Source organism: Halomonas lysinitropha (assembly GCF_902500215.1).
Lineage (GTDB): Bacteria > Pseudomonadota > Gammaproteobacteria > Pseudomonadales > Halomonadaceae > Halomonas > Halomonas lysinitropha.
In genome coordinates this window covers 113839-166950 of the sequence record NZ_CABVOU010000043.1, presented here as the reverse complement: position 1 = coordinate 166950, position 53112 = coordinate 113839, and the positions used below count along the sequence as shown (strand labels likewise).

The 53112-nt window shown below is 65.7% G+C and carries 33 protein-coding genes, 1 other RNA gene and 2 pseudogenes (1 of these 36 only partly in view); 19 read left to right on the top strand and 17 right to left on the bottom strand.

From position 1 onward, the window contains the following. Both dnaX and HALO32_RS15670 read right to left on the bottom strand, forming a co-directional pair. Positions 1-1459 (bottom strand): DNA polymerase III subunit gamma/tau (gene dnaX, locus HALO32_RS15675; RefSeq protein ID WP_225810089.1); only part of this gene is annotated, 1459 nt, incomplete at its 3' end. Between the two features lie 194 nt (positions 1460-1653). Continuing rightward, complete coding sequence (locus HALO32_RS15670; protein ID WP_151444825.1) at positions 1654-2565, bottom strand: LysR family transcriptional regulator; 912 nt, start codon at positions 2563-2565, stop codon at positions 1654-1656. A 106-nt stretch (positions 2566-2671) separates the two neighbouring features. Here HALO32_RS15670 and HALO32_RS15665 point away from each other — a divergent pair, with 106 nt between their 5' ends. The 9 genes from HALO32_RS15665 to HALO32_RS15625 all read left to right on the top strand — a co-directional run bounded on the left by HALO32_RS15665 (position 2672) and on the right by HALO32_RS15625 (position 11009). After that, positions 2672-4048, top strand: coding sequence for an aminotransferase family protein (locus HALO32_RS15665; protein ID WP_151444824.1), 1377 nt, complete (start codon positions 2672-2674; stop codon positions 4046-4048). Next, complete coding sequence (locus HALO32_RS15660) at positions 4045-4746, top strand: CoA transferase subunit A (RefSeq protein WP_151444823.1); 702 nt, start codon at positions 4045-4047, stop codon at positions 4744-4746. The genes HALO32_RS15665 and HALO32_RS15660 overlap by 4 nt, the downstream gene beginning before the upstream one ends. Then, positions 4736-5389 (top strand): 3-oxoacid CoA-transferase subunit B, encoded by a 654-nt coding sequence (locus HALO32_RS15655; protein ID WP_151444822.1) that lies wholly within the window; start codon positions 4736-4738, stop codon positions 5387-5389. Before HALO32_RS15660 ends, HALO32_RS15655 begins: the two co-directional genes overlap by 11 nt. Further along, a complete protein-coding gene (locus tag HALO32_RS15650; RefSeq protein WP_151444821.1) occupies positions 5389-6672 on the top strand; it encodes an ArgE/DapE family deacylase in 1284 nt (427 codons plus the stop codon). The genes HALO32_RS15655 and HALO32_RS15650 overlap by 1 nt, the downstream gene beginning before the upstream one ends. After that, positions 6669-7859, top strand: a complete 1191-nt coding sequence (locus tag HALO32_RS15645) for an acetyl-CoA C-acyltransferase (RefSeq protein ID WP_151444820.1) — start codon at positions 6669-6671, stop codon at positions 7857-7859. The genes HALO32_RS15650 and HALO32_RS15645 overlap by 4 nt, the downstream gene beginning before the upstream one ends. A gap of 121 nt (positions 7860-7980) precedes the next feature. Continuing rightward, positions 7981-8784, top strand: a complete 804-nt coding sequence (locus HALO32_RS15640) for a transporter substrate-binding domain-containing protein (protein ID WP_151444819.1) — start codon at positions 7981-7983, stop codon at positions 8782-8784. 77 nt (positions 8785-8861) lie between these two features. Then, the gene (locus HALO32_RS15635) at positions 8862-9518 is read left to right on the top strand and encodes an amino acid ABC transporter permease (protein ID WP_151444818.1); all 657 of its coding nucleotides are present in this window, start codon (positions 8862-8864) and stop codon (positions 9516-9518) included. Between the two features lie 45 nt (positions 9519-9563). Next, positions 9564-10217 carry an amino acid ABC transporter permease gene (locus tag HALO32_RS15630; RefSeq protein ID WP_151444817.1) on the top strand — a complete coding sequence of 218 codons (654 nt, stop codon included), beginning with the start codon at positions 9564-9566 and terminating at the stop codon, positions 10215-10217. Between the two features lie 12 nt (positions 10218-10229). Continuing rightward, the gene (locus HALO32_RS15625; RefSeq protein WP_325063461.1) at positions 10230-11009 is read left to right on the top strand and encodes an amino acid ABC transporter ATP-binding protein; all 780 of its coding nucleotides are present in this window, start codon (positions 10230-10232) and stop codon (positions 11007-11009) included. A 105-nt stretch (positions 11010-11114) separates the two neighbouring features. On the opposite strand, the pseudogene HALO32_RS15620 reads toward HALO32_RS15625, so the two are convergent. After that, positions 11115-11312, bottom strand: a pseudogene (locus HALO32_RS15620) (DUF533 domain-containing protein); the annotation flags it as partial. 528 nt (positions 11313-11840) lie between these two features. Between HALO32_RS15620 and HALO32_RS15615 the strand changes: the two are divergent. Further along, complete coding sequence (locus tag HALO32_RS15615) at positions 11841-12425, top strand: hypothetical protein (protein ID WP_151444816.1); 585 nt, start codon at positions 11841-11843, stop codon at positions 12423-12425. A 99-nt stretch (positions 12426-12524) separates the two neighbouring features. On the opposite strand, the gene ffs is transcribed toward HALO32_RS15615, so the two are convergent. Next, an RNA gene (ffs, locus tag HALO32_RS15610) (signal recognition particle sRNA small type) lies at positions 12525-12621 on the bottom strand. Between the two features lie 245 nt (positions 12622-12866). On the opposite strand from ffs, the gene HALO32_RS15605 reads away from it, so the two are divergent. Together HALO32_RS15605 and HALO32_RS15600 are read left to right on the top strand one after the other, a co-directional pair. Continuing rightward, positions 12867-14885 (top strand): hypothetical protein, encoded by a 2019-nt coding sequence (locus HALO32_RS15605; protein WP_151444831.1) that lies wholly within the window; start codon positions 12867-12869, stop codon positions 14883-14885. Between the two features lie 6 nt (positions 14886-14891). Then, positions 14892-15656, top strand: coding sequence for a TlyA family RNA methyltransferase (locus HALO32_RS15600; protein WP_151444815.1), 765 nt, complete (start codon positions 14892-14894; stop codon positions 15654-15656). A 48-nt stretch (positions 15657-15704) separates the two neighbouring features. Here the strand turns inward: HALO32_RS15600 and mscK are convergent, their stop codons facing one another. Next, positions 15705-19055: a mechanosensitive channel MscK gene (mscK, locus tag HALO32_RS15595; protein WP_151444814.1), complete on the bottom strand. Its 3351-nt coding sequence runs from the start codon at positions 19053-19055 to the stop codon at positions 15705-15707. A gap of 245 nt (positions 19056-19300) precedes the next feature. Here mscK and HALO32_RS15590 point away from each other — a divergent pair, with 245 nt between their 5' ends. The 5 genes from HALO32_RS15590 to HALO32_RS15570 all read left to right on the top strand — a co-directional run bounded on the left by HALO32_RS15590 (position 19301) and on the right by HALO32_RS15570 (position 21902). Then, positions 19301-20344, top strand: coding sequence for a phospholipase A (locus HALO32_RS15590; RefSeq protein WP_407646888.1), 1044 nt, complete (start codon positions 19301-19303; stop codon positions 20342-20344). Between the two features lie 88 nt (positions 20345-20432). After that, positions 20433-20765 (top strand): DUF883 family protein, encoded by a 333-nt coding sequence (locus HALO32_RS15585; protein WP_151444813.1) that lies wholly within the window; start codon positions 20433-20435, stop codon positions 20763-20765. Beyond that, entirely contained in the window at positions 20765-21160 is a 396-nt protein-coding gene (locus HALO32_RS15580) for a phage holin family protein (protein ID WP_151444812.1), read from the top strand. Before HALO32_RS15585 ends, HALO32_RS15580 begins: the two co-directional genes overlap by 1 nt. Continuing rightward, on the top strand, positions 21147-21425 hold the full coding sequence (locus HALO32_RS15575) for a YqjK family protein (RefSeq protein ID WP_192576531.1): 279 nt from the start codon (positions 21147-21149) through the stop codon (positions 21423-21425). Before HALO32_RS15580 ends, HALO32_RS15575 begins: the two co-directional genes overlap by 14 nt. Positions 21426-21446: 21 nt before the next feature. Beyond that, complete coding sequence (locus tag HALO32_RS15570) at positions 21447-21902, top strand: CopD family protein (protein ID WP_151444810.1); 456 nt, start codon at positions 21447-21449, stop codon at positions 21900-21902. Positions 21903-21954: 52 nt separating this feature from the next. On the opposite strand, the gene HALO32_RS15565 is transcribed toward HALO32_RS15570, so the two are convergent. Beyond that, positions 21955-23130: a BaiN/RdsA family NAD(P)/FAD-dependent oxidoreductase gene (locus tag HALO32_RS15565; protein ID WP_151444809.1), complete on the bottom strand. Its 1176-nt coding sequence runs from the start codon at positions 23128-23130 to the stop codon at positions 21955-21957. A gap of 250 nt (positions 23131-23380) precedes the next feature. Here HALO32_RS15565 and HALO32_RS15560 point away from each other — a divergent pair, with 250 nt between their 5' ends. Continuing rightward, a complete protein-coding gene (locus HALO32_RS15560) occupies positions 23381-24475 on the top strand; it encodes an efflux RND transporter periplasmic adaptor subunit (RefSeq protein WP_151444808.1) in 1095 nt (364 codons plus the stop codon). Further along, positions 24475-27588, top strand: a complete 3114-nt coding sequence (locus tag HALO32_RS15555) for an efflux RND transporter permease subunit (protein WP_151444807.1) — start codon at positions 24475-24477, stop codon at positions 27586-27588. The genes HALO32_RS15560 and HALO32_RS15555 overlap by 1 nt, the downstream gene beginning before the upstream one ends. 69 nt (positions 27589-27657) lie before the next feature. On the opposite strand, the gene HALO32_RS15550 is transcribed toward HALO32_RS15555, so the two are convergent. From HALO32_RS15550 to HALO32_RS15500, 11 genes and pseudogenes are all read right to left on the bottom strand, one after another. Continuing rightward, entirely contained in the window at positions 27658-28086 is a 429-nt protein-coding gene (locus tag HALO32_RS15550; RefSeq protein ID WP_151444806.1) for a DUF3617 domain-containing protein, read from the bottom strand. Between the two features lie 224 nt (positions 28087-28310). Then, entirely contained in the window at positions 28311-28871 is a 561-nt protein-coding gene (locus HALO32_RS15545) for a flavin reductase family protein (RefSeq protein WP_151444805.1), read from the bottom strand. A gap of 21 nt (positions 28872-28892) precedes the next feature. After that, entirely contained in the window at positions 28893-31145 is a 2253-nt protein-coding gene (locus HALO32_RS15540) for a putative bifunctional diguanylate cyclase/phosphodiesterase (RefSeq protein ID WP_151444804.1), read from the bottom strand. A gap of 177 nt (positions 31146-31322) precedes the next feature. Beyond that, positions 31323-31565: pseudogene (locus HALO32_RS15535) on the bottom strand (M48 family metalloprotease); the annotation flags it as partial. A gap of 171 nt (positions 31566-31736) precedes the next feature. Beyond that, positions 31737-32342: a class I SAM-dependent methyltransferase gene (locus tag HALO32_RS15530; RefSeq protein ID WP_151444803.1), complete on the bottom strand. Its 606-nt coding sequence runs from the start codon at positions 32340-32342 to the stop codon at positions 31737-31739. A gap of 386 nt (positions 32343-32728) precedes the next feature. Continuing rightward, complete coding sequence (locus HALO32_RS15525; RefSeq protein WP_151444802.1) at positions 32729-33571, bottom strand: efflux RND transporter periplasmic adaptor subunit; 843 nt, start codon at positions 33569-33571, stop codon at positions 32729-32731. Then, positions 33568-35550 carry a preprotein translocase subunit SecA gene (locus HALO32_RS15520; RefSeq protein WP_151444801.1) on the bottom strand — a complete coding sequence of 661 codons (1983 nt, stop codon included), beginning with the start codon at positions 35548-35550 and terminating at the stop codon, positions 33568-33570. Before HALO32_RS15520 ends, HALO32_RS15525 begins: the two co-directional genes overlap by 4 nt. Further along, positions 35543-37699 (bottom strand): site-2 protease family protein, encoded by a 2157-nt coding sequence (locus tag HALO32_RS15515; protein ID WP_151444800.1) that lies wholly within the window; start codon positions 37697-37699, stop codon positions 35543-35545. Before HALO32_RS15515 ends, HALO32_RS15520 begins: the two co-directional genes overlap by 8 nt. Next, positions 37696-39573, bottom strand: coding sequence for an HlyD family efflux transporter periplasmic adaptor subunit (locus HALO32_RS15510; RefSeq protein ID WP_151444799.1), 1878 nt, complete (start codon positions 39571-39573; stop codon positions 37696-37698). Before HALO32_RS15510 ends, HALO32_RS15515 begins: the two co-directional genes overlap by 4 nt. A 3-nt stretch (positions 39574-39576) precedes the next feature. Next, positions 39577-39951 carry a DUF3467 domain-containing protein gene (locus tag HALO32_RS15505; protein WP_225810087.1) on the bottom strand — a complete coding sequence of 125 codons (375 nt, stop codon included), beginning with the start codon at positions 39949-39951 and terminating at the stop codon, positions 39577-39579. Positions 39952-40041: 90 nt separating this feature from the next. Further along, positions 40042-53112, bottom strand: the 3' portion of a protein-coding gene (locus HALO32_RS15500) for an LEPR-XLL domain-containing protein (protein ID WP_192576530.1). 13008 nt of this gene lie beyond the right edge of the window; only the last 13071 of its 26079 coding nucleotides appear in the window; its start codon lies off the right edge, out of view — the gene reads right to left on this strand; its stop codon occupies positions 40042-40044.

The window sequence follows — 53112 nt, the reverse complement described above, 5'->3', positions numbered from 1 at the left end:
TGGTTGACCCCCCCCCCCCGGGGGGGGGGGGGGGGGGGCGGGGGGGGGGGGGGGGGGGGGGGGGGGGGGGGGGGGGGGGGGGGGGGGGGGGGGGGGGGGGGGGGGGGGCCGGGGGGGCCGCGGCGGGCGCGGGGGCCGGCCGGGCGGGCCGGGGGGGCGGCGTGGGCGGGGTTGGGGGTTTGGGAGGGGGAGACGGGGTCTCGTCGGCGACCTGGGGCGACGCCTGAGCGGGACGGGGAGACGGGCTCTCCTCGGGGACCGACCCGCCTTGTGCCGGCGTTTCGCCAGCAGGCGCCACACCCCCTGAAGCACCCTCACCGCGCAGGGGCAGCGGCGTCTGCGGGGGACGCGGCACGCCCTGGGGGCGGAAGGCCAGCATGCGCAGCAGGGTCATCTCCAGGGCGGTGCGCAGGTCCGGGGCATGTTCCATGTCGCCACGACCCTGGATGCCGATCTGGTAGTAGAGCTGGATATCCTCGGCGGTAAAGCGCGCGGCAAGCTGGAGCAGCGCCTCCCGGTCGCCATGGCCGTTATCCACGGCATCGGGCACCATCTGGGCGATCGCCAGGCGATGCAGCACGCCGGTGATGTCATCGAGTACCGCGGCAAAGTCCGGCCCCTGCTCGGCCAGGGTGGCCACCTCGGCCAGCAGCCGGGGGGCATCGACCGCGGCCAGGGCCTCGACCAGCCCCAGGACATGGCGATGGTCGAGAGTACCGAGCATCGCCGCCACGTCGGCATGATGCACCTCGCCCTGGCCAAAGGCGATCGCCTGGTCGGCAAGGCTCATGGCGTCGCGCATGGAGCCCTCGGCGGCCTTGCCCAGCAGCCAGAGGGCACTCTCCTCGAAGGTCACCTCCTCGGCTTCGAGTACCTTGGCCAGGTGGCCGACGATGCGCTCGGGCGGCATATGCTTGAGGGTGAACTGCAGACAGCGCGACAGCACCGTGGGCGGCAGCTTCTGCGGATCGGTGGTCGCCAGCAGAAACTTCACGTGCGGGGGCGGCTCCTCCAGGGTCTTCAACAGGGCATTGAAGCTGCTGGTGGAGAGCATGTGCACCTCATCGATGAGGTACACCTTGTAGCGCCCCTGGGTGGGGGCGTACTGGACGTTGTCGAGCAGCTCACGGGTATCTTCCACCTTGGTGCGCGATGCCGCGTCGACCTCGATCAGGTCCACGAAGCGACCCTCGTCGATGGAGCGACAGCTGTCGCACTCGCCGCACGGCGTCGAGGTCACGCCCGCGTCACCCTGGCCATTCGCCGTGCAGTTCAGGCACTTGGCCAGGATCCGCGCCAGGGTGGTCTTGCCCACCCCGCGGGTGCCGGTGAACAGGTAGGCGTGGTGCAGCCGCCCCTGATCCAGGGCATTGACCAAGGCGCGCTGGACATGCTCCTGGCCGACCAGTTCATGAAAGGTACGCGGTCGCCACTTGCGGGCCAGAACCTGATAGCTCATGCAGCGCGGGATCCTTGCGGTAAAACGAAAAACAGCGATGGGGTGACGGATGCCGGGGGCCTGCACTGACCGGGTCCGATGCCCGACTTCAAACACTCATTCTAGCGACCGGGGCGCCCCGCGGGAAGCAACGCCGCTCGAGACGCTCGGCAAAACGCTGGGCATGCCCTCCTCACCGAGCATTCTGGTGACCCTCAACCGGGATACTCTTTCAACAACTCCCGACCACAGGCCCGGATGAACTCCAGGGCCCGAGCATGCTTCCAGTCCTCGCGATAGACCAGACCGAAGCTGAAGTCGATCTCGGGGGTAAACGGCAACACCACCACGCCGTCTCGCTGAGAAAGCTGGTCGGTGGCAGTGATCGGATTCATCACGCTGACACCGACGCCATTGGCCACCAGGGCGGTAATGGCCCCGATATTGGCCTCGGTCTTGCCGCCGATATGGATACCGTGGGTGGTAGCAAGGTTAAGCAGCGGGTCGGCGCCGACATTGGGCTGGTTACTGATTACCAGATACTGGTCCTCGAGATCACCGATGTTCACCGCCGTCCTGGTTGCCAGGGGATGGCCCCTGGGAACCAGACAGCGGGCATGAGTGGTCAGCCACTCCTCTACCCGCAGCTGGCGGGAGGTGACCGGTAGCGTGACGAAGCCGATGTCGGCATGACCAGACTCGACCTCCCGTAACACGTCGTGGCTCGACATCATGTCGAAACTGATGCTGAACCCGCGGTTATCCTCGAGCAAGGCGGCAACCAGTCGGGGCACGAAACCGAAGGCCAGGCCGGGGATCGCGGCGATCCGCAACCGCGAGGTGCCAAACTCCTTGAGGGCCAGGACGCTGTGACGAAGCTCATCGATATTGCCCATCAACCGCAGGATCTCCTCATAGAGCTCCCGCGCTTCCGGGGTCGCCACCAGACGGTTCTTCTCGCGCAGGAACAGCTCAAGCCCCAGGTTCTGTTCAAGCTGGGAGAGGGAACGGCTGACCCCCGACTGGGTGATGCCCAGCGTCCTGGCTGCCTGCGAGGCGCTCCCTGCCTCGAACAGGGTCTTGAAGATCGCCAGCGCCTTCAGCGAATGAATGTTGACATCAGGCATGACTCAAACTCATCGCATACAGTAAAAACATCATATATTGAAATAATTTGCCGCCACTACCTAGACTGTTGCTATCCGCCCCGCACAACAATAATGGATCGACAAGATGAAGGGTTCCCCCTTGTTCTACCAGGCCGGCCCCGCGCTGCCGGAAATCAGCCACGGGAATGGCATATTCCTGTGGGACCAACACGGCAAGGAATACCTCGACGGCTGCTCCGGCGCCATCTCTTGCAACCTCGGCCACGGCCGGCAGGATATTCGCAATGCCATGCTGATCCAGCTCGACCGCGTCGCCTTCACCTACCGCACCCAGTTCGAGAATGCCCCGGCCGTCTCTCTGGCCCATGCGCTGGTCGACATGACGGAGGGCCTGCTGGAGAAGGTGTTCCTCGTCTCCAGTGGCTCTGAAGCCGTGGAATCGGCGCTCAAGCTGGCCCGACAGTATTTCGTCGCCACCGGCGAGCCACAGCGGTATCGCTTCGTCTCCCTGCGGCCCTCCTACCACGGCAGCACCCTGGGGGCGCTGGGCGTCACCGGCTATCACCCCCTGGAGGCGCCTTTCACCGACCTCACCCACGCCTCCCTGAAGTTGCCGGGACCTGACTTCTACCGCCACCAGGACGCCGACGACGACACCCACGTCGACCGGTTGCTGACCGAAGCTCGTGCGGCCATCGAGGCCGCCGGCACCGAATCGATCATCGCCTTCGTACTGGAGCCCATCGGCGGCGCCAGCACCGGCGCCCGGCTCCTGGGCAAGCGCTACCTGAAGGGCATCCGTTCGCTGTGCGACGAATTCGGCTGTCTGCTGATCCTCGACGAGGTGCTCACCGGTGTGGGTCGCACCGGCACCTGGTTCGCCTGGCAACACTACGGCGTCGTCCCCGACCTGCTGGTCACCGCCAAGGGGCTGGGCGCCGGCTACTACCCGGTGGGGGCGCTGCTGACACGTGACGACATCGTCACCGAGGTGATGGCCAGCGGCGGCTTTCAGCATGGCCACACCTACGCCGGCAACCCGCTGGCCTGTGCCACAGGCCTCGCGGTGATCGAAGCGATCCGCCGCGAGCGGCTGCTGGAGAACACCCGGGCGCGCGGTGAACAGCTTGAGACCGGCCTGCGGGCGCTGGCCGAGCGCTACCCCTGGGTCGGCCATGTCCGCGGCCTCGGCCTGCTGTGGGGTGTGGAACTGGTCGCCGACCCCACTACCCGCCGCCCCTTCCCCGCCGAGCAGAACCGTTTCGCCCAGATCACCGCCCTGGCCAAGGAGGAGGGCCTGTTGATCTATCCCCGCCGCACCCTGGACGGCATGGCCGGCGACCACTTCCTCGTCACCCCGCCGCTGACCATCCGCGCCGAGGAGGTGGAAACGCTGCTCGAGCGCCTGGATCGCGCCCTGGCGCGCTTCGACCGGTCGCTGGCCGAGGAGACCGGGGCCGCTGCTGCCGCTGCCCGACCGTCGGAGGTCCGCTCGTCATGACGCTGCTCACCGAAAAAGTCCGCGACCTCGAGACGGCGGTGGCCGCCATCCCCGAGGGGGCGACGATCATGGTCGGCGGCTTCGGCTCGCCGGGCACCCCTTTCGCGCTACTCGACGCCCTGCTGGCAAGTGGCCAGGGCGGGCTCACCCTGATCAAGAACGACGCCAACGAGCCCGGCATCGGCATCGGCAGGCTGATCGAGGCCGGACGTGTCCGACGGCTGATCACCTCGCACTTGGGGCTCAACCGCACCGCCATCGAGGCGATGAATGCCGGGCGACTCGAGGTGCGCTTTCATCCCCAGGGCCTGCTCGCCGAGAAGATACGCTGCGCCGGCGCCGGCCATGGCGGCTTTCTCACCGACATCGGCCAGGGCACCGAGATCGCCGAGGGCCGCCAGGAGATCGAGATCGACGGCCGCATCTGGGGCATCGAGCCGGCTCTGCAAGCCGACTTCGCTCTGGTGCATGCCGAGCGGGCCGATCGCTACGGCAATCTGATCTATCGCGCCACCGCCAGCAACTTCAATCCGCTGATGGCCATGGCCGCCGAGCAGGTGATCGCCCAGGCCTACCTCCTCGACGCGCCCGGTGAGTTGCCCATCGACGCCATCCATACCCCCTGCGCCTTCGTCAGCCAGGTGGTACAGGTCGAGCGAGCCACCAGTGAACAGGGAGTGCGCCCCCATGGCCTCTGAGTCACATCGTATCCTGGCCCGGGCCGCCCGGGAGGTGATCCCCGGTCAGATCGTCAACCTCGGCATCGGCCTGCCGACGCGCCTCTTCCACTACCTGCCCGACGAGATGGAAGTGCTGGTGCACTCGGAGAACGGCGTGCTGGGCTGCCGCCCGCGGCGCGAGGGCGAGGCACCGGACCACGACATGATCGACTCCGGTGGGGCCTACATCACCACCCGCCCCGGCGCCAGCGTCTTCGACAGCGCCACCTCCTTCGCCATGATCCGGCGCAGCCGGGTCGACCTCACCTTCATGGGTGCCTTCGAGGTCGACCGGCTTGGCAACCTGGCCAACTGGAAGATCCCCGGCAAGTTCTCGCCGGGCATCGGCGGCGCCATGGAACTGGCCCAGAAGGTCAAGCGGCTGGTGGTGCTATGCTCCCACAACGACAAGCACGGCAATCCCAAGATCCTCGAACGCTGCCGCCTGCCGCTCACCGCCAGCCGCTGCGTGTCACGCATCATCACCGACAAGGCGGTGATGGATGTGACTCCGGCGGGGCTTGCCGTAGTGGAGATCGCCGAAGGTCTCGACCCCGAGAGCCTGCGCGGTGCCACCGAGGCGACGCTGATCATCGACGAGTCACGGCTGGGGAGGTTCTGATGCTGGACGACACGGAGAAGCGCATCGTCGCCGCCTGCGATGCGCTCATGGACGACACCCTGGCACTGACCCGCGACCTGGTGCGCGGCTACAGCGTGCTGGGCCAGGAGCACGGAGCGCTGGAGACCATGGAGGCCTGCCTCGACCGGCTGGGCCTGCCGGCGACCCGGGTGCCGCTGGACGCCCCGGGGTTTGCCGAGCACCCCCACCGTGTGCCCACCGAGTGGGCAAGCGCCGGGCGCTACAATCTGGTCTCGCGGCTCAACCCGGATGCCAGCGGCCCGCACCTGGTGTTCAACGGCCACCTGGACGTGGTGCCCGCCGAGCCCGTCGACATGTGGACCCGCCCGCCCTGGGAACCCTGGGAGCAGGACGGCTGGCTCTTCGGCCGCGGCGCCGGCGACATGAAGGCCGGCATCGCCGCCATGGTCATGGCGGTGCAGGCGGTACGCCAGGCTGGCGTGAGCATCGACTTCCCGCTGACCCTGCAGACGGTGATCGAGGAAGAGTGCACCGGCAACGGCGCCCTGGCCTGCCTGCATCAGGGCTACAGCGGCGACTTCGTGCTGATTCCCGAGCCCTTCGGCGCCCGGATCTACAGCGGCCAGGTGGGAGTGCTGTGGTTCCGCATGCGCCTGAACGGGGTGCCCGCCCATGTGCTGGACACCGCCTCCGGCAAGAACGCCATCGAGGCCCTGCAACAATACCTGCCGGCACTCAAGGCGCTGGAAGAGGAAATCAACGCCCTGCCGCGCCCGGCGCCCTATGAAGGCCACCCCCATCCCTTCAACCTGAGCATTGGTCGGGTGGAGGGCGGCAACTGGGCCTCCAGCGTGCCGGCCCACGCCATCCTCGAGGGACGCGTCGGCTTTCCGCCAGGCATGACCCCCGACGACGCCATGGAGCGGGTGTGCGAGACCATTGCCGCTCGCCATGCCGAGCTCGACGATGCTACCCCGGCGCCCCGGGTCAGCTTCCACGGCTTCCGCTCGGAGGGGCACCTGGTCGACCTCGATACCCCGGGCATCCGGCTGCTCTCGGCATGCCACGAGGCGCTGCTCGGCGAGCCGCCGGTCCACTACCTCTCCACCTGCACCACCGACCTGCGCGCCTTTCACGTTTCGGGCGAGATCAACGGCACCTGCTACGGCCCGGTGGCCCAGCACATCCACGGCGTGGACGAGTGCGTGGAGATCGACTCCATCCGCCACGTGCTGACCACCTACGCGCTCTTCATCCACCGCTGGGCGCGACTGACCGCCCCCCAGGAGCCGACCCCATGAGGGACGTCTATCTCGCCGACTATGCCCGCAGCGCCTTCACCCGCGCCCATCCCCGCAAGCCGGAGGTGGACGGCTGGGCCGATACTCGCGGCGACGCCCTGCTGGCTGCCGTGATCGACGCCCTGCTCGCGCGGGGCAACCTCGAGGGCGCCGCCGTGGAGGACCTCAGCGTCGGCTGCGCCCTTCCGGTCAAGGAGCAGTGGAGCTTCGGTGGGCGCTACCCGCTATGGCTCGCCGAACGCCTGGGTGAGCGGGGCCGCGGCTGTGCCAGCCGGCAGATCGACCAGCAGTGCGGCTCGGGGCTGGCGGCCCTGCGCAGCACCGCCCGCGAGATACAGGCGGGTGCCATCGAGACCGGTATCGCCGGCGGCGTCGAGAACATGACCCGGGTGCCCATGGGTCCGGCGCTGTTCAAGGAGGGGGTACTGACCAGCCCGGCCGGGCTGTGCAAGGCCCCATGGCTGGAGCTCGACGTGGCACTGAACATGGGCGTGACCGCCGAGCGCCTGGCCAAGACGGCGGGCATCGGGCGCGAGGCCATGGATGCCTTCGCCCTGGCCTCGCACCAGCGGGCCACCGCGGCCGATGCCGAGGGCCACTTCGATGGCGAGCGCCTGGCGCTGGCCAATGCCGCCGACGAAAGCATCGCCCGGGACGCCAACATCCGCGCCGACACCACGGCCGAGCGGCTGGCCGGACTCGAGCCGGTGTTCCTGGAAGGCGGCCGGGTGACCGCCGGCAACAGCTCTCCGCTGACCTCCGGTGCCGCCGCCGCCCTACTGATGTCCGAGGAGGCCCTGACGCGCCATGGCGCCACGCCCCTGGCCCGGGTGGTGGCCATCGCCGATTGCGGCGTCGCGCCGGAACAGATGGGCGCCGGAGCCGCGGCCGCCATCCGCCGTCTTCTGGAGCAGACCGGCCTGAACGTCAGCGATATCGATGCCTGGGAGATCAACGAGGCCTTCGCCGTGGTCCCGCTGCACGCCATGGGCGAGCTGGCGCTGGACCCCGAGCGCGTCAACGTCTGGGGCGGCGCCCTGGCGCTGGGCCATCCCCTGGGCGCCACCGGGGTCCGCCTTGCCGGAACCCTGGCACGAATTCTGCAAGCCAAAGGCAAGCGCTACGGCTGCGCGGCCGCCTGCATCGGCGGCGGCCAGGGCATCGCCCTGCTGCTCGAACGCGCATGAACCCCGCAGGCAGAACGTCCTGCACCTCGTCCACAAGCCACCCTCAGGAGGTAACCGCCAGAACCGCGAACGTCACCCACCAACCCTCGACCATACAACCTCACAACAAGCAGGCACTGACATGACACATCACAACACGCTTTTCCGTCGTTCCTTCATCGGCGCCCTGGCGCTGTTCGGCGCCATTTCCCTGGCCAGCTTGCCGGCCCAGGCTCGGGATCTTCCCGAGATTCGGGACGACGTCTTCCGGGTCGCCAACTCCGGCGCCTACCCGCCCTTCAGCTACGTGGATACGTCCGGCAACCTGATTGGCTTCGATGTGGATATCGCCGAAGCTGTGGCGGACAAGATGGGGGTCGAGGTGGACATCCAGACGTCGCCATGGAACGGCATCGTCGCTGCCCTGGCCGGCGGCCGTTTCGACGCCTGCATCTGCAGCATGAGCGCCACCGAGGAGCGCGAGAAGGCCGTCGACTTTACCGATCCCTACTACCACTCGGGTCTCTCCATCTGGGTGCGGGAAGACACCGATGACGTCAGCAGCATTGCAGACTTCGAGGGCAAGCGAGTCGGCTCCACTCTCGGGGAGACCGGCAATCAGTGGGCCACCGAGCAAGCCGAGGGAAGGTGGCGCAACCAGACCTTCCAGGGGCTGCCGGATATGCTCAATGCGCTCACCACCGGTCGCATTGACGTCATGGTCGCCGATGATATTCCCGTCTATGTCGCGCTCAACGAGGACGATATTGCCATCAAGCAGGTCGATGTGGGCGAACTGCCCCGCTTCCCGGCCGCCATCGCCGTCCAGAAAGGATCCCCGCAGCTCAAGGAGGCGCTCAACACGGCGCTGGCCGAGATCCGGGAGGACGGCACCTACCAGCAGATCGTCGACAGGTGGATCGGCCCAGGGGTCGAATTCAACTAACGGGATCGACACAGCAGGGCGCAAGCCCTGCTGTCCCGGCACCTTCCTGACAATACGACAACAAGATAGAAGGGATCATGGACATCAATCTGATGATCGACATCACGCCGTTGCTGGTGGAGGCGGCCTGGGTGACCGTGGATATCTCCGCGCGTGCCCTGTTCTTCGGTTTCTTCATTGCCTCGGCGCTGGTGGCATTGCGCACTTCACGAATCCCACCCGTTCGCTGGCTGGCCCGCGCCTATATCAGCGTGGTGCGCGGGACGCCCTATTTCGTACAGTTGCTACTGATATTCTACGGCGGGCCCGCCATCGGCTTACGCCTGGACCCCTTCACCTGCGGTGTGGTGGTCGGCGCCTTCAATATCGGGGCCTACATGAGCGAAGCCATGCGCGGCGCCATCGAGTCGGTGGACAGCGGGCAGAACGAGGCATCTCGCTCCCTGGGCTTCGGTCGGCTGGCGACCCTGCAGCACATCATCATGCCCCAGGCGGCTCCCCTGATGATCCGTTCGATCGGGGTGCTGGCCATCATTCTGGTCAAGAATTCCTCGCTGGTATCGATCATCTCGGTGGTCGAACTCACCTACCAGGCCCAGCGGCTGATCGGCTCCACCTACAAGCCCCTGGAAGTCTTCATGCTCAGCGCCCTGATGTACATCGTCATCATCTATGCGGTCATGGGCATCGTGGAGTTCCTCTATCGACGGGCCACGCGCTACACCTTCCTGTAACACTTGCCGGGCGCCTTGCCGGGCCACAACAACCAGGATAGCCCCATGGAATTCGATTTCAGCCCCGTCATCGACTACTGGCCCACTCTGCTTCAGGGCGTCGGCGTCACCCTGCTGATCGGCGTCGCAGTCGCCGTGTTTTCGGTGATCGGCGGCCAGATCGTGGCGGTCATCACGCTGTATACCCGCAAGGTGGTGAACTGGCCGCTGCGCTTCTTCATCTGGCTTTTCATGACCACACCGCTGCTGCTGCAGCTGTATTTCCTCTATTTCGGTATTGGCGAGTGGATACTCATACCGGCGATCGTGGTGGGGGTTCTGGGCCTGGGCTTTCACTACATGGCCTATAACGCCGATATCTTCATTGCCACCATCAAGTCGGTCTCGAGCGGCCAGTACGAGGCATCTCGCTCGCTGGGATTCGGCCACCTCAGGACGCTACTCTATATCATTGTTCCGCAGGCTTTCTATCGCGCCCTGCCCCAGCTAAGCAACAACATGATCATCATGGTCAAGGATATCTCGGTGCTGTCGGCCATCGGTATCGGCGAAATGGTCTATGCCTCGCAGTACGCCATCAGCGTGACCTTCCGCCCCTTCGAGTTCTACATCACCATCGCCGCCATCTACTACCTGATCAATCTGATGATGGAGGCCGGCCAGACGTGGATCGAGCGTCGTGCCGCCTATCGCAGCTAACAAGGACAACACATGACTCAGACAACAGAGACCCCGATGGTCGAGCTTAAGGGAGTCAAGAAACGCTTCGGTGACCTGGAGGTGCTCAAGGGGATCGACCTCAGCGTAGATCGCGGCAAGATCATCTCCATCATCGGCCCGTCAGGCTCGGGAAAGAGCACCCTGCTGCGCTCGGTGAATAACCTGGAAGTGATCGACGAGGGCACTATCCTGCTGGACGGCGTTCAGGTCAATCGGCCCGACTTGAAGGGCCTGGCCTACGAGAAGCACATCAACCATATCCGCCAGAACATGGGCATGGTGTTCCAGCACTTCAACCTGTTTCCGCACCTTTCGACACTGGACAACGTGACGCTGGCGCCCAGAAAGCTAAAGGGAATGAAGGCCAGTGACGCTCGGGCGCTGGGCATGGAACTGCTTGAGCGCGTGGGCCTGGCGGACAAGGCCCAGGTCTACCCGAGCGCACTCTCAGGGGGCCAGAAGCAGCGCGTGGCCATTGCCCGGGCGCTGGCCATGCGGCCCAAGGTCATGCTGTTCGACGAGGCCACCTCGGCGCTCGACCCCGAACTGGTCGAGGAGGTCAACCTGGTCATGAAGGGACTGGCCGAGGAGCATATGACCATGCTGATCGTCACCCACGAGATGACCTTTGCGCGGGACGTCTCCGACTGGGCGATGTTCATGGATGGCGGCGTGGTGGTCGAGGCCAACACCCCCGAGCACCTGTTCAGCCATCCCGACCAGGAGCGCACCCAACACTTCCTGCGCAAGCATCTGGGGGCGCAGGCCTGAGATGGAGCGATGCTTACCATCAAGCGCCTGCTGCATGCCGTAGCTGACCATCCGTCGTGGGCGCCTGGTGCAACTTCCGCGCCCTCGCCGTGATATGGGTCTGCCTCAAGCCCCCAGCACCTGGCGTTCGATCTCCTGCCTCATGCCCTCATCCAGCCCCAGCGCACCCCCCAGCTGGTCGAGCCAGGCCCGCTCCATGGGATTCTGGTCGTCGATCACCGCCACGCTGATCAGGTACATCTCGCGGGCGGCCTGGGGAGAGTCCGCCTGCCGGGCCAGCGCCTCGGCACCCAGCGGCGCCTCGAAGGAGAGGCTATCGATCACCCCCTGGACATCCAGGCCACCGCCCGACTGGCCGCTACCCTGCCGACCACTGCCGGCCTGCATCATGATCTGGTCCAGAATACGGCTCGCATTCATGGTGGTTCGCTCCCGGTCACATGCTGGAAAGAAACTGAAGAAGCGCCCGATGGCGTCCAGTCAGACGAGATTAGCACCCCTCGTCGCAAGGGACGAACCAAGGGAACGCTGCGGTCAGGATCACGCGACGGCATGAACTGCATCGTGGGCAATGCAGCGACTGACTAAAGAGCGATGAACCGGGGGCAATTTCCTAGCGCGATAGGGGACAGGATGGCCTACGCTCTAGGTGAATGTCGCCGCCAGGTCAATTTACTGGCCGGAAATTTCGCACTATCAGCGTCACGGAGGTTCTCTCGCGCGGAGTAATTAGCTCATACCCGACCTTGGGTTCATAGAAACAAAAAAATAATGAACCTCTTCGCTGCCCCCCACGACCTACGGGTGAGACCAATAAATCGAGGAAGCATTATGTTCACAAGAAGAACGAAAAAATCAATCGCGGTAATAACGTTGCTGGGTGTCTCTCTGCCACTTGTGGCTGCAGCAGATTCGCACACAAAACAGCGGATCGCCGTAGAAAGGGCGGATTCGCAGATAAGGCAGCGATCACCCGCAGAAGTGGAACGGTTACCCGCCGAAGCGAATCGCTTGCGCGTGCCCGCAGGAAGCGGCGCGGCCGTGGACTTCGACCGTTGTGCAAATGTCATTACGCTCTCAAATAGTAATGAGCGCTATCACTGGATACAAATGGACATGGATGTCAGCCAGAGATTTTACAACGACGCCATCAATGCCGGCTATTCTGTTAGCGGACCCGCGAACCAAATGTACTCACAAATCCCGGCCAGTTTTGTTCAGCAACAAGAGACACAGTATTGCAACAACTATATCGATCCCGCTGGTTTTCCACACCATATCTCTAAAAATCGCACCTGTAGTCTGAGCTTGCACCCCGTAGCAACGCTGAAATACTCCGGCTGTTATCTGAAAAGCAGCACGCGGAAACGCAACATATTCGGACATCAGTCTCAGGAGCTTAATCGGTTGCCTTGAAGGCGAGCTTGGAGTCCGTCTCAGGCGCTGCACTTATTGCTTGAATTCAGGGATGACAGAGGGAAGAGCCGGTCTCGCCTACACCAGAAAGGGAGGCGGCCCCGACAGCCACATCCCGGCACACGCGTCCACCACTACCGTTGCTCCCTTCCGGGCCTGGCGGGGTTTGCGGTCTAGCGTTGCGGGAGGACCGACGGGGCCACCACAGCAAGATGCCTGAGGCATCGTTGGCCCGACGCTGATAAAGCTGTCATCGAGCGGGGCGCACTATATCAATGCCTGGTCCTGACCACAAGGGGCGTGGCACTCGATCCGACTGGCCGGCGCCAACAACTCGGTCCGACTCGAGAACATCGGAGAGCTTGATTTCTACGGCGGGTACAGGCGTCATGGACACTGACAGCCTGACGACAAGGAGTCGGCGTGATCACGCCTGGACAAATGCAAGACGCCCGTACGACGCCACTGGCCAGCGGCGAACTCACCGGTTTGCTCGAGAAGCTCGACGAGGCCATCACCTTGCTGGCCGAGGCACCCGTGTTCGCCAAGCCGGACATTCTTCCCAGAGTCTTCGATACCGCCCAGCGGGTCATGTTGCAGGAGGGCGGTTGTGAAGCCGTCGAGCAGCGAGCCAGGGGTCTCGAGCAGGCGGGGGTCTTCCTGGGCTCCGATTGGGCGACCCCCCAATATCTGGTGCCGTCGCTCACCACCCACGCGTTGAAGAGTGCCGATCCCAATGTGGTGGTAATCGAGGCGATCAGTGAGCTGCGCATTCTCGCCGTTGCCAAGGGGGTGTATCTCCATCCCTTGCTTTCCGAGGAGCAGGCCCACCATTACCTGACCCAGGTGATGGCGCTCAACCTCTGGCTACTCTTCGGCGCCCCTACCGAGGCCGAGCGAGAAACCCAGGGGCGTCTGGCACAGGTTCCCCGCCACCTGTTCCACCACCTGGCCGAACGCATCGGCTATGAGCATGTCATCGATCGCCTGATCGACGAGATCTGGCGAATCCTGCAGCAGCGTCCGATCCAGGTCGATACGATCAAGCAGATGATCACCCAGATCGCTGTCTGCCAGGCCAATCCGGAGATTGACCTGGGAACCAGCGGCCATGGCGCCGACCGCCTGGTCAGTTCTCTGTATGGGCCCACCCATGCGTGTCGCGAAGACCCCGGCATCGACACCTACCGCGAGCGCCTGTCGAGCATGGACAGCGGCGCCCTGCAGTACGAGGCAACCGGCTTCGCCAGGGCCATGCACGACACCAGCCTGGTCTCGCCCTATCACGCTGTCCTGTTGCGCTATCTCCTCGACCACGGTGACCACCTGCTGGCCGAGGCACTGGGACTATCGTCCACCGGGCGGGACTGTCTGCTGTGTTATCGCGAACTGGTCCACGCCCTGATTCGCGGTGCGGTGTATCCCACTACACCCCAGGCGGTCTACGGCCTGGCGTTGATGCTCGAGCGCGGCATCCTCTATCAGCCGCCCGTGGCTCCGGCGATGTGGCGCCAACTGGGGCTGAGGCTCTCGGACTGGTCGGAGACGAGGCTCAACCTGGCCTACGGCGACAGCACCTCTCCACGGGCCCGGCTGCTGGAGGGGGTGCTGTGCATGCTCGGCCTGCCGTTGGGCGTGGGACAGGGCAACAACCCGACCTGTCAGTCCGCCCGCGCACTCTCCATGTGGGCCTACAACGACCCGGACTACCTGCTGCAGATGGTGACCTGGGCGGCCCGCGACGACGAGATCATCATGCATTTCGAAGGCCAGCCGATCTCTTCGATGGAGAGTCGTGGCGGTGTGGCCCAGAACATGCCCATGGACCTCGACCCGGTATCGTTGATCGTGGTGCCACACCTGGACCGTATCTACGCCGAGATGGGCCGGCGCTGCATCGAACGTGAGGGTGACCCTCATCGCTGGGTCAATCCGGAATTCCACGGCTGGTGGTCGGGTCGCGGCTTTCGCATCAACGTCGACGTAGCCACCGGCCAACTTCACGAACTGGACGACTTCCTGCGCCACTTCTATGCCAGCTATCACCCCTACTACAATGGCAACCAGCCGCTGATTCATCCCCAGCCGGCGGGCATCGCCGTGACCGACAGTGTGGCCCGCTTCATCGGCTGGCATGCCATCACGATGCTGCGCGTCACACTCGACCCCGGCGATACCATGCGTGTCTACTTCTACAATCCCAACAACGACAGCGGCCAGGACTGGGGCGACGGTATCGAGGTGAGCACCGCCGGTCACGGCGAGCGTTTCGGTGAATCCTCGCTGCCCTTCGAGCAGTTCGCCTCGAGGCTCTATATCTTCCACTATGACCCGCTGGAGCGAGGGGAGCTCGCCAGGATCACCCAGGAAGAGCTCGATCGAGTGACCGGTTATATCCACCGCAGTTGGGGGGCCGACCGCCTCCCGCCCCAGGACCTGCAAGCCGATAAAGGGCCGTAGAAGGTAATGCCGCGACTCGACCAACTGCTCGTCACCCAGGGCCTGGCCCGCTCGCGCACCCGTGCCCAGCGGCTGATCCGCCACGGCCGCGTACGTCTGGCCGATGGCGGCACGGCATTGAGGAAGCCTGGCGAGAAGCTACCCGAGACGACGCGTCTTGAGGTGGATGACGATCCCGAGGAGCGCTACGTGTCACGGGCGGGACTCAAGCTGGCAGCGCTTATCGAAACACTCGGCCTGGATCTTTCCGGCAAGCTGATACTCGATGTCGGCCAGTCCACCGGCGGCTTCACCGACTGCGCCCTGCGCGCTGGTGCCCACCATGTGATCGGCGTAGACGTCGGCCATGCCCAACTTGACCCGGCGCTGCGCGACGATTCCCGCGTGACTTGCCTGGAAGGGCTCAACGCACGCGCCATGGCGGGCGACCCCCGGCTGCGGAGGGCTTTCGATGCCCTGGCGACCGGCGGCCCAGACCTGGTCGTGATGGATGTTTCCTTTATCTCCCAGACCCTGATCCTGCCCGACCTCGCGGCCTTGATGCCGACAGGCGGCGAGCTACTGAGCCTGGTCAAGCCGCAGTTCGAGCTCGGCCCGGACGGCGTCAATGCCCGTGGCCTGGTGACCGACCCCAGTCGCTACAGCGAGGTGGAAACGCGCCTTCGCGACTGCTGCAACGGGCTCGGTTTCGAGGTCCTGCACTGGCAGCCGAGCCCCTTGCTTGGCGGTGACGGCAACCGTGAGTACCTGATCTACGCCATAAAACGCTGATATCACCACCCACCGTCGCGCGGCCCCTCCATTCCCGAGGCTTCCCGCTTAACGTCCGGCGTCGCCCCCGCCAGCGTCACCACCATCGAAATCGCCCGGGTCACCACCGGCGCCGGGCGCGGGATGCTCGGGGGGAATCACCGGGCCGGGGGTAACACTCTGGACGCGGCTTGCCTCGCCGGGACGGTGCAGCCAGACATCCAGCTGGTTGAAGGCGATATCGAGGCCGTGCTCGGCGAACAGCTCCCCGATCCGGCAGTTGATCTCGTCGGTGGCGAAGAGCCGATCGCCCAGGCTATTGACGAAGACGCGCAGCTCGAAATCCAGGGTGCTATCGCCGTAGCTCATGAAGAATACCTCAGGACCGGGCTCCGCCAGCACCCGCGGGTTTTCATCCGCGGCCTGGCGCAGCAGGCGATGCACCAGGCGATGATCCGAGCCGTAGGCGACCCCGTAGTTGAGCACCACCCGCGTGACTGTGTCGGAGAGTGACCAGTTGATCAACTGGTCGGTGATGAAGGTCTTGTTGGGGATGATGATCTCCTTGCGGTCGAAATCGGTCACCGTGGTGGCACGAATGCGGATCTTGCTCACCGTGCCGGTGAGGTTCCCCAGCGTGATGGTGTCGCCGATGCGCACCGGCCGCTCGAAGAGGATGATCAGCCCCGAGACGAAATTGGCAAATATCTCCTGCAGGCCGAAGCCCAGCCCCACGCCCAAGGCCGCGACCAGCCACTGCAGCTTGCCCCAGGAGACCCCCAAGGTCCCCAGTGCAGCCACCACCCCGCCGCCGACGATGGTGTAGGCGAGCAGCGAACTGATGGCATAGGCACTGCCCTGCTTGAGCTCCAGGCGTGAGAGCACCATGACCTCGAGCAGGCCCGGCAGGTTACGCGCCATCATCATGGTCAGCACCACCAGCAGCAGCGCCGTGATGATGTCGGCCACCGAGAGCATGCTGGCGACCGTCTGGCCCTCGCCGGGCTCGAGCAGAGTGACCCTTTCCAGGTAGCTGAAGACGGAGAGCAGGTCGGACCACACCAGATAGAGCACCAGGAGAAAACCGATCAGCAGGATCAACTTGGAGAGGCGCAGCGACTGGTGATTGACCTGCTCCATGTCCAGGGGGGGCTCCTCGACCACCTCCAGACTACCTTCGGCGCCCTCCTGGGCATGGGCCTTTTGCCGCGCCAGGGCCCGACGAAAGGCCAGTCGACGGGCCGCCACCGCCAGGCCACGGATCACCGTGGCTTCCACCAGGACCCACAGGCCCAGCAGGTAGAGGGTGATCACGAAGCGTCCCAGCAAGCTGAGGGCCGTATACTCGTAGCCATAGATGATCAGTCCGGCCAGCACCAGCGGGACCATCGCGATGGCCAGACCCAGCACCAACCGGAACAGCTTGATCCCGAAGAAGGGCACATGGGCCAGGATCAGCCTGGCCAGCACCAGGCTCATGGCCAGCAGGCCAACCAGCAGCAGGCCCAGGGCCAGCGGCCGCTGGATCAGCTCGATCGACGCCCCCCTGGCCAGAGGGCCGATCAACAGCACCGGCACCAGGGCCACCCCCAGCCACAACAGCCACCAGCGCAGGGCCGCGGCATAGCCTTGCGGCCAGGAAAAGTGGCGCGTGGCCACCCCGCCCTGAAACAGCAGGTTGCGTGCCCAGGCAATCACGGCCCAGGCCAGGGCCAGATGCAGCAGCGCATGCCCGAAACCCCGCGCCACCCCGTCGTAGCCCGCCAGCAGGGCCAGGGCCGCAGACAGCAGGCACAGCGGGCCAGGAAAGGCCAGCAAGGCATTGAGCGCCATCGCCAGGGGCGTATGGCCCTGGGAATCCTGCTTGAGATAGCCAACCTCCTGATGCAGGCGCGACAGTCGCGTACGCAACGTCCGCCGCAGCGCGAGCAGTCCCAGGGCCACCAGCAGCACCGGCAGGCTGAGCAGCGCCCGGGCATCGGGTAGCCGCCAGTTCACAGGCAATGCGGCGCGCCACTCGCCCCCGCGCCACTCCTTGGCGAGGTTTTCCGGCAAGTTGCCCAGCCATGCCAGCCCTAGCGGCGGGTTGTTGGCGATCCAGAAAAGCTGTTCATCGATGGTGGCACGCAGCGCCTGGCTGGTGGCCAGCAGCTGCTGCTGGTTGAGCTGCAGGTCGATGGCGGCACTGAGCATCTCCCCGTAGGCCTGCTCCAGCTGGTTCACCAGCTCGCGACGGGCCTGGTAGAGGTTGAGCAGCGAATCGATCAGGGCGGGCGAAGCCTCGGCATCGGCCTCCTCGATCCGTCGACGTGCCAGCTTTTCACCTTCGCGTAGCTGGTCGAGCTGGCGTCCAAGATCGAACTGCTTGAGCCGCAGATCGGCGATCTCATCCTTCAGGCCGCGCTGCACATCTACCCGCGGCAGCGTCTGGCGCTGCTCGCGCAGGATGCGTGCCAGCAGGATGCTGCCGCGAATGGCATCGATCTGTTCGTTGAGGCTGCTCTGCAGCTGACGTACCCGGTCGAACTGGCGACGTACCTCGAGGCCTTCCCGAGCCAGACTGTTGGCCCGCTCGGTGGCACGCAGCAGCTCCAGACTCAAGGAATGGTTGATCTCCCGTGCCTGGCGTACCACCGGGTGTCCGATGACCCCATCCCCCTCGTCGCTGACCGCCTCAGCGATGGCCTGCACGGACTCCTCGCGTCGGCGGCTGTCGATGATGCCCTGGAGGATGGTCAGCCGAGTCTCCTGGCTGGCCACCTGGCGTTCAAGAAGGTCGCGATATTCCTGGTCCAGCTCTCGCAGGCGGGTATTGGTGGCCAGTTCACGCTGATGAAGCAGCAGGGTCTGCTCGGCCAGTTCCCGCTCGATGCGAAGTTGCCAGCGCCGTGGATCATCCTCGGCCACCTGGCCATCGGCAAGTTCCTCCAACCGACGTCGACTCTCCTCGGCTTTCTGCATGGCCTCGCCAATGGCCTGCTGGGCCCGTTCCGGAAGCGTCTGGGCACTCAGCAACCGCGCCGAAACTTCGGCCAGGCGATTCTGGGAGCTCGACAGCGCCTCCTGGGCCTCCTGACGGCGCTCCTCCAGGGCCTCGAGGGAGAGGGTCTCCAGTTCGTCGAGGTTCTCCTGCGGGTCCGTCCGCTCCATCCGGCGCAGCTCCCGCTGCACGCGGTCGAGCTCCTCGGGCGCCTCCTCGACGCGCGCCTCGAGGCGGGACAACTCCTCCCTGACCGACGCCAGCCGCTGAAGCGCCTCGAGGGCCGCACTCAATGCCTCGATATCGCGCTGTACCGCGTCACTGGCCGTCGCACCCTCGGCCGGCTGGCGCTCCTCCAGCCGCAATTCGATCTCTTCGCGTGAGGGCAGAACCTGGGAGGGCTCCGGTTGAGGTACGACGTCCTGAGCCAGCGCAGGCATCGCAATCACCAGCCATCCCAGCCAGCACAGGAGAGTGAGTTTCAAGGCGGGCCGGAAGGCAAGACAACGATGACAGTAAGGTAAATGGGCATTCAATGAGCGGCCTCGGTTACAATGAACGTGTGCTTGATTCTCGACCTGCCGGGGCGGCAAGGCAATGGCGCCCTGCCGGCACGGCAATACCCTTGACGTGTCATACTGGCGTGATAAAGACGCTGTTTCGATTCTCCACCAGGTATCTGACCATGATGTCTGCCCGACTCCCCCTTCTCGCTACCGCCATGACCATGGCGTTTTTGAATGCAACTGCCATGGCCGCCGAGCCGATAAGTGAAGCCGAACGCGCGGCCATCGAGGCCCGTCTGGCGGCCCTGCAGGAAGAGATGGGGGAGTTGCGTCGACAACTGGCCGACGCCGATGGCAAAAGCGCTCAAGAGGCGCCCAGCATCGAGCGACGTGCCGAACAGGCCCTCGATGAGGGAGTGAACGATCGACGTCAGTTCGAACGCGAGTCGGCACAGAACCCCTTCGCCATCACCACCCACCGACGTAACTACTGGTTCCCGGTGAGCTACAACACCGGCCCGAACGACGAGGCCTTTCTCGCCATCACTGATCGCAACAAGCCTGATCGGGCGGAGATGAAGTTCCAGTTCAGCGCCAAATTCAACCTGGTCGATGACCTCTTCGGCGACTACGGCGGCGACCTGTACTTCGCCTACACCCAGCGCAGCTGGTGGCAGGCCTTCAACACGGATGCCTCCTCGCCCTTTCGCGAGACTAACTACGAGCCGGAAGTCTTCATCGACTTCGAGAACAACATGTCGCTGCTCGGCTGGACCAATATCAATAATCGCCTGGGATTCAGCCACCAGTCCAATGGTCGCTCCGACCCGCTGTCGCGCAGCTGGAACAGGCTGATCCTCGAGTCCACCATCGTCAACGACGATTGGGCCCTGACCCTGGCCCCGCACTGGCGCATCCCGGAGTCCGAGGATGAGGATGACAATCCCGATATCCACCGGTACCTCGGCTACGGCGACATTACCCTGGCGCATCGGCTCAATGGCGACAACGAACTCAGCCTGATGCTGCGGGGCAAACCCAGCGACAACCATATGGGCACACAGGTGGACTACTCCTGGCCCTTGTTCAACAGCATCCGCGGCCATGTGCAGTACTATTATGGTTACGGCGAAAGCCTGATCGACTACGACCAGCGCAGTCATCGCCTGAGCCTGGGATTCAGCATCAATCCGCTGTTTTCCGGCGGCGTTCTGGAGCGCTGACCCTGATCTGGGTCAGGGTCGAATACGTTGAACTCGCGTCGCCGACTGTTATGCTGAAACTCTCACGTACCGTCACAGGAAGACTCCCATGGCCAGTCATGCCCCCCGCACCAGCGAATCTACTCAACAGCTCAGGGAAGACCTTAACCAGCTCACCCAGACCATCGAGGAACTGGTCAACGCCACCGCCGATGATTCCCGCAGCAACATCAAGGAGCTGCGCGAGCGCGCCGAGAAGCGCCTGAAGGATACCCGGGAGCGACTCGAGACTCGCGGAGAGCGCATCTACGACGAGGCTCGCGACAGTGTCACCCAGCAGGCCGATGCCTGCGACCGCTATGTCCACGACAATCCCTGGACGAGCATCGGCATCGGCGCCGGTGTAGGGGTTGTCATCGGCATGCTCATCGGGCGGCGCTGATGTCCGCGAGCCAGGGACCGGCTCAGCGCCTGCTCATTGCCGGCAAGCGGCTGCTCGGCAGCCTGCTCGCCATCGGCGAGACGCGCTTGCGCCTCGCCGTGCTAGAGCTCGAAGAGGAACGCGCCCGGCTGGTGGGCATGCTGCTGCTGGCCGGGTTAAGCCTCATTCTGCTGCTGTTGGGCCTCGGCGTTCTCACTACCCTGGTGATCGTCGCCTTCTGGGAGACCCATCGTCTGGCCGCCATCGGGGTCAGTGCCCTGGTACTGCTGGGCAGCGGTGGCCTGCTCGCCCTGAGAGTCATGCAGCTGGCACGCCGCCGCACCCTGCTGGCCGGCACCCTGCGCCACCTGGCAAGCGACCATGAGCTGGTGGAGACATCGCGTGAATCGCGCTGACCGTCAGGCCCGCAAGGCCGAGCTGGAACACGCCATCGAGCAGCAGCGCGTGGACCTGCTGGTGGCTACCAGCCGCTGGCAATCGGCGGGCCGTTCCCTCGACCAGGGTTGGAACCTGCTGGTGCGTTTCAAGGTACCGCTGCTGATTGCCGGCGGCATGATGCTTTACCACGGAGCGCGGCGCCCCGGCGGCGTTGCACGCCTGGCGGGCCGTCTGACCACCGGCGCACTGATCGTCAAGCGGGCACGTCGACTACTGCGCTGAGCCGCCCAAAGGAACTTTGCCATGTCCCTTGCCATCACCCTGCATGTCCTGGCCGCCGTGATCTGGGTCGGCGGCATGTTCTTCGCCTGGATGATCCTGCGGCCGGTGGCAGGAGAACTGCTGGAGCCTCCCCAGCGCCTGACGCTCTGGTACCACGTATTTCAGCGGTTCTTTCCCTGGGTCTGGGCCGCGGTGGTTGTGCTGCTGGCGACAGGGCTGTGGATGCTCTTCGGCGTCTTCGGTAGCATGGCCGGTGCCAGCTTCCATGTCCACCTGATGCTGGTATCGGGGTTGGCGATGATGGCCATCTTCCTGCACATCTGGTTCGCCCCCTACCCTCGCCTGGGCCGAGCCGTTGCCAGTGAGAACTGGGCCGCGGGCGGTCAGCAGCTGGGGCAGATCCGCCGGCTGATCGGTATCAACCTGATCCTGGGCCTGGCCACTGTGGCCATCGCCTCCGGTGGGCGCTTCTTCTGATCGTGAGAATCCTTGGGAGCATCGGGCCCTGGATCGCAGATAGCGGGGGCTGCTAGAGCGCATTGCCGCAGGCCACGCCGGAGGCCCAGGCCCACTGGAAATTATGGCCACCGAGCTCGCCGGTGACATCCAGCACCTCGCCGATAAAGCGCAGCTGCGGTAGCTCCTGTACCGAAAAGTCCTTCGAGGAGACGGCCCCGGTGTCCACGCCCCCCATCGTCACTTCGGCAGTCCGCCAGCCTTCCGTGCCCGCGGGCTTGACACGCCAGGCCTGGAGAACCTCGGCCCAGGCCTGCAGGCGGGCGTTGGCGTACTCGGCGAGCACCCCGTCGTCGTCATGCCACTCGACCAGCGCCTGGGCCAGGCGCTTGGGCAGACGCTCTCCCAGCCAGCTGGAAAGCCGCCTCCTGGGCGTCTCGCGCCGGGCATGGCAGAGCGCCTCGAAGGCATCCAGACCCGGCAGCAGGTCGATGGAAAGGGTGTCCCCGGAGTACCAGACACTGGAGATCTGCAACATGGCAGGCCCCGAAAGCCCGCGATGGGTGAAGAGCATCGGCTCACGGTAGCTCCTCCCGCGACAGGTCACCGCCACCTCGCAGCTGACGCCGGCCAGTGCCTCGGCCCGCGCCTTCCAGTGCGAGGTCAGGGTGAAGGGCACCAGGCCGGCCCGGGTCTCGGTGACCGCCAGCCCGAACTGGCGGGCGAGCTCGTAGCCGAACCCGCTGGCGCCCATCGTGGGGATCGACAGCCCCCCCGTCGCTACCACCAGAGCCCCGCAGTCGATGGGCCCCATCGAGGTCGCCAGCCGCATGCCCTCCCCCCGCCGCTCGACGCCTTCGATAGTGGTCTTGAGGCGAATATCCACCCCCGCCCAGTCACACTCGGTCAGCAGCACCCGGAGGATCTCTTTCGAGGAGTCGGCGCAGAACAGCTGCCCCGGCGTCTTCTCCACGTATTCCACGCCGTGGCGCTCCACCAGTTCCACGAAGTGCTCGGGCCGATAACGCTTGAGCGCCGAGATGCAGAACGAAGGATTCTCGGAGGTGAAATTCGCCGGCCCCGAGGCCAGATGGGTGAAGTTGCAGCGCCCGCCGCCGGACATCAGGATCTTCTTGCCCGCCTTGTTGGCATGGTCGACCACCAGCACCCGGCGTCCCGCGCAGCCGGCGGTCAACGCACACATCAGCCCGGCAGCACCGGCGCCGATAATTACCACATCGTATATCACCCTGCTGCCCTCCCGGCCATTCGTCGTCGCCAGCGGCGAGACGAGCATTCTAGCAGCCGGACATCGATGCGCCGAGAGTGGCCAATCATGTACAACTCTTGTACATTGTGATGAGAAGGCGATCCCTTCTTGGTAGTTGTGAATTGTTGTCACACTCCCAGGATACGGCTCGGTTAGGCTACAAATGGCGCCCGCAGGATCGCGAGCGCCTCTCTCGCACCGTCAACGCTCATCGAAAAGATCCGCGCTCATGCCTATACGCCTCGCCTCACACGTACTGCCCCTGTTGCTCTGCCTGTTACTGGCCTTGGCCACGCCGCTGCACGCCCAGCAGCCCACCGCAGTGATCGCCGCCGAGGCGCGCCTCGAGTCCTGGTCGGACCCGATAGAAGCCTTGGGTACCCTACGCGCCGATGAGAGCGTGACGCTCTCGGCCACGGTAACGGAGATCGTGGCCGAGCTGGCCTTCGGCGATGGTGAAGTGGTGGAAGCCGGCAAGCTCCTGGTGCGCCTGGCCGATGACGAAGAGCAGGCCGACCTGCGCGTCGCCCAGGCCTTGCGCGATGAACGGCGCAATGCGGTCAACCGGCTTGCCCAGCTGCAGGAGCGCAACCTGGCGCCACGGGGCGACCTGGAAGACGCTCGGGCACGACTGCGCCAGGTGGAGGCGGAGATCCAGGGGCTGGAAGCACGCCTGGCCAATTACCGGTTGCGCGCTCCGTTCGACGGGGTGACGGGGTTTCGCAACATCAGTGTGGGCAGCCTGGTCACCCCCGGCACCGAGCTGGTGACCCTGGACAAGCTCGACGTGATGAAACTCGATTTCAATGTGCCCGAGGTCTTTCTCTCTCTGCTCGAGCCCGGCCTGACGCTGACCGCCCACAGCGCGGCCTACCCCGACGACGACTTCACGGGGACGATCGCCAGCGTCGGGGCACGTGTCGACCCGGTGAGCCGCAGCGTGCCGGTACGCGCCGAGCTGGACAATCCCGACCTGAAGCTCAGGCCGGGCATGCTGATCGAAGTGGTGGTGCAGCGCCAGCCACGCGAGACGATGGTCATTCCCGAGGCGGCACTGATTCCCGAAGGCAACCGTCAGTACGTGCTGGTGCTGCACGAGAACGGCGACTACCAGGTCGAACGGCGTCAGATCACTATCGGAGCCCGCCGCAAGGGCGAGGTGGAGGTACTGGAGGGGCTGAGCGAAGGCCAGCTGGTGGTGGCCCACGGCACCGAGCGGGTGCGCGACGGCCAGCCGGCCCGCTTGCTGGGCATTCTCGATGACGACACCAGTGTACCGGAGATCCTGCGGCGCGAGCGCGATGCTTCGGAGGCGGAAAGCTGATGCGTCTGTCCGATGTTTCCGTACAGCGGCCGGTACTCGCCACGGTACTGGCCGCGCTGATCGTGGCCTTCGGCCTGCTGGCCCTTCAGCGTCTGCCGCTGCAGGAATACCCCTCCATCGACCCGCCGGTGGTGAGCATCGATACGCGCTATCCGGGCGCCTCGGCCAGCGTGGTGGAGACCCGCATCACCCAGGTGCTGGAGGACCGCGTCGCCGGCGTGGCGGGCATCGAGGTGATCTCGTCATCCAGCCAGGACGGTCGCTCCAGCATCAACGTGCAATTCAACCTGGCCATGGACATCGATGCGGCTGCCAACGACATCCGCGACCGCATTTCCGGCTCGCTCGACAACCTGCCTGAGGAAGCCGAGCCGCCCGAAGTCCAGAAGGCCGACTCCAGCGACGATGTGGTCATCTGGCTGAGCCTTTCCGGTGAGGGCTACACCATGGCGGAGTTGACCGACTACGCCAATCGCTACCTGGTGGACCGTTTTTCGGTGCAGACCGGCGTGTCACGGGTGATCGTCGGTGGCGGGCGCGACTACGCCATGCGCATCTGGCTCGATGCCAACGCACTGGCGGCACGCAACCTGGCCGTCAGCGACGTGGAAAGCGCCCTGCGTGCCGAAAACGTCGAATTGCCCGGCGGCGCCATCGAGTCCCGGGATCGTCAGTTCATCGTGCGCCTCCCGCGCAGCTTTGCCACGCCGGGAGATTTCCGAGGGCTGGTACTCGACGAGGGCGAAGATGACTACCTGGTACGTCTCGGCGACGTGGCCCGGGTGGAAATCGGCGCGGTAGAAGAGCGCACCATCTTTCGCGGCAACGGTGTGCCCATGGTGGGCCTGGGCATGCGCAAGCAGTCCACCGCCAACGTGCTGGAGATCTCCGACGGCGTACTGGCGGAAATGGAGCGTCTGCAGGGCACCCTGCCCGACGGCATGGATCTGGGCCTGAATTTCGACGCCTCGGTCTTTGTCTCCGGCGCCATCAAGCAGGTGGTGCAGACGCTGTTCATCGCCATGGGCCTGGTGGTCGTGGCGATCTTCGTGTTCCTCGGCAACCTGCGCACCACCATCATTCCTGCCATCACCGTGCCCATCGCCCTGATCGGCGCCTTCGCGGCGCTGGCGGTGATGGGCTTCACCATCAATCTGCTGACCCTGCTGGCCCTGGTGCTGGCCATCGGCCTGATCGTCGACGACGCCATCGTGGTGCTGGAAAACATTCACCGGCGCATGCATGAACACGGTGAGACGCCACTGGTCGCCGCCTACCGAGGCACCCGCCAGATCGCCTTCGCGGTCATCGCCACCACCCTGGTGCTGATCGCCGTATTCGTGCCGCTGAGTTTCCTGCAGGGCGACATCGGCCGGCTATTTTCGGAGTTTGCCCTGACGCTCGCCGCGGCAGTGGCGATCTCCAGCCTGCTGGCACTGACCCTGACACCCATGATGGCCTCCAAGATTCTCAAGAGCGACATGCAAGAAGGGCGCCTGGCCCGTGCGGTGCAGTGGGCACTGGAACACTCGCGCTGTATCTATCGCCGCCTGCTCGAGCGCATGCTCAAGCTGAGGCTGCTGGTGCTGGCGGTGTTTCTGGGGCTGGTCGGCGGCATGCTGTGGCTCAACGGCGAGCTGCCCAACGAATACACGCCTCAGGAGGATCGCGGCAATTTCTGGGTGCTGGTCAACGGCCCGCCGGGCGCCACCTATGACTACATGCTCGACTACATGGACGAGATCGAAGCCCGCCTGCTGCCCATGGTCGAAACCGGCGAAATCGATCGCGCGGTGGTACGTGCGCCGCGCGGCTGGGGTAACATCGAGAACTTCAACAGCGGTTTCGTCATCGTCGGACTGGCCGACTGGGGCGAGCGTCGCAGCGCCTGGGCGATCATGGACGAGGTTCGCCAGAAACTCGCTGACCTGCCCGGCGTTCGCGCCTTCCCGGTGATGCGACAGGGCTTCGGCCAGCGGGTCGAGAAGCCGGTGCAGTTCGTGCTCGGTGGCGGTACCTACGAGGAACTGGCCGAGTGGCGTGACAACGTAATCGAGCACATTCGCGAGGACAACCCGCGCCTGACGGGTCTGGAGAGCGACTACGAGGAAAACCAGCCGCAGCTGCGCGTGGAAATCGACTATAGCCGCGCCGCTGACCTGGGGGTCACCGTCACCGAGATCGGTCGCACTCTGGAGACTCTGCTCGGCGGGCGCACGGTCACCCGCTACGTGGATGACGGCGAGGAGTACGACGTGATTCTCGAGGGCGAGCCCGGCGCACGGCCGAGCCCCTCCTCCCTGGAGAGCATTCGCGTGCGCTCGCAGCGAAGTGGCGAGCTGATCCCGTTGGCCAGCCTGGTGACGATCACTGATTTCGCCGGTCCCAGTACCCTGAACCGCTTCAATCGAGTCCGCGCCATCACCCTGCAGGCCGATCTCGCCGACGGCTATCCGCTGGGCGAGGCGCTGGAGTACCTCGAAGCCACCGTGGATGAGCTTCTTCCGCCGGAGGCCCAGACCGACGTCAAGGGCGCTTCCCGCGACTATCTCGAAGCGAGTGGCGCCACCGGCTTCCTGCTGGGGCTGGGTATACTGATCGTCTTCCTGGTCCTGGCCGGCCAGTTCGAAAGCTTCGTGCACCCCTTCGTGATCATGCTCACCGTGCCGCTGGCCATCTGCGGCGCTCTGCTCGGGCTCTACCTCACCGGGCAGTCGCTGAACATCTACAGCCAGGTAGGGCTGGTGATGCTGGTGGGGCTTGCCGCCAAGAATGGCATCCTGATCGTGGAGTTCGCCAACCAGCTGCGCGACCAGGGAGTGGCCTTCCACGAGGCACTGGTCGATGCCGCCGTGACGCGGCTACGTCCCATCGTGATGACCGCGGTGACCACCATGGCGGGCGCCGTGCCGCTGATCCTCTCCAGCGGCGCCGGTGCCGAGACCCGGCTGGTGATCGGCACCGTGATCCTCTGCGGCCTGGCCGCCGCCACCCTGTTCACGCTGTTCGTGGTGCCGGTGGCCTATGACCTGCTGGCACGGGGGACCGGTTCGCCGGGCGACGTGGCCCGGCGCCTGGAACGGGAGATGGATGAGGCGCCGGCCGGCTACTGACCGGTCGGCCCTGGCAACGATGAAGGCCACCCCGCGGGGTGGCCTTCATCGTTAGAGCGGGATGAGGGTTCAGCAGTCGCCGAGGCGACGCCCCTCGACGTCCGTGACCATTGTCATCTCGCCCATCTGCGGCGACTGGACGTTGACCTCCACACGGCCTTCGGTAGTTTCGCCAAGGAAGTCCATATGCCCGACGATATCGGCCTCGCCACCCTCGGCCTGGCAGGCCATGCGGTAATCCAGGCGGTCGACCGTCACCTCGTGCTCGAGCAGTTCACAGCCCTCTTCTTCCTCGATGAAGCTGAACTCCTCGTTCTCGATATCGCCCTGGGCGATGCATTCCTGATGGCTGTCGGTCTGATCGGGGATCGGCATGTCACCCTGAACGGATGTGGTGCTGGTGAACTCCCACTGTCCTGGCTCGATATTGGGGGATTGGGCAACGGCCGCCATTGGCAGCGCCAGCAAAAGGCCGGCAAGAAGGGGACGAAACGACATGGAGAAACTCTCCCTGATGGTGTGTGGTATGCCATGCCCTCGGCATGACGCTCAGCATAGCGCAAACGACGCCCTCGCCCAATCCGGCATGGCGACCTCCCATTATGGAAGCGCCATTTAATGAGCGATTGTCGCAGACAGGTGCCCTGCGGTCGTCGGGGCAGCACGCTGTACGCCCACAAAAACACTAGCGAGCGCCGGGTGACCAGGCTGTTGCGTTCCTCTCATAACATCTGCAGCAGGAACTGGCTGCGCCGGTCGATGATCTCGCCGGCCACCATGAAGACACCGTCGCCGGTATAGTGCAGCGTTTCGGGATAGGCGGGGGTCGCCCGGGCCTGGGCCGCCACCACCTCCCAGATGAAGAAGTCATGGCGGTCGACCAGGCTGTCATCGACGAGGCGGCACTCGAAGTGGGCATGGCACTCCGCGATGCGTGGCGCTTCCACGGCCGTCGCCGGCGACGCGGTCAGGCCGAAATAGTCGAACTTGTCGAGCTCGGTGCCGCTGCTGTTGCCGATCCCGATCACCTCGGCGGTCAAGGCCGTCGTCGGCAGGTTGATGACGCACGTCCCACTGCGGCGCACGAGCTCGAAGCTGTGGTTGCCGGAGGAGATAACGCAGCCGACCAGGGAAGGCGAGAAGGCCATCACGGTATGCCAGCCCAGGGTCATGATATCGCGCTCCCCCTCGCAGGCAGATGAGACCAGCACAATGGGGCCAGGCTCGAGGTAACGACGCACCCGGTCAAGCGGCACATCGACCATATCGACATCGTCACGCATCTGTCTTTCCTCTTCTTATTCTTACTCTTTGCTGTGGGTCGCTCCCGAGAGCATCTCCGCCATGTCGCGGTCCAGGAAGGCGAGAAGGCTCTCTTCACGCAATGGCCGGGAGAGGTAGAAACCCTGGACGTTGTTGCAGTTCATGGCGACAAGGGCCTGCAGGGTCTCTTCGTCCTCTACGCCCTCGGCGGTCACCGTCAGCCCCAGTTCGTGAGCAAGAGCGATGGTGGAGCGCACGATGAGGTAATGGCGGTCATTGGTCAGCATGTCGCCCACGAAGGTCCTGTCCAGCTTGACCTCGTCGACAGGGAACTCGCTCATATAGGAGAGCGAGGCGTAGCCGGTGCCGAAGTCATCCACCGAGATGCGGGCACCGGCAACGTGAAGATCGGAGAGCACATCGCGGATGCGCGATGGGTCGTGGATGAAGCCGGTCTCGGTGATTTCCAGCCAGAGACTGCGTGCCGGCATCGTCGCCGCCAGGCTCTGGGCAATGAAGTCGACCAGGTCCGGCTCCATGAGATCCTGGGGCGCGAGATTGATGCTGACACGAAAGCCCGAGGCAACGAGGGCCGTTCGCCGCAGCATCTCGCTGGCCTCTTCGATTACCCAGCGAGTGATCCAGTGTGTCAGCCCGGCCTGTTCCAGCATGGGAATGAAGCGCCCGGGCGATATCAGCCCCAGGGTGGGATGTTGCCAGCGGATCAGCGCCTCGGCTGCCCTCACTCTCCCGGTCTCGATCTCCAGCTGAGGCTGATACTCGAGGAACATGTCGCGGGTGCCGTGGCGGTGGAAGTCCTGCAGCAGGAGCAGGTCGTCGATATCCGGCTCGAGATCGGTGCTGTAGATCACCCAGCGGCGGTGGGCATCTCGTGCCATCGCTACGGCCAGGATGCCACGACGAATCAACTCGTCGGCGCCGTCGTCCTCTTCGAGGCTTGCCTCGTTGACGATGCCGACGACGTAGACGGGGTCAAGATCGAGCGAGCCCAGGTTCAGCGGTTCGGTCAAGCGCACGACAATGTCGTTGCCTTCCAATGGCTTACTCGTGGCAATGGCGAAGAGCCCGGAACCGAAATGCCCTACCAGGAGGAAATCCTGAGCTTCCAACAGCCTCCCGAAGGCTCTCTGTAATTCCAGCGCCACCTGATAGCTGAATGCCGTGATCAACTGCTCGAGATTGACCAGCTGGATCAGGGCAATGGTCGGCGACCAGTCGGGATCGGCCTCGACGAGGCCGTCTAGCTTGCTGATGAAGGCGCTGCGATTGAATAGGCCGGTGAGCATGTGGTGCTTGAGCCGGTACTCGAGCTCGCCCTGCAACGATCGACGAGATTCCAGCTCCCTGGAGAGCAGACGGGTCTTGCGAGTCACCTGCCGGCGCAGCGACCAGGACCAGAGATAGCCGCCGCCCCCCAGCACCAGCAGGGGCAGCGCTATCCAGGCCAGGGTACGCAGATTGTCCCGCCAGGTGGGCGGCTGCCACTCCAGTTCGGAGAGCCAGTCCGCGTGTATCTCGAAATAGGTGCCATTAGCCTGCAGCAGGCCTACCTGCTCCTCCAGCCACGCATGCAGGTCGTCACGCCCCTGCCTGACGGCAAAGGCGTAGGCCTTGGGCCAGAAGGGGCGGCTGACCTGATGAATATCAAGACTCGACTGGCCGATCACATGACGCGCCGTGTGGGCGGCGACGAGGGCAAGATCCGCCCGGCCTTCTGCCACAGCCAGCAGCGCGCTCCTGATATCCTCCTGGGGTCTAAGCTCTCCTCCGGACGGGTTCTCTCTCAGGCGATTCTGCGCATAGCTACCCTCCACGACGGCCACCCGCATGCCAGAGAGGTCGCTGGGGTCCTTCTGGATCGAATCGGGAGAGAGCGCATAGATACCGTGCGCCACATGATAGATCGGCGAGGTGAAGTCGAATCGCTCCTCTCGCTCCTCGGAGACAAACAGCGCCACCACATCCGCTTCCCCGGCCTCGACGGCCTCGACGGCCTGATCCCAGGCCATCAGCCGGTGTTCGGCCTTCAAGCCCTGCTGATGGGCGATGGCCTCCTGGAGGTCGATCACGAAGCCCTTCGGCATACCGTTGTCATCGTGCCACTGAAAGGGCGGATAGTCGTCGGAACCCGCGAATACCAACGGCTCGGGCACGCTTTCCAGAGGTGGAGGAACCTGGGCGGCGAGCGGTACCGATGAGGGCACCATCAAGCAGGCGACCAGCAGAAAGAGCCTGCTCGACCTTTGACTCCTGACGCCTTGCGTGAACCCCATGTAGGCCTCGCGTTGCCATATCGCTTTTCGTCCTGAAAAGCGTGTCGACCTCAAGGATATACCAGCTTGCCACAGTTCACAGGAAGCCGCGTACCAGCGGGAACGACAAGGGCACCCGCAAATCGCAGGCTGACTACCTGTCAGGTACCCGGTGGTCGGATATACGGGGTCCTAACACTACCCGGAACAATCGGCCGGATTAGCATCACGATGGCTCGCCAGGGCCTCCTCCATGGCCTGCTGCAACGCCTCGATGCGCGAGCCGTGCGCCGGATGGGTAGAGAGAAACTCGGGGGGTTGGCCACCGCCAGCGGCTGCCATGTTGCGCCACAGCACCACGCTCTGCTGCGGGTCGAACCCCGCTCGCGCCATGATCGCCAGGCCCATCAGGTCGGCCTCCTCCTCATGGGCGCGGCTGAAAGAACCGAAGGCGCATCGCCTCATCCATCTCGTCAGTGGACCGAACGAATCAGCCTAGCCCGACTGACCGGAACAGGAAACGCCCCCTGCCCTGACAACCCACCCACCTGGCCGAGGCAGGCGTTCGAGGGGCAGCTAACATGCCGAATGCTTTATATATAGCCCAGTGACTTATGCATCAACGATACGCGTGAAAATGGCCCCGTAATGGTAGGGAGGCAGATCCACTCTCTTCTCCAGCTTGAAGCCAGCGGGTTCGACCACGGTGCGGGTTTGTTCCGGCGACAGGCGCATGCTGGTTTTGGGACCTCGCGGCTGTCCGAGGACGGTCGTCTGCTCCCGCTGCAGGGCATACCAATTGACGATGGCCAAGCGGCCATCGGGCTTAAGGGCCGCAGCGACTTCGCGGGCCAGTGCCGTCTTGTCCGGCACGCCGTGAAAGGTGTTGGCGATCAGTACATAGTCTGCCGGCGCGGCCAGCAAACGGCTCAGCGTCATGGCATCCCCGAGCAGCCAGCTGCAATTCGACATCCCCTCGCACGCCGCTTGTGCCTGTTCAAGCATGACAGGATCAATATCGAAACCGACGACATGCCCCTTACCCACTTGCCGAGCGATGGCAGCAGTGAAATACCCATCTCCACAGCCGAGATCGACGACCTTCATCCCCGGCTCGATGCACAAGGCCCTGACGACCCTGTCAGGATCCGGCCAGAGCGTATGCCACCAGTCACTGTCCGGCATGGCTGAGGCGGGAAACAACCGGTCTTGCGTCATGATGGGAGATCCCTTTTCATCCTCGCTGGTTCGCCACTCGGCCGATTTCGGCGTTGACGGGCGCAGCGTTGCGGCTTCTTACGACCAGGTTCAGATCCCACCCGGCTTCCATCGCTCATGGCTCGACTTGCACCACTCTCACCGTCTTGCCGGCACCGAACTCATATCCGCTGCCCAGCTTGTAGCGGCTGAGGTGTGGCGGATCGGTCCACATAATCTCGGCCGGCCCTTTCCAGTCTTCTGGTGTCGAGATATCAGTCTGCTAGTGTAAATCGGCTAAACCACCAGGAAGCCCTAACACCGGTTTTGTGCGACGGAAGCGATGAGGTTATCACAGCAACGTTCAGCGATGTCGCATAGCGCAGGCCTTCAGCCTCGATCGGCTCTCACCCGCCGTTCTCGACCTCGAATCGTAGCTTGCACCGTATTTCCCCCGGAAGCGACTGGTCCGCGTTGGGGACGTCGAGGCGTATGCCGAACGTGCCGCTGGCCGCGTCGAAGACTCGGTCTATCGCAGTGACAGTGGCCTTTCGCCGCACGTCTAAGGGCGGGGCGAAGGTGACCTCAGCCTCCCTGCCCAGAGCGATCTCCGGCGCATGGATGATAGGCAGGTAGACCTCCACCCGCAGCGGATCGAGCTGCGCCAGCGTCATGACCGGAGCCTCTTCGTGTGCATATTCTCCCGGCGACGCGGTAACCTCGACGACGACGGCATCGAATGGCGCGAGCACGCCCCGGCGCGAGAGGAGCAGTTCGGCCTGTGCCAGCTCCGCCTCGGCGAGTTGCCGTTCCGCCGTCGCCATCTCCAACTCGCCGCGCGCCAGTTCCAGCTCGACTTCCGCCTCCTCGAGCATCGCCTGGGAAGCTGCATTGCGCTCGCGTAACTCCGTCATCCGGTTGAATTCGATCTGGCGGAATTTCAATCGCGCCTGCGCGGAAGCAGTCGAGGCGCCGTTCTCCGCGCGGATGCGTGCCAGCTCAACCGCGCTCTGCTGCAATTCGCGATCCAGGCGCGCCAACACCTGCCCCTGCGCCACGGCATCGCCGCGACCCACGAGGATTTCGGTCAACACCCCCTGTTCGGAACTTGTCAGTTCGCTCACATCGTATGGCCGCACGATGCAGTCGAACCCGTTTTCCGACAGCAGTGGGGCTTCCCCATCCTGCGCAGCTGCGATCTGCGGCAGCACCGACAAGACGAGGGCAAGAGCGAATAGACGTCGTGTCATTCGCGGTCCCCCGTGAATGAAAGCATTGATCCGGTCATTTCATCCATCTTAAGCAGATCCTTTCTCATCTGGCCATGCATGCGCTCCGCACGCCGCTGGGCGCGGCCGAAAGCGCCCGCGGGGTGCAGTTTCATACCGATCCGGTGCATCGCAGCGCTGAACGGCCCGCCTTCCCGGGAAGAAGAAAGCAGCGGATCCTGGGCCGACAGCATGGCCTCGAAGCTGCCCCGCTGCCCCTGCCGCCCGGTGCGACCAGCGAGCTGCCGGTCGATACGGCGCGCGTCGTGGCGCTCCGACAGGATGACGTGCAGGCCACCCAACGCCTCCACGCCCGGCCCCAGCGAGATATCGACGCCGCGGCCCGCCATGTTAGTGGCGACGATGACACGACCGGCCGTGCCAGCCGCTGCGATGATCGCGGCCTCTTCGGCTTCGCTTTCGGCGTTCAGGACATCGTGCGGCACGCCCACCTGCGTCAGGACTGTGGACAGGGTCTCGGAGGCGGCAACCGACCGCGTACCGATGAGCACAGGCCGTCCGGCCCCTGCCATCTCGGCCGCCCGGGCAGCAATGGCGGCGTGCTTCTCCACCAGCGTTGCGAAGTAGCGCGCGGGAAGCTGCTGGCGCTGCGAGGGCCGGTTCGGCGCGACCCGAAGCACGTTAAGGCGGTATACCGCACGCAGTTCGCCCGCGACCTCGCGTGCCGTCCCCGTCATGCCGGCAAGCCGCCCGTATCGGCGAAAGAACCGCTGGTAGGAGGTCCGGATCACCGCGTGCTTGCGGCCCGTCACCTCGACGCCTTCCTTGACCTCGATGAGCTGATGCAGGCCGCCATTCCACGACCGGTCCTCGAGCACGCGACCGGTATATTCATCGACGATCTGCACCTTGCTGTCGCGCAGAATGTAGTGCTCTCCGGAGTGAAAGAGGTGCCGAGCGCTGAGCGCCTGACGGACACTTTCCTCGCGCCGGATGCTGCTCTCCCACAGGCCGCCCAGGTCCTCAGCTGCATCGGCCAGGCACGCACGACCCGCGGGCGTGAGCTCGACCGTTCGGCGGTCGCGGTGGACAATGTAATCGGCCGGCGCTTCAAGGCCGTCTGCCAGAGTGAGGGCGCGCTCAGCCCAGGTCCGTTCATGGGTCGGATCCGTCTCGGTCGCGATGATGAGCGGGGTGCGCGCCTCGTCGACAAGAACGCTGTCGGCCTCGTCGACGATGGCGAAATGCAGTCCGCGCATGACGACTTCCCCACGCAGGGAACCGCGGCGTGCAAGACGCTCGACCTTGAGTCGCAGGTTGCCCGCCTCCCGACCAAGTGCCAGACGGTCTCTAAGATAGTCGAAGGCTAGTTCGGCGTTCGAGGCATAGGTGATGTCGGCGGCATAGGCGCCGCGTCGCTGCGCCGGTGACAGGCCGGTGCGAATGATCCCTACCGTCAGCCCAAGCGCCCGGTAGAGCGGAGACAGCGTTTCAGCGTCGCGGGCGGCCAGATAGTCGTTGACCGTCACCACGTGGGTCGGCAGCCCCGCCATCGCCGCGGCGCCGGCGGCAAGGGTAGCCGTCAGTGTCTTGCCTTCGCCGGTATCCATCTCGGTCACCTGGCCGTCCAGAAGAACCAGCGCGCCCAGTATCTGACATGGAAAGTGGCGCAGCTCCAGTGTGCGCGTGGATTGTTCGCGAATGGCTGCGAAGGCGTCGACCAGCGCCGCGCCCTGCAGACCGCACGACCTGAGGGTGTCGCGGATCCGAGCGATCCTGGCCGAAAGCTCAGCGTCCGACAACCTATCGAAGTCGGGAGCTCGCGCAAGCACCCGGTCGCGGACCCGGGTCAGCCGCCATAGCCGCCGGCGCGCCTCCAGCCGCGCCGGCAAGGCCATCGCCACAGACTCGACCCGATCGATCCAGGTGGTATGGCGATCCTGCCGGTGGGGCAGAAGCACCGGGGGCGGCAACAGGTTTTGTACGGCGCCGTCAGACATTGAGCTCACTCAGGAATAGCTGGCGCAAGGCGCGCCAGGCACGTTGGGCGAGCGGCCGGTCGGCGTGTCGGAAACGGACATGCACCCGTCCGCCGAGCGTCACGACATGGTTCGGCTGCTCGAAGACCAGTTCGAGCTGCAGCACCCGGGTCAGGCTGCGCAGCGCCTCGGGCTGGGATGGATCGAGCGACAGGGTGCCGCCGCCGATCTGAGCCAGCGCGGCGGTGGGCAACTCGTCGGTAATCCGCGGAACCTCACGCAGGATCTGTGCTGGCCAGGCAGTACGCGGATCGTCAGCGAAGCGGAAGGCGACCGCCTGTGTGTCAGAGCGCACGAGGTCGGCTCGCTTTTCGGGCACCACGACAATGAGTACCGGATCGGAGAAATCGGCGATGTAGCCGAAGCGCTCGCCCTTGTCGTAATAACGCCCGTCGAGGTCTCCGGCATCTGAGGAGGGCAGCACGAACCGCCCGGGCACGGAGCTTCGGACGGCGAGATCCTCCTGCCTCTCCCGGGCATTGTCGAGGTCGGCCTCCGCCTTGGCGAGCCGCTCGCGTAGGACGCGCGCCTCGGCCGGCGCGTCGAATGCCACTGCGTCGGCCCGCTGCGCAAGCTCCCGTACACGCGCTTCGAGCGCGGCGACCTGCCGGTCGAGCACAGGATCCGACAGTTTCAAAAGCGTGGTGCCGGCCTGAACCTGATCATTGCTCGTGACATACACCGCTTCGACATGGCCTGCCGCGGCGGTGTGAACCGTTGCTTCATGCGGAGTCCAGACGACGCCCTCGGCCAGCGTGGCGTATGGAAGAGGAACCAGAGAGAGGACCGCGGCAATCGTACCGATCATCCCGCTGGTCACGGCGAAGGCCCGGCCGCGCCGGTGACGAAGCTTGGGGCTCGTCAGCAGGAACCAGATCTGCTTGGCGATCGGCACGCCAAACATCATGATGAGGCTCCAGACCGCGAGCACCGCTCCGATCAGCGGGAAGATGTCTACGACGAAGAAGAAGATGATGCTCACGATGAACAGCCGGTAAGCAAAAGCCGCAATGGCGTATGAGAACAACCATTTCGGCTCTCCGCGAGCCGTGACAGGGGACTCGACGGTCTCGATTCCGAAGGCGTAGCGCTGGATCAGGTAGCCGATGTAGCGGTTCGCCCGTTGGGCGAGGTTAGGGATCTCGATGAGGTCGGCGAGAACGTAGTAGCCGTCAAATCGCAAAAGCGGATTGCCGTTGAACAGGATAGTCGATACACCGGCAAGCAACATGACGTTGAAAGCGACGGCCCGAGCCATGCCCTCTTCGGCGTGGATCCACACGATGAGGGCCAGCGCAGCCAGCGTCAGCTCCACGATCATGCCCGCGGCGCCGACGATGATCCGCCGCCACTTCTCGGGAAACCGCGAGGCGTCGGACGCATCGACGTAAGGAACGGGCATGAAGACCAGCATCATGATACCGATCTCGTGCACCTCACCACCCCATCGCTTGATCGTGTAGCCATGGCCCAACTCGTGCAGCGCCTTGACCAGCGGATAGGTGACAATCAACAGCACAAGGTTGTCAGCCGCCAGAACGCGGTCGGCGACATCCTCGGTCAGCTCGGACCAATACAGACCAAGCTGCACCAGTGCATACCCCATCAGCCCGACGAAAAGCAGACCGCCTGCCCGACCGATGAGCGGCCTCACCAGCGGCAATGTTGCGGCGAGGAACGCGTCGGGATCGAGCAGCGGCATCCGGATCGCCAGCGGATTGATGAAGCTCATCATCCGCTTCTTGCGTTCCTGCTTTCCCGCCCGATGCAGCATCTCGTCCACGTCCGGCATCACGTCGCCCTGCAGGACGTCGGCATGGTGAAGCTGCGCCAGAAGGCGCATGATCTCGTTCTGAGATAGCGCATCATCGCCGAGTCGAGCACAGGCAGTATCCCAAATCTCCTGCACCGTCCGCCGGCCGTCCAGCAAGCTGATGACGAGCCAGGCCTCGGGGCTGAAGCGGTGGGAGCGGCCGGACGTACGGTCCTGAAGGACATACCAGAGTTGCCCGCGGAATTCCTGCCGGTGGATGCCCGCGTTACTCTTGAGCCGAAGCCGCAGCCCGGAGACGCGGTGCCATTCGTCCGAGTAAAACGACTTCCCGCTCACGGCGTCCACCTCCAGACGAACAGGCGCACCCAGTCGATCAGCCGCCGCGACCAGATCTCGATCAGCAGCCGCTCCTCAATGGCGGTCTTGCCGATGCCTTCCATACCGGGACGCAACCTTGGATCCCCGGCGTCGAGCCGGGCCTCGACGCGGAAGAAGTTCCGCCCCTCGTCGGCCGTCGCGATCGGAGTCACTCTTTCGACCGTATAGGACAGCTTCAGGTCCGGCATCGATGAGACCACGAGATTGCCGGTCTGCCCCGCCTCAACGGCGCGGACGTCACGCTCGTCAACCTCTAGGATCACACGGTAGCTGTCGAGCGGAGCGACCGAGAAAAGCTCATCCCCGCGCCGCACGCCCGACCCGATGGTCTGGCTGAGATCGCCCGAGATCACCAGCCCGTCAAACGGCGCGATAAGTTCAGTGCGCGCGATCTGCGCGTCGAGAAGCGCGATCTGCGCGTCCGTCTCGGCGATCTGTGCCTGAAGGATGCGCGCCTCAACGCGATCGACCTCGTCGAGGGCGCGGTCGTATTCCGCAAGCCGCTGACGCCGATCCGCGGCGTGGCCCAACCGCTCCAGCAGGAGGTCGCGGTCGTCCATCCGGGCGAGCAGATCACCCGCCTTCACCACCTCACCGGCCTTGGCATATTGCGAGGCAATGAAGCCGTCTATGGGCGCTACGATGGCGCGCTCGATGCGGCCCTCAAGGCGTGACGGGGCGGTCACGCGGAACTGTGCCTCGGCGAACGAGAAGAAGCCGATCACGCAGAGCGCCACCAACGTGGCAAGCTTGCGCCCGAAATAGCCCGGACCGAGCAGACGCACGGCCTGTCGGCGCAGGGTCTCAGCGATTTTAGAAAGAATGATACGGTCGTTCAGTCGCTTCTCCTCGAGCACAGGTCCGACCAGCGAAGCGAGCGTGTCGACGAGTTGGATCGTCGAGTCGTCGAACGGCTCGGAAGACGGCCGCTGCAGCGTGAGCGCACCAAGCATCTCGCCGTCGCGATGCAGAGGCACCGTCAGGATCGTCCCGCCACCAAGGCTCTCGGCCAGCTCGCCGTGCAGATGCGTGATGCGGTATTCCCAGTCCTCGCCGAGGGGCCAGAGCACGGCGGCCCGCTGATCCACTGCCTCCTCCATGGCGAGCGCGAGACGCCGGACAAGGTCTATCCGACGCCCGAACTGCGCTGAATGGGAGAGCGCGGCAATCCGGATCGTCCGGCGCCCGCGCAGGACCCCTACCGCGACCTGATCGCAGTCGAGCCGCAGGGAGAGATCGGTGACGAGTGCGGTGCAGGCAGGCTGGAATCGCTCCTGTTCGAGCATGCCGGCCATGACCTCGAGTGCGGTGGCCGTTCGCTCGGACATCTCCCGGCGTGCGGCGTCACCGTCGCGGCGCAGGAACGACTCGACCCAGGCGGTACCCCAGCGCAGGCTCCGGAATGTCTCGGATGGGCCAGCGGCGGCCTGGGGGTCCAGCCGCAGGCCGACTGCCCCGCGCAGAGCCCCGTCCACCAAGATCGGCTGGGCAACCACGGCGAGACCGCCCTCCTCGGCGTTCTCGCCGACGGCACGACGCTCATCGAGACAGAGTTCCACCGCGGCCGAGAGCGCCGTATCTACCACACCGTCATCGGGCCAGAACGCAACCGGCGAAAACGGCCCGTCATCCGGCGTCTCTCCGAGAAGGACGACACCGCCGCGGACGCCCCGCACGAACTGGTCCTGAAGACCGAGCCATGCCCGCAGCGCATCCTGGGTTGCGCTTGCGTCGAGCAGGAGATTCCAGAGCGCCTGGTCGAGATACGACACCAGTCGCTGCGGCGCAGGATGCCCCGTGCCGTCGCGCGCCTGCTGGTCCGGGTTCGTCATGGATCAGCGACCGGTTTCGCCGCCCGTTTCGCGCCCCTGCAGGCCGGTCTCGACCTGCAGGGTTCCGAAACGCTTCTCGTGCTGGTTGAGGACCGCGCCCAGTAGAATCCACAGACGCTTGGCCGCGTGCGGGTTGAGAATCATGCGATCGGTCAGCTTGACATGGACTTTCGACGTCTCGGTCGGGTTCCAGGTAAGGTTCGACCCGAAAAAGACAGACACTTCCTCGCGTGTGGAAGAGGCGTTTACGACATTGGCGTAGGTCGAGCGCATCTCGCTATCGTTCCAGTCAACGACCGGCGCGGTCATCTTGCTATCTGACGCACTACTGCCTTCAGTGGTGTCGCTATTTTTAGGCTGTTCCATCTTTTCATTCATACCCATCTTCCCCTGGTTTCATACACATCATTACGACGAGACCGCGGTTCAAGGACGCGACCGGACAACGACTGTATTGTCGACCTGGTTTCAGGCTTCCCACACCACCTTGGCCCTGCCGCTCGTAGCATGCTTGGCCATCGTCGGTTGTTCGCCGATCTTGGGTGCGGGCAGGGGCTCATCGCCCTCGATCAGATCCACAAGTTTGACGTTGAGGGATTTCAGTAACCGGGTCTCGTCACGATCAAGCAGAGCACCGATCTGTTCATCGAAGACTTGCAACCCGCCATGCGCAGGCTCCGGGGCCGTTACGCCGCGATTGGCCGAGGCACTTGTCGTCGAAGCCGTCGCGATTCCCGCCTCGTGCAGAGTCGCCTGCGCAATCACGGGCCCAAGGTCGATCCCTTGGAACGAAAGCGCCTTAGAAGTGCCTTGATCGCTGCCGGGCTGTTCGCCGGCGGTGGGCCCCGACCGGTCGAACGTGCCGGACGGCTGATCGGCGCCACCCTCGCGCGTCGGCTTCTCGGTCGTCATTGCCGCGGCATCGGAACCGGCCTTTCCGCTCGGCCCGTTCATATCCAGATCGCTGCCGAGATTGTTCCACTCGTCGAAGCGCAACTTGAGCGCCTCGATGATCTCGGCATCGCCGCCCGCCAGCGCCTCGTTCGTCATCGCCACGACGTCCGGCACGCTGATCGGGTAGTCCACCGCCTCGTGCGCGGCGTTCAGCACCGCCGCCACCGCATGGCGCAGCAGGGCATCCGCGCCACCACCGTTGAAGTCCAGAGCCACGACCAGGGTCACATCGTCCAGCCCGAGCTCGTCCGGCACCTCGAACACGCTCTCCAGCGTCTGGCCCGGATCGTAGAGCAGTGTGCCATCCGCCTCGCGTGGCCAGGCCCCTGCGTCGTGCTTGTCGGCATTGTTCTTCCAGAAGCCGGGGGTCATCCCTTCGCCAAGCGTATCGCCAATGCCGATGTGGCGGTTCCTGTCAGTGTCGCCGGTCTCGCCCTCCGGCGTGATCGCCGTCACCGTCGCGGTGTTGACGTAGCTGCCCTCGAGCACGCTGTAGCTGATCGCCCCCGCGGAGCTGTAGAGCCAGGTCTCGCCCGGATCGAGCAGCTCATTGTCGTTCTCGTCGCCCAAGACGAAGGCCGGCGCGAAGTCGTCGCTCGTATCACCCGGCGTGCCCGCATCGTCGATCAGCGTCACCCCGCTTGCCGAGACATCGGCGTCCGGGGCCATGCGCACCAGATAGGTCCAGACCGCGTCCTCGCCGACGTTCAGCTCGACCGGCAGGATATCGGCATCCTCGGCGGTCGTCGGGTTCAGCGGGTCGGACGCATTGAGCGCCTTCTCGACGATGATCCCCGGGGGCAGCGGCACACCCGTGATCCGCGCGACATCGCTGGCCATGATCACCAGGTCGTCCACCAGCCCGCTGACGGTCGCCGTGTTGACGTAGTCGCCCAACGTCACCGTGTGGCTGGCCACGGGGGCGGAACTGTAGAGCCAGGTCTCGCCGGGGTCGAGCAAGCCGTTGCCGTCATCGCCGGAGACCAGTTCCGGCGCGAAGTCGTCGGTGCTCACGCCCGCCGTGCCCGCATCGTCGCTCAGCGTCACCTCGCTCACCGAGGTCTCGGCGTCCGGCCCCAGGCGCACCAGGTAGGTCCAGACCACCTTCTCGCCCTCGAAAAGCTCGACCGGCGTGGTGTCCGCGTCCTCGGCCGTGGTCGGGTTCCGCGGGTCGGCCGCGTTCACCGCCTTCTCGACGAAGATCTCCGGCAGCTCGGGAACCTCGACGCCCAGGATCCGCGCGACGTCGGTGTCCTCGACCGACTCCTCGCCGATCATGGCGCTGACGGTTGCGACGTTGACATAGTCGTCCAGCGTCACCGTATGGATGAACTCAGGCTTCTCGGAGCTGTATAGCCAGACCTCGCCCGGATCGAGTAGTCCGTCACCGTTCGCATCGCCCGAGACGAAGGTCGGTGCGAAGTCGTCCGAGTCGTCGTCGGGCGTACCCGCATCGTCAGTGACGATGACGTCTGTCGCGGAAACCGCGGCGTCCTCCGAAAGCCGAACGAGATAGGTCCACACGACGTTGTCGCCCACGTTCAGCTCAACCGGAACGGTGTCGGCATCCTCCTGCGCCGTCGGGTTCAGAGAATCGACCGCATTCACCGCCTTTTCGATATCGATGGCCACAGGCCCGGGCGGTGGCGGCGACACGCCGTGCAGCCGGGCCAGATCGCTGTCGGTCAGCATCACTCCGTCTGCCTGAGCAGCGACCGTGGCGATATTGACGTAGTCGCCCAGCGGCGCGGTCGCTGGATCCGACTCGTAAAGCCAGACCTCGCCCGGATCGAGCAGTCCGTCGTCGTCGGTATCGCCGGAGACATAAGTCGGCGCGAAGTCGTCCGAATCGTCGTCGGGCGTACCCGCGTCGTCAGTGACGATGACGTCCGTTGCGGAAACCGCGGCGTCCTCCGAAAGCCGAACGAGATAGGTCCACACGACGTTGTCGCCCACGTTCAGCTCGACCGGCACCGTATCGGCGTCCTCGGCGGTCGTCGGGTTGAGCGGTTCGGCCGCGTTCACCGCCTTCTCGATCACGATCCGCGTCGTGTCCACTGCCTCGAGGGGGGCCGTAGGCGTGCTGCCATGCGCGGTCTGCAGCGGGGCCAGCGTCCGGTCGTCCTCGATCTCGCCGGCGGTGTCATGATCGCCGGTGCCGTTGCCCGGCTGCGGGTCGCGCGAGCTGCCGCGGTTGTCGCCCCACTCGGGATCGGAGCGCGTGACGATGCCGAGCTCGCCCGCGGGCCCGTGCAGCCGTTCGTCGGCGCCCGAGTTCTCGCCCAGCTCCTCGATGAACGCGATGATGCCGGGGTTCGGCAGCCGGTTCACGGTGGGCGCCCCGAAGCGCTTGAACGGCACGAAGAAGCTGTTGAACTCGCCCAGGAAATCGAACATCCGGTCGGCGCCGGTGTTGCCGATCAGGACGTCGAGCCCGCCGCCGCCGTAGGCGAAGTCGCCTGCGCCGCCGGTCTCCGCCGGACGGGTCGCGTCGTCGCTGGTGTCGTTCAGGCCGTCGTTGGTGCCGAGGTTATCGTCGAGCTGCAGGTAGTCGTCGCCCATACCGCCGAACAGACGGTCCTTGCCTGTGCCGCCGAACAGCGCGTCGTTGCCCTCGCCGCCGAAGATCCGGTCCTTGCCGTCCTCGATCAGCCTGTCGGTCTCGTCGAAGGTCTCGAAGTTCAGGACGAAGCCCTCGATGCGCAGCCGCGGATTCTCGGCGTCGTAGAACGGCTGCGCCGCGGCGAGCACCGGATCGAAGAACTCGATCAGCTTACGGCTGACCGGGTCGTAGGCCAGGGCGCCGGTCTGCTCGGTGCCGTTGGCGTCGGTCCAGGGCGTCAGCGGGCGGGTGTCGGCGTACAGGTGCGCGAGCGCCTCGGCACCCGAGATCGCGTCATCGCCGCCGCTGCCATGCAGGAAGTCGTCGCCCAGCCCGCCATAGATCAGGTCATCGAACGCCGCCATGGACTCGGTCAGCCACACGCTCTTCTTCAGGAACCCGTGGAGGTCCACCCATACGCCGATGACGGGATTGGCCGGTCCGAGCTCCTGCTCGCTCGTGGCGCCGAGCCCGTAGAGCGGCTCGGCGAGCCCGTTCCGCGCGGTGAGGATACGCCCGTCGTCGCCGATGACGCCGTCCTCGCCGCTGCCGCCAAAGATGCGGTCGTGGCCGGTGCCGCCATAGATGTCGTCGTCCCAGCCATCGCCGTAGAGCACGTCGTTGCCGCGCATGCCGTGGATGACGTCGTCGCCGTCCTCGCCGTGGATCAGGTCGCTCGCCCCGATGCCCGCCGTATCGTCTCCCGGCACGCTGTCGAGCAGGCTGTGCGCGCGCACCACGATCCGCTCCTCGCCGCGGGACTGCGGCTCACCCGGCGCGGTCGGGTCCGAGCCGATGTCGTCCGCGGAGTCGTAGGCGAACGCGAGGAAGGCGCCGTCCGCATCGACCAGGGTGTAGATGTTGCCGTTGTCGCCGAGGATGTGATCGGCGTCCCTGGCGTGATCGGCGATCAGGGACCCGGTGCTGCCCCCGCCGCTGCCCAGCGCATTGCGCTCGATCTGCAGACCGGCGCCGCCGAACAGCATGTCGCTGCCGTCCGGGCGCTGCCCGGGCGTCACCAGCGTGAACAGCCCCGAGGAGCCGCCGATGATGTCGTCCTGGCCCAAATTTCCGAAGACGATGTCGTCGCCGCCGCCGGCCTCGATGTAGTCGTCACCGTCCGTCGCGGCCTCGAACGAGGGCTGCACCAGCAGCTGGCCGTCCGCATCGCGCGCCGCGCCGACCGGGTTGCCGGCGAGCGCCGAGGCGATGGAACCGTCGCCCTGCACCACGTCTTGCCCGAGCTGGGCGAAGATCATGTCGTCGTCGCCGCCGCCCGAAATGTAGTCGTCGCCGAAGTTGTTGTTGCTCAGATCTTCCGTATCGGCGTCGTGATGCAGCTCGGTGATCGCGAGCTCGGCCCACGGCGCGCCCTCGTGGCGAGGGTCCGCGAAGGGGGTCGAGAGGTCCAGGTCGAGCGAGCCGTCGGGCGCATAGATCCGGCCGTCGTTGAGCTGGCGCACCCGCGGGTCCCGCGCGGGCAGCGGGTCGGGCGCCAGGCGGCGTTCGAGGATCACGTTGTCGCCGAGCACCAGGTCGCGCCCGAGTCCGCCGTCCATGAAGTCGCCGTCGGCGCCGCCGATCAAGAGGTCGTCCTGGGTGCCGCCGGTGATGACGTCGGAGCCGCCGACGTGGATCCGCTCGGACTCGAGCCGGCTGATGACCACGCCGGGATTGGCGAGCACCATGAACTCCAGCTTGCCGCTGTCGCCGAGAACCACGTCCTGGCCGGCCTCGCCATGCAGCGCGTCGCCGAGCACCTCGATGCCGTCGATCACCGGGCGGGTGGTGTCCGTGCCGTCGTTGTCCTGGCCGCCCAGAATGATGTCATCGCCGGCGAGGCCATGAACCGTGTCGCTGCCGCCGAGGTCGGTGACCATGCCGTCATTGCTGAAGACGTTCGCTTCGGTGCCGGTCTCGGTGTCGTCGTCCTGGTTGAAGATCCGCGTGATCGGCTGCGCCACCGGGTTGACCCGGTCGCCCGGGCCGCCGCCGCCGAGCCGCACGAGGTCGTCGCCCGTGCCATAATGCACCCGCCCCTGGTCGCCGATGATGATGTCCGCGCCCAGGCCGCCGGTGATGGTGTCGTCCTCGAGCCCGCCGAAGATCACCAGCCCCAGCGTCGAGGCTCCGGCCTCCACGACGTCGTCGCCCTGCTGGGTATTCAGCGCGAAGAAGCCGTCAGTCGCCGCGTCGAGCTCGACGGTGACCGTATCGTTCCCGGCACCCGTGTTTAGCTGGGTGATGGTCCAGATATCGGCGCGCCTGTGGGTCTCCTTGATCATCACCGTATCGGCGTGGCCGCTGGTCCAGTAACTGATGCCGTTGCCGAAATCGCCGGCGGCGCCGGCCGAATAGGCGATCATCCCTGGCGCCAGCCCGGTGATCTCGACCTCGTTGCCGGTGCCTGAGGTGATCAGCACGTCGTCGTCGCCCGCGCCGGCGTCCTCGTCGCTGACCATCAGCCGGTGCCTGCCGCCGCCCACGTTCACCGTCAGGTCGCCCGCCACCCGGTCGACGTTGCCCGAGAGGAAGTCGAAGTCCGGCGCGCCGTCGCCGTCGAGGTCGTCGCCGGCCAGCGTCGCGTCCAGATCGGCGTCGGAGGAGACGAACACCTGATCGTCGTCCATGGCGCCGTCCGGGGCGAGGTTCAGCGTGGTGTCCGCGGTGGTGCCCTGCACGCTCACGGTCTCGGCGCCCGAGCCGGTGTTGATCGTCAGCGTGTCGATGCCGTAGTAGTTGATGCCGTCCATGCGGCTCTGCACCGTCACGTCGCCGTCGGTGCTGTTGTCGCCGACCTCGAGCAGACCGACGATGGCGCCGCCGCCCTCGTCGGACCTGAGGATGCCATCGAAGTTGACAATGTAGACGTCGCCGTCGACGCCGGCGGTCTTCTGCACCGTGATGTCCGAGGCGAAGCGGCTGCCGAGAATCAGGCGCTGCAGCGTGTTCTCGACCTCGAAGGCGGTGGCGCCGACGCGGATCGCGTCGGTGACGAAACCGGCCTCATCGACGACGCTCTCGCCCTTGCTGGTGGTGAAGTCGAGCGAGAGGCGGAAGCTGCCGCTGGTACCGCCGACGGTGACGAGCTGGCGCGCGTTGGTCGCCGCCTCGGTGCCGCCCTCGCGCACAACCGAGACCAGCGCCGGCGCGTCGCCGCGGGCAACGATGGTCGCAACGTCCTGGCCGCCGAGATCGAGAGGCAGCGGAGCCGGCGCCGGATCGGACAGCACGGGCGTGGTGAAGCGGATCGAGTAGAGCCGGTCCGGGATCACCTCGGTCACGATCAGGTTCTTGTTCGTCAGGTCCTCCAGCTCGCCCGTATCCGGGTCCGCAAAGGGGCCAGCGACGAAGCTGGACAGCCCGTCCAGCGCCGCGACGATGTTGTCGAAGGTCTCCCCGGCGGCGACGGTGATCTCGGAGGTGATCTCGCCGGCGAAGTCGAGCAGGAAGCTGCCGCTGTCCGCGTCGATCTTCAGCGACTGCACCTCGTCGACCGGATTCTCGGCGGTGCCGTCGGTCCGGGTGTGGACCTTGATGTGCGCCACCGCGCCCGCCTCCGCGGTCTCGCCGGTGCCGTGGATCGGCGCCGCGAGGTCGATATCGCCGGCGGTGACCTCGTCGAGGTCCTGCGCCGAAAGCTCGCCCTGGAAGCGCAGCACATAGATCGAGCCGTCATTGCCGTCGCCGCCGGCCGCGCCGCCCAGGTCGGTCGCGGTCGCCATCCGGCTGACCGCGACATTGCCGGTGCCGATGGTGGCCAGCGCCTCGAGCGCCGCCTGCACCTCGGCCGCGGAGGCGTCGTGCGCCAGCGCGCCGGTGGTCTTGCCGCCGAAGCCCAGCATGAAGCTGCCGCCGGACGCATCCACGGTCACGACCTGCACCTCGTTCACCTTCAGCATGCCGAGCCCGGTGATCGAATGCTGCGTCAGCAGCAGCCGATTGGCCAGCGTGTCGGCGCTGTCGGTAAGCGTGACTTCGTCGTCCTCCACCGGCGGGACCAGCGCGGCCGAGTCGACGATGATCTCGGCGAGGTCCGTCTCCGCCTTGGCGTTGACGAACTCGATCCGGTAGCTGGCGCCGTCGCGCAGCACCTCGACATTGCCGGTGCCGACCGACTCCAGCGCCTCGAGCGCCGCGCGCACGGTGGCCGCGCTCGGCGGCGTGCCGGCCGCGGGATAGTCGATGGCGGCGGTGGTCTCGTCGCCGAGCGTCAGGCTGAAGCTGCCGTCCACGGCGTTCAGCGTCACGAACTGGACCTCGTTGGTCTGGTCCGAGGCGATGCCGTCGGTGAAGGTCCGCACCTCGGCGATCAGCGGGTCGCCGTTGATCGTCAGCAGGCCCTGGATGAAGTCCGCGAGGTCCACCGTTCCCAGCGTCGGGTCCTGGTTGCCGAGCGTGACGGTGTCCGAGCCGAGCCCGGTGTTGAGGGTGGTGTGCCCCGAGGTGGCGTCGACATGGATCACATCGTCGCCGCCCTTGGCTTCGACGGTGGTGGTGCCGAAATGCGTGTTCTGGATCGTCAGCTCGTCGCTGCCGGCGGCCAGGCGCAGCTCCAGGTTCTCCAGGTTCTCATAGCTGATGCCGCCGGGCTGCAACCGGCCGGCGATCAGCACGTCGGGCACCATGCCGAAGCCGGTGATCCGGGTCGCGGTCAGCACGCCGCGCTCGTCGCGGATCGAGTCCTCGTTGATCGCCGTCAGCCAGTCGAGCTGGTCGGCCTCGTCGACGAAGAAGTTGGCCGAGTTGTCGGTGATGGCGAAGCCGAGCCCGGAGATGTCGGTGCTGAAGGCCGCGTTCACCGTCAGGATCACCTTGTCGCCGTCGAACACGGCGTCGGTGATCAGCCGGAACTCGCCCTCGAACTCGCTCGCCTCCTCGGCCAGCGTCAGGGTGCGGCCGATCAGGTTCCGGAGCGTGTCGTCGTCCGAGCCCACGGTGATGTGGTCGGGCAGATCCGCGGTCGCGACGGAGATTTCGGTGCCGTCGCCGTCGACGCCGACCACGACGCCATCCGTCGGCCGCCGGTCCTTCTCGCCCGGCATCAGCACCGGGTCGGTCAGCCCGGCGAGCGAGCCCTGCCCGCCCGCGCCGTCGATCAGCAGCGGGCCGCGCACCCGGTTCAGCACGTTCGGCAGGTCCGGGAAGGCCTTGGTGTCGCCGCCGTCGATCACCTGGTCGTCGACCGCGGTGACGGTGACGGTCTGGGCGGCGTTCCAGTTGGTTTCGTCGAAGGTCAGGAGGAGCGTGCCGTCGGCCTCGAGCGTCTGGCCCGATCCGGCCACGAAGGCCACCTGCGGCGCGAAATAGGCGATCGGCCCGCGGCTGGTGCGGGTGTCATCGGGCCGCAGACGGATGGTCACCTCCTCGCCCGCCGCCGGCTGCTTGGTCAGGCGCACCGTGTAGCTGTCGGAATAGCCCACCTGGCCGACCGACTTGCCCTCGATCACGGTGGTGGTGCCGCCCGACTCCTCGATCAGCACGCCGGGCGCATCGTCGTCGGCGACCTGCACGGTCAGGCTCTCGGCCGTCAGGCCGTCGAAGCCCTCGCGGGTCCGGTCATAGACCACCTCGACCACGCCGTCGCGGAACTCGGGCGCGCCGGTGGCGGTGACGAAGGTCAGGACGTTGCCGAAGATGGTGAAGCGGCCCTGCGGCAGGGCGATGCCGTCGACCGTGACCACGACGTTGTCGCGGTTGGCGTCCTCCGCCGAGGCCGCCAGCGTCAGCAGGCCCGAGCCGTCGGCCTGGACGGACACCAGATCCGTGAAGGTGGCGGCGAAGCTCAGCGTGAGCTTGTTGTTCGTCCGCGCGACCTCGACGTTCGGCGCACCGCTCTCGGCCGTGCCGATCGTCGGCAGGCTGACCAGCGCCGACTGGATCGCCGCCACGCTGGAGTCGAAGGAGAGGTTGGCCGTGCGCTCGCCCTTGTAGCTCAGGAAGAAGCTGCCGCCGATGGAGGTCGCCGGCAGGGTCACGGTCTGCACGGTCGGGGTCCCGGCATCGACGACGATGGCGCCGCCATTGATCGCCACGTCCTCGCCCAGCAGAAGCTGCGAGAGCTCGGTGCCGGACGAGGCGAGCGTCTCGTTCTTCGAGTTCTTCGCCGTCGCCTCGGCGTCGTTCGACAGGAACACCGAGTCGAAGCCTGCCTCGGTCCGGTCGGTGTCGCCCGCGCTGGCGACGGTGTGGGTGACGATGCTGAACTGCGGCCCCTCGACCACCGTATCGTCGATCGCGCTCACGGTCACGGTGACGGGAACATTCCAGTCGGTGTCGTCGAAGGCGAGGGTAATCGAGCCGTCCGCGTCCACGGTGGCGCCCGCCGCGCTCAGGCTCACCTGCAGCGCGCCGAAGTCGTCGGCCAGCGGGCGCAGCGTGACATTGACCGTCGCGCCAGCGTCGGGCTTGCGGGTCAGGAACACGTCGTAGGTGTCGCCGCCCGTCTCGCCCTCGATGGCGTCGATCTGCGCCTCGGACTTCACCACCGCGACGCCGGTGGCGTCGTTGTCGACGATCGAGGCGCCGAGATTCGGCAGCTTCAGGTCGTTGTAGCGGTGGATGGCGTAGATCGAGCTGGCATCGAGCGGCACGCTCCAGGGCCGGTCGACCGTGAAGCTGGTGCCGGAATTGGCGGTGATGATCGCCGACTGGCCCGCGCCGGTGCCGGCGAGGATCTCGACCACCGCGCCGCGCAGGCTGTCCGCGGCGCCGAAATCGGCGCTGGCATCGTCCACCGTGCGCTGGACGGTGCCGGTCAGCAGGCCCTCGAAGGTGTGGCCCTCGACGGTGAGCGGCGTCATGCCGTCAAAGATGGTGTAGCTGTCGCCGGCCTTGATGGTGTCGGAGAACGCACCGTTGACGGTGATCGTGTTCTTGGTCGAGGACAGGATCTGGAAACTCTCCTCGGCGCCGGAACCCAACGTCACCGTCAGCGTCTTGCCCACCAGCAGCGGCGCCACCTCGACGTCGCCCTGGACGCCGAAATTGGTGTTCACGTCCTCGATGGTGTCGGCGACGTTGCTGATTTCGGTGCCCGTGATCGCGTCCGTGCGTGTGAGCTGCCAGGCCGAGGTGCCGTCGGGCACCGCGGAGAGCGGCGTGGCGAGCTGGAGAGTGACGTTGCCGGTGCTCGCGTTCCTTGAGTAGCCCTTGACGATCGCGGAGTCGCCCTCCGCCGTGCCGTTGGTGACCTCGAACTGCGCCCCGATCAGGGGCGAGAAATCGTCCGCGGTGCCAAGATCCGGGAGCTCGGATTCAGAGATCTCGACGGAGTCGGCGGACCCGGCGGAGAGCGACCCCACGTCGCCTTTATACACCTTCTGGCTCTGCACCGAATGGCGCAGCTCGGCGAAGTGTGCGCCCTCGGCGCCGGCATCCTCCGGCGCCCGCACCCAGACGGTCTGGGCGGTGTCCCAGTTGCCCGGTGTGAAGGTCACCGTGATCGCGTCCGAGAAGCTGGCGTTGTCGCCCGAGACCTCCAGGTTGCGGAAGCCCTTGGAGGCGTCCTCGACCGACGGCGCCACCGGCGAGATGGTCACGGTGACGTCCGTCTCGGGCCGGCGCGTCAGCACGATGGCATAGCTCGCCGCGGCGCCGCCCTCCAGCAGCTCGATTTCCTGTTTCGGGCCGGTATTGACGAAGGCGATCGCCGGCTCATCATCGTCGACGACATTGGCCGTGATGCCCTCGATGCTGATGCCATCGTAGTCGCCAACCTCGCCATTGGTCAGCATGCTCTCGACGCTGTGCGCGATCAGGCCGCTGTGGCCGAGCAGGTCGTTCGCGACCACCGGCGGCGTGTCGCCCCCGGCGACGAAGGTGTCCGAGCCGAGGCCGCCGGCGATCTGGGTGCGCACACCCTCCTGCGTGCCCAGTACGAAGAAGCGGTCGTCGCCCTCGGCGCCGTCGAGGGTCAAGTCCTCGATCTCGGTGAACTGCAAGTCCCGGCCGGCGCCGAACACGCCGTCCTGCGTGACCACGAAGTCGTCGGCGAATTCGGTGCCGATGATGATCAGGGTGTCGAAGCCGTCGCCGCCGTTGATGGTGACCGGCGCGTTCACCGCGTACTGGATCAGGTCGGCGCCGCCGCCGCCCGAGATGTCGGTGCGCTCGCGCAGGTTGTCCTGGCTGCCCGCCAGCGCGAAGGCGCGCACGATGAAGGTGTCGTCGCCATCGCCGCCGCGCAGCGACAGGGGCGCGAGGTTGTGCAGAATATCGAAGTTGTCGTTTCCGCCGCCGCCGTCGATCAGCGTGGACTCGCTGATCCCGTTCGACAGCCAGCCGCGCGTGGTCTCGATGGTGGCAAAGGCGTCCTCGTCCGACAGGCCGGTGGCCGGGTTGACGTCCCCCGTCTCCGGCGTATTCGGCCCGACACGCATGGTGTCGAAGAGCTGGCCCACCTGGAAGGAGTCGTCGCCGATGCCGCCCGACACCTGCAGCGGAGCCGCGACATCGTCGATCACCATCTCGTCGTCGCCCGAGAACAGGTTGATCGTCACGCCCGCGTTGATGTCCTTGTCGTAGTTGACCCGCTCGATCTGCGCGGTCTGCGAGAAGCCCTGGTTCTCCGCGCCCTGGGTGAAGGAGGCGATGAAGCCGGCAGGCGTGCCGGTGGTCTTGTTGGCCCGAAGCAGCAGGTAGTCGGCCAGCGGAGTGGCGTTGACCGTCAAGGCGTCCACGCCCGCGTCGGCGCCACCGGTGTCGTTGACGTTGATCAGCGACTCGCCGCGGCCGGCGAGGTTGACGGTGTAGACGTCCGAGCCGTCTTCGCCGTCGAGCGTCAGCGCCGCGCCCGAGATTCCCGAGCCGATCGGGTTGATGTCCGGCGCGACGTTGAGCGCGGGGTCGAACGCCGGGTCGGGCCGGCTGGTGCGCCAGGCGCTGGTCTCATCGGGCGGGGTGCCGAGCGCCGCGTCGAACACGAACCCGATCAGGCCCTCGCTAATCCGGTCCTCCTCGAGGCCCGCGATGGTCGCCGTCTCGCCGGCACCGGTGCCCTCGGTGATCTCGAAGCTCGCCCCGATCAGCAGGTCGGTGTTCGGGTGCGTGATCTGCCACGTGCTGCTCGAGTCCGGTAGCGTCGCCGGCCGCGTCAGCACGGTGAAAGTGAAGCCGACCAGCCCGTCGCTGGCCAGGAGGCCAGTGTCGATGCTCTCGACGGTGGCGGTCGTGCCGTCCGCCGTGCCGCCGGTCACCTCGAACTCGGCGCCGACGAGCGCCTGGAAGTCCGACGGCACCAGGAAGTCCGGCGCGAAATCGGCTGCGTCGACATAGAGATCCGCGGTGCCGGTCGTCGCGTCGACCGTGCCGGCATAGATGCTGGTGACGGCGCCGAGAGGGACATAGGCGTCGGCGGTGCCCGAGGTGTCCAGCGTCCCTACCGCGCCAGCGTTCACGATCGGCCCCAGGACCGCCGGGAAGGTGAGCCGCCGGTTGACGTTGATGATGTCGTCGCCCAGGCCACCATCGACGAAGGTCGGACCCTTGATCCGCTCGACATCCAGCGTGTCGGCTCCGGGGCCGCCGCGCAAATTGGTCGTGCCCAGATGGGTGTCCTCGACGAAGAAGGTGTCCTCGCCGGTTCCCAGCCGCACGGTCAGCTCGGCGAACTCGCGATAGTCGATGCCCTCGGCCACGCCCAGGCCCGAGAGGAAGGTCTCAACCAGGATGCCCTTCTCCTCGCCGTTGTCACCGGTCGTGTCGCCGCTGTCGTCGATCACCACCCGGTCGTCGACGCCGCTGCCGCCGGCGAGGAACACCGGGCCGTTCACCGCGCTCTGCCTGATGGTGTCGATGGTGCCGCCGAGATCGCCGTCGAAGAAGGTGGGGTAGTCGAGCTGGCGATGAAGCCGCAGGCCGGTGAACCGGCCGACCGCGACCCCCGCCGGCCTGAGCAGGCCGAGCGCCAGCGCCGTGGCCACCGGGGCGCCGCTGTCGACGATGGCGCGGACCGAGATCTCCTTGTTCTCTTTGGACCCGTT

Excerpts from the sequence above, each read along its gene's own strand:
- HALO32_RS15670 (WP_151444825.1), bottom strand. The coding sequence starts at position 2,565 with ATGCCTGATGTCAACATTCATTCGCTGAAGGCGCTGGCGATCTTCAAG.
- HALO32_RS15665 (WP_151444824.1), top strand. The coding sequence starts at position 2,672 with ATGAAGGGTTCCCCCTTGTTCTACCAGGCCGGCCCCGCGCTGCCGGAA.
- HALO32_RS15660 (WP_151444823.1), top strand. The coding sequence starts at position 4,045 with ATGACGCTGCTCACCGAAAAAGTCCGCGACCTCGAGACGGCGGTGGCC.
- HALO32_RS15655 (WP_151444822.1), top strand. The coding sequence starts at position 4,736 with ATGGCCTCTGAGTCACATCGTATCCTGGCCCGGGCCGCCCGGGAGGTG.
- HALO32_RS15650 (WP_151444821.1), top strand. The coding sequence starts at position 5,389 with ATGCTGGACGACACGGAGAAGCGCATCGTCGCCGCCTGCGATGCGCTC.
- HALO32_RS15645 (WP_151444820.1), top strand. The coding sequence starts at position 6,669 with ATGAGGGACGTCTATCTCGCCGACTATGCCCGCAGCGCCTTCACCCGC.
- HALO32_RS15640 (WP_151444819.1), top strand. The coding sequence starts at position 7,981 with ATGACACATCACAACACGCTTTTCCGTCGTTCCTTCATCGGCGCCCTG.
- HALO32_RS15635 (WP_151444818.1), top strand. The coding sequence starts at position 8,862 with ATGGACATCAATCTGATGATCGACATCACGCCGTTGCTGGTGGAGGCG.
- HALO32_RS15630 (WP_151444817.1), top strand. The coding sequence starts at position 9,564 with ATGGAATTCGATTTCAGCCCCGTCATCGACTACTGGCCCACTCTGCTT.
- HALO32_RS15625 (WP_325063461.1), top strand. The coding sequence starts at position 10,230 with ATGACTCAGACAACAGAGACCCCGATGGTCGAGCTTAAGGGAGTCAAG.
- HALO32_RS15615 (WP_151444816.1), top strand. The coding sequence starts at position 11,841 with ATGTTCACAAGAAGAACGAAAAAATCAATCGCGGTAATAACGTTGCTG.
- HALO32_RS15605 (WP_151444831.1), top strand. The coding sequence starts at position 12,867 with ATGCAAGACGCCCGTACGACGCCACTGGCCAGCGGCGAACTCACCGGT.
- HALO32_RS15600 (WP_151444815.1), top strand. The coding sequence starts at position 14,892 with ATGCCGCGACTCGACCAACTGCTCGTCACCCAGGGCCTGGCCCGCTCG.
- mscK (WP_151444814.1), bottom strand. The coding sequence starts at position 19,055 with ATGCCTGCGCTGGCTCAGGACGTCGTACCTCAACCGGAGCCCTCCCAG.
- HALO32_RS15590 (WP_407646888.1), top strand. The coding sequence starts at position 19,301 with ATGATGTCTGCCCGACTCCCCCTTCTCGCTACCGCCATGACCATGGCG.
- HALO32_RS15585 (WP_151444813.1), top strand. The coding sequence starts at position 20,433 with ATGGCCAGTCATGCCCCCCGCACCAGCGAATCTACTCAACAGCTCAGG.
- HALO32_RS15580 (WP_151444812.1), top strand. The coding sequence starts at position 20,765 with ATGTCCGCGAGCCAGGGACCGGCTCAGCGCCTGCTCATTGCCGGCAAG.
- HALO32_RS15570 (WP_151444810.1), top strand. The coding sequence starts at position 21,447 with ATGTCCCTTGCCATCACCCTGCATGTCCTGGCCGCCGTGATCTGGGTC.
- HALO32_RS15560 (WP_151444808.1), top strand. The coding sequence starts at position 23,381 with ATGCCTATACGCCTCGCCTCACACGTACTGCCCCTGTTGCTCTGCCTG.
- HALO32_RS15555 (WP_151444807.1), top strand. The coding sequence starts at position 24,475 with ATGCGTCTGTCCGATGTTTCCGTACAGCGGCCGGTACTCGCCACGGTA.
- HALO32_RS15550 (WP_151444806.1), bottom strand. The coding sequence starts at position 28,086 with ATGTCGTTTCGTCCCCTTCTTGCCGGCCTTTTGCTGGCGCTGCCAATG.
- HALO32_RS15545 (WP_151444805.1), bottom strand. The coding sequence starts at position 28,871 with ATGCGTGACGATGTCGATATGGTCGATGTGCCGCTTGACCGGGTGCGT.
- HALO32_RS15540 (WP_151444804.1), bottom strand. The coding sequence starts at position 31,145 with ATGGGGTTCACGCAAGGCGTCAGGAGTCAAAGGTCGAGCAGGCTCTTT.
- HALO32_RS15530 (WP_151444803.1), bottom strand. The coding sequence starts at position 32,342 with ATGACGCAAGACCGGTTGTTTCCCGCCTCAGCCATGCCGGACAGTGAC.
- HALO32_RS15525 (WP_151444802.1), bottom strand. The coding sequence starts at position 33,571 with ATGACACGACGTCTATTCGCTCTTGCCCTCGTCTTGTCGGTGCTGCCG.
- HALO32_RS15520 (WP_151444801.1), bottom strand. The coding sequence starts at position 35,550 with ATGTCTGACGGCGCCGTACAAAACCTGTTGCCGCCCCCGGTGCTTCTG.
- HALO32_RS15510 (WP_151444799.1), bottom strand. The coding sequence starts at position 39,573 with ATGACGAACCCGGACCAGCAGGCGCGCGACGGCACGGGGCATCCTGCG.
- HALO32_RS15505 (WP_225810087.1), bottom strand. The coding sequence starts at position 39,951 with ATGAATGAAAAGATGGAACAGCCTAAAAATAGCGACACCACTGAAGGC.